The organism is Microcoleus sp. BR0-C5, from assembly GCF_036705045.1.
Classification (GTDB): domain Bacteria; phylum Cyanobacteriota; class Cyanobacteriia; order Cyanobacteriales; family Microcoleaceae; genus Microcoleus.
In genome coordinates this window covers 1-48357 of record NZ_JAUBTR010000005.1, presented here as the reverse complement: position 1 = coordinate 48357, position 48357 = coordinate 1, and the positions used below count along the sequence as shown (strand labels likewise).

Annotated in this window: 43 protein-coding genes and 1 pseudogene; 21 read left to right on the top strand and 23 right to left on the bottom strand. The window is 45.5% G+C overall.

The genetic code is table 11. The annotated features are described in order from the left end of the window. The first annotated feature begins 101 nt into the window (after positions 1 to 101). Positions 102 to 647, top strand: coding sequence for an NADPH-dependent FMN reductase (locus QUB08_RS03780; RefSeq protein ID WP_333152618.1), 546 nt, complete (start codon positions 102 to 104; stop codon positions 645 to 647). A gap of 165 nt (positions 648 to 812) precedes the next feature. Here QUB08_RS03780 and QUB08_RS03775 read toward each other — a convergent pair whose 3' ends face one another. After that, positions 813 to 1043 (bottom strand): hypothetical protein, encoded by a 231-nt coding sequence (locus QUB08_RS03775; protein ID WP_006635545.1) that lies wholly within the window; start codon positions 1041 to 1043, stop codon positions 813 to 815. A 132-nt stretch (positions 1044 to 1175) separates the two neighbouring features. Between QUB08_RS03775 and psb32 the strand changes: the two genes are divergently transcribed. Next, entirely contained in the window at positions 1176 to 1898 is a 723-nt protein-coding gene (psb32, locus tag QUB08_RS03770; RefSeq protein WP_333223532.1) for a photosystem II repair protein Psb32, read from the top strand. 58 nt (positions 1899 to 1956) lie between these two features. On the opposite strand, the gene QUB08_RS03765 is transcribed toward psb32, so the two are convergent. Further along, positions 1957 to 2340 carry a DUF4346 domain-containing protein gene (locus QUB08_RS03765; protein WP_333223531.1) on the bottom strand — a complete coding sequence of 128 codons (384 nt, stop codon included), beginning with the start codon at positions 2338 to 2340 and terminating at the stop codon, positions 1957 to 1959. 61 nt (positions 2341 to 2401) lie between these two features. Between QUB08_RS03765 and QUB08_RS03760 the strand changes: the two genes are divergently transcribed. Next, positions 2402 to 2602, top strand: coding sequence for a hypothetical protein (locus QUB08_RS03760; protein ID WP_333223530.1), 201 nt, complete (start codon positions 2402 to 2404; stop codon positions 2600 to 2602). 76 nt (positions 2603 to 2678) lie between these two features. Further along, positions 2679 to 3731, top strand: a complete 1053-nt coding sequence (gene dcm, locus QUB08_RS03755) for a DNA (cytosine-5-)-methyltransferase (protein ID WP_333223529.1) — start codon at positions 2679 to 2681, stop codon at positions 3729 to 3731. A 17-nt stretch (positions 3732 to 3748) separates the two neighbouring features. Here the strand turns inward: dcm and QUB08_RS03750 are convergent, their stop codons facing one another. The 5 genes and pseudogenes from QUB08_RS03750 to QUB08_RS03730 form a co-directional block, all read right to left on the bottom strand. Further along, positions 3749 to 4141 (bottom strand): hypothetical protein, encoded by a 393-nt coding sequence (locus QUB08_RS03750; protein WP_333223528.1) that lies wholly within the window; start codon positions 4139 to 4141, stop codon positions 3749 to 3751. Then, on the bottom strand, positions 4138 to 4548 hold the full coding sequence (locus QUB08_RS03745; protein WP_333223527.1) for a hypothetical protein: 411 nt from the start codon (positions 4546 to 4548) through the stop codon (positions 4138 to 4140). Before QUB08_RS03745 ends, QUB08_RS03750 begins: the two co-directional genes overlap by 4 nt. A gap of 267 nt (positions 4549 to 4815) precedes the next feature. Beyond that, entirely contained in the window at positions 4816 to 6624 is a 1809-nt protein-coding gene (locus tag QUB08_RS03740; protein WP_333223526.1) for an aspartate kinase, read from the bottom strand. 29 nt (positions 6625 to 6653) lie between these two features. Continuing rightward, the gene (locus QUB08_RS03735; RefSeq protein WP_333223525.1) at positions 6654 to 6785 is read right to left on the bottom strand and encodes a hypothetical protein; all 132 of its coding nucleotides are present in this window, start codon (positions 6783 to 6785) and stop codon (positions 6654 to 6656) included. Between the two features lie 51 nt (positions 6786 to 6836). Next, positions 6837 to 7631: pseudogene (locus QUB08_RS03730) on the bottom strand (Uma2 family endonuclease). A gap of 13 nt (positions 7632 to 7644) precedes the next feature. Here QUB08_RS03730 and QUB08_RS03725 point away from each other — a divergent pair. Together QUB08_RS03725 and QUB08_RS03720 are read left to right on the top strand one after the other, a co-directional pair. Continuing rightward, entirely contained in the window at positions 7645 to 8340 is a 696-nt protein-coding gene (locus QUB08_RS03725; RefSeq protein WP_333223524.1) for an HAD family hydrolase, read from the top strand. Positions 8341 to 8746: 406 nt separating this feature from the next. Further along, positions 8747 to 12088 carry a PAS domain S-box protein gene (locus QUB08_RS03720; RefSeq protein WP_333223523.1) on the top strand — a complete coding sequence of 1114 codons (3342 nt, stop codon included), beginning with the start codon at positions 8747 to 8749 and terminating at the stop codon, positions 12086 to 12088. A gap of 180 nt (positions 12089 to 12268) precedes the next feature. Here the strand turns inward: QUB08_RS03720 and QUB08_RS03715 are convergent, their stop codons facing one another. Beyond that, a complete protein-coding gene (locus tag QUB08_RS03715) occupies positions 12269 to 14554 on the bottom strand; it encodes an iron uptake porin (protein ID WP_333223522.1) in 2286 nt (761 codons plus the stop codon). A gap of 171 nt (positions 14555 to 14725) precedes the next feature. On the opposite strand from QUB08_RS03715, the gene QUB08_RS03710 reads away from it, so the two are divergent. Together QUB08_RS03710 and QUB08_RS03705 are read left to right on the top strand one after the other, a co-directional pair. After that, positions 14726 to 15457: a sucrose-phosphate phosphatase gene (locus QUB08_RS03710; RefSeq protein ID WP_333223521.1), complete on the top strand. Its 732-nt coding sequence runs from the start codon at positions 14726 to 14728 to the stop codon at positions 15455 to 15457. A 482-nt stretch (positions 15458 to 15939) separates the two neighbouring features. Further along, the gene (locus QUB08_RS03705; RefSeq protein ID WP_333066483.1) at positions 15940 to 16293 is read left to right on the top strand and encodes a DUF6464 family protein; all 354 of its coding nucleotides are present in this window, start codon (positions 15940 to 15942) and stop codon (positions 16291 to 16293) included. A 225-nt stretch (positions 16294 to 16518) separates the two neighbouring features. Here QUB08_RS03705 and QUB08_RS03700 read toward each other — a convergent pair whose 3' ends face one another. Both QUB08_RS03700 and QUB08_RS03695 read right to left on the bottom strand, forming a co-directional pair. Then, positions 16519 to 16869 carry a late competence development ComFB family protein gene (locus QUB08_RS03700; RefSeq protein ID WP_333223520.1) on the bottom strand — a complete coding sequence of 117 codons (351 nt, stop codon included), beginning with the start codon at positions 16867 to 16869 and terminating at the stop codon, positions 16519 to 16521. Between the two features lie 74 nt (positions 16870 to 16943). Next, positions 16944 to 17252, bottom strand: coding sequence for a DUF1830 domain-containing protein (locus QUB08_RS03695; protein WP_333223519.1), 309 nt, complete (start codon positions 17250 to 17252; stop codon positions 16944 to 16946). Between the two features lie 179 nt (positions 17253 to 17431). Between QUB08_RS03695 and QUB08_RS03690 the strand changes: the two genes are divergently transcribed. Further along, positions 17432 to 17641: a hypothetical protein gene (locus QUB08_RS03690; RefSeq protein WP_333223518.1), complete on the top strand. Its 210-nt coding sequence runs from the start codon at positions 17432 to 17434 to the stop codon at positions 17639 to 17641. A gap of 835 nt (positions 17642 to 18476) precedes the next feature. On the opposite strand, the gene QUB08_RS03685 is transcribed toward QUB08_RS03690, so the two are convergent. The 4 genes from QUB08_RS03685 to QUB08_RS03670 form a co-directional block, all read right to left on the bottom strand. Next, positions 18477 to 18863, bottom strand: a complete 387-nt coding sequence (locus QUB08_RS03685; protein WP_333152401.1) for a response regulator — start codon at positions 18861 to 18863, stop codon at positions 18477 to 18479. A 283-nt stretch (positions 18864 to 19146) separates the two neighbouring features. Beyond that, positions 19147 to 22617, bottom strand: coding sequence for a PAS domain S-box protein (locus QUB08_RS03680; protein WP_333223517.1), 3471 nt, complete (start codon positions 22615 to 22617; stop codon positions 19147 to 19149). Positions 22618 to 22879: 262 nt separating this feature from the next. Further along, the gene (locus tag QUB08_RS03675) at positions 22880 to 24802 is read right to left on the bottom strand and encodes a response regulator (protein ID WP_333223516.1); all 1923 of its coding nucleotides are present in this window, start codon (positions 24800 to 24802) and stop codon (positions 22880 to 22882) included. Between the two features lie 197 nt (positions 24803 to 24999). Beyond that, the gene (locus tag QUB08_RS03670; RefSeq protein WP_333223515.1) at positions 25000 to 26286 is read right to left on the bottom strand and encodes a chemotaxis protein; all 1287 of its coding nucleotides are present in this window, start codon (positions 26284 to 26286) and stop codon (positions 25000 to 25002) included. A 222-nt stretch (positions 26287 to 26508) separates the two neighbouring features. Here QUB08_RS03670 and QUB08_RS03665 point away from each other — a divergent pair, with 222 nt between their 5' ends. The 4 genes from QUB08_RS03665 (at position 26509) to QUB08_RS03650 (ending at position 30860) form a co-directional block, all read left to right on the top strand. Then, the gene (locus tag QUB08_RS03665; protein ID WP_333223514.1) at positions 26509 to 26781 is read left to right on the top strand and encodes a hypothetical protein; all 273 of its coding nucleotides are present in this window, start codon (positions 26509 to 26511) and stop codon (positions 26779 to 26781) included. Positions 26782 to 26894: 113 nt separating this feature from the next. Further along, positions 26895 to 29444, top strand: a complete 2550-nt coding sequence (locus QUB08_RS03660; RefSeq protein ID WP_333223513.1) for an ATP-binding protein — start codon at positions 26895 to 26897, stop codon at positions 29442 to 29444. A 348-nt stretch (positions 29445 to 29792) separates the two neighbouring features. Beyond that, a complete protein-coding gene (locus QUB08_RS03655; RefSeq protein ID WP_333223512.1) occupies positions 29793 to 30119 on the top strand; it encodes a four helix bundle protein in 327 nt (108 codons plus the stop codon). A gap of 24 nt (positions 30120 to 30143) precedes the next feature. Next, the gene (locus QUB08_RS03650; protein ID WP_445300882.1) at positions 30144 to 30860 is read left to right on the top strand and encodes an N-acetylmannosamine-6-phosphate 2-epimerase; all 717 of its coding nucleotides are present in this window, start codon (positions 30144 to 30146) and stop codon (positions 30858 to 30860) included. Positions 30861 to 31162: 302 nt separating this feature from the next. Here QUB08_RS03650 and QUB08_RS03645 read toward each other — a convergent pair whose 3' ends face one another. Then, the gene (locus QUB08_RS03645) at positions 31163 to 31522 is read right to left on the bottom strand and encodes a phage holin family protein (RefSeq protein ID WP_333052282.1); all 360 of its coding nucleotides are present in this window, start codon (positions 31520 to 31522) and stop codon (positions 31163 to 31165) included. A gap of 224 nt (positions 31523 to 31746) precedes the next feature. Here QUB08_RS03645 and mrdA point away from each other — a divergent pair, with 224 nt between their 5' ends. Beyond that, positions 31747 to 33561 (top strand): penicillin-binding protein 2, encoded by a 1815-nt coding sequence (gene mrdA / locus QUB08_RS03640; protein WP_333223511.1) that lies wholly within the window; start codon positions 31747 to 31749, stop codon positions 33559 to 33561. A 92-nt stretch (positions 33562 to 33653) separates the two neighbouring features. Here mrdA and QUB08_RS03635 read toward each other — a convergent pair whose 3' ends face one another. Both QUB08_RS03635 and QUB08_RS03630 read right to left on the bottom strand, forming a co-directional pair. After that, positions 33654 to 34415 carry a Uma2 family endonuclease gene (locus QUB08_RS03635; protein ID WP_333223510.1) on the bottom strand — a complete coding sequence of 254 codons (762 nt, stop codon included), beginning with the start codon at positions 34413 to 34415 and terminating at the stop codon, positions 33654 to 33656. Between the two features lie 181 nt (positions 34416 to 34596). Continuing rightward, on the bottom strand, positions 34597 to 35631 hold the full coding sequence (locus tag QUB08_RS03630; RefSeq protein ID WP_333223509.1) for a hypothetical protein: 1035 nt from the start codon (positions 35629 to 35631) through the stop codon (positions 34597 to 34599). Positions 35632 to 35733: 102 nt separating this feature from the next. Between QUB08_RS03630 and QUB08_RS03625 the strand changes: the two genes are divergently transcribed. After that, on the top strand, positions 35734 to 36669 hold the full coding sequence (locus QUB08_RS03625; protein ID WP_333223508.1) for a metallophosphoesterase: 936 nt from the start codon (positions 35734 to 35736) through the stop codon (positions 36667 to 36669). 27 nt (positions 36670 to 36696) lie between these two features. Continuing rightward, entirely contained in the window at positions 36697 to 37179 is a 483-nt protein-coding gene (locus tag QUB08_RS03620) for a PD-(D/E)XK nuclease superfamily protein (protein WP_333223507.1), read from the top strand. Between the two features lie 222 nt (positions 37180 to 37401). Here QUB08_RS03620 and QUB08_RS03615 read toward each other — a convergent pair whose 3' ends face one another. Beyond that, positions 37402 to 38277, bottom strand: a complete 876-nt coding sequence (locus tag QUB08_RS03615) for a DNA adenine methylase (RefSeq protein ID WP_333223506.1) — start codon at positions 38275 to 38277, stop codon at positions 37402 to 37404. A 277-nt stretch (positions 38278 to 38554) separates the two neighbouring features. Here QUB08_RS03615 and QUB08_RS03610 point away from each other — a divergent pair, with 277 nt between their 5' ends. Continuing rightward, entirely contained in the window at positions 38555 to 38758 is a 204-nt protein-coding gene (locus tag QUB08_RS03610; protein ID WP_190657763.1) for a DUF751 family protein, read from the top strand. Positions 38759 to 39102: 344 nt separating this feature from the next. Then, a complete protein-coding gene (locus tag QUB08_RS03605; protein WP_333139606.1) occupies positions 39103 to 39495 on the top strand; it encodes a PadR family transcriptional regulator in 393 nt (130 codons plus the stop codon). A 168-nt stretch (positions 39496 to 39663) separates the two neighbouring features. Here the strand turns inward: QUB08_RS03605 and QUB08_RS03600 are convergent, their stop codons facing one another. Further along, positions 39664 to 40854 carry a transposase gene (locus tag QUB08_RS03600; RefSeq protein ID WP_333223505.1) on the bottom strand — a complete coding sequence of 397 codons (1191 nt, stop codon included), beginning with the start codon at positions 40852 to 40854 and terminating at the stop codon, positions 39664 to 39666. 299 nt (positions 40855 to 41153) lie between these two features. On the opposite strand from QUB08_RS03600, the gene QUB08_RS03595 reads away from it, so the two are divergent. After that, positions 41154 to 41687 (top strand): cofactor assembly of complex C subunit B, encoded by a 534-nt coding sequence (locus QUB08_RS03595; protein ID WP_333223504.1) that lies wholly within the window; start codon positions 41154 to 41156, stop codon positions 41685 to 41687. Positions 41688 to 42067: 380 nt separating this feature from the next. Here the strand turns inward: QUB08_RS03595 and QUB08_RS03590 are convergent, their stop codons facing one another. Beyond that, complete coding sequence (locus tag QUB08_RS03590) at positions 42068 to 42391, bottom strand: DUF3155 domain-containing protein (protein ID WP_006635576.1); 324 nt, start codon at positions 42389 to 42391, stop codon at positions 42068 to 42070. A 106-nt stretch (positions 42392 to 42497) separates the two neighbouring features. Continuing rightward, on the bottom strand, positions 42498 to 42665 hold the full coding sequence (locus QUB08_RS03585) for a hypothetical protein (protein ID WP_333223503.1): 168 nt from the start codon (positions 42663 to 42665) through the stop codon (positions 42498 to 42500). A gap of 121 nt (positions 42666 to 42786) precedes the next feature. Here QUB08_RS03585 and QUB08_RS03580 point away from each other — a divergent pair, with 121 nt between their 5' ends. Next, a complete protein-coding gene (locus QUB08_RS03580) occupies positions 42787 to 44169 on the top strand; it encodes an ATP-binding protein (RefSeq protein WP_333223502.1) in 1383 nt (460 codons plus the stop codon). A 28-nt stretch (positions 44170 to 44197) separates the two neighbouring features. After that, positions 44198 to 44890 carry a hypothetical protein gene (locus QUB08_RS03575; RefSeq protein ID WP_333223501.1) on the top strand — a complete coding sequence of 231 codons (693 nt, stop codon included), beginning with the start codon at positions 44198 to 44200 and terminating at the stop codon, positions 44888 to 44890. A 749-nt stretch (positions 44891 to 45639) separates the two neighbouring features. Here QUB08_RS03575 and QUB08_RS03570 read toward each other — a convergent pair. Both QUB08_RS03570 and QUB08_RS03565 read right to left on the bottom strand, forming a co-directional pair. Further along, positions 45640 to 47172 carry an ATP-binding protein gene (locus tag QUB08_RS03570; RefSeq protein ID WP_333223500.1) on the bottom strand — a complete coding sequence of 511 codons (1533 nt, stop codon included), beginning with the start codon at positions 47170 to 47172 and terminating at the stop codon, positions 45640 to 45642. Between the two features lie 170 nt (positions 47173 to 47342). After that, a partial coding sequence (locus tag QUB08_RS03565) for a GAF domain-containing sensor histidine kinase (protein ID WP_333223499.1) occupies positions 47343 to 48357 on the bottom strand: 1015 nt, incomplete at its 5' end.

Sequence of the window (48357 nt, the reverse complement as noted above, 5' to 3'; positions counted from 1 at the left end):
CTAAAATCTAAAATCGATTGACAGTTGCCGATCGAACTTGCTATCTTAATCATAGTCGTAATGAGTACGTTTTATTCAAGCAGTTATTGTTTTTAAGTTTTATGGTAAAAATTGTTGGCATTGGTGGAAGTTTGCGGGCTGGCTCCTACAGCCAGTTAGCGTTGAAGGTGGCCGCAGAGCGGGCGCAGGCTTTGGGCGCGGAAGTTGAAATATTGGATTTGCGATCGCTCAATCTGCCATTCTGCAATGGTGAGAATGATTATCTCGACTACCCGGATGTGGAAAAGCTGCAGAATGCGGTTAAGCAAGCCGACGGCTTGATTTTGGCAACGCCGGAGTATCACGGTAGCGTCAGCGGTGCTCTCAAGAATGCCCTGGATTTGATGAGTTTTGAGCATTTGGACGGGAAGGTTGCAGGTGGGATTAGCGTTTTGGGAGGGCAAGTTAACAGCAACGCACTCAACGATTTGCGAACCATTTTGAGATGGGTACACGCTTGGGTAATTCCCGAACAAATTGCGATCGGGCAAGCTTGGAAAGCTTTTAGTCCTGATGGTAAATTGTTGGATGAAAAACTGTCTGAAAGGTTCGACGAATTTGCTCGAAGTTTGGTAGAAAATACGCGGAAATTGCGAGGAATTTCGTAATTGTATCTCAGGAAAAACGCACTCCGGGACGCAACTGGCATAGTCTTTGGGTGCGTCAGTTCCAATAATTTCTCGATTTGAAGAGGCTTTCTCTCTAGCAGGGCACCCTACAAGCTGCAATGTAACTGTTAACAGTCAACAGTCAACAGTCAACAGTCAACTGAGTTAAAATGGCATATCGATCATGTCTCCGAAAGGATGGGGTACGTCGATCGGCATTCTGCCGGGTTTTGACTCATATTTGTCTATCCACTTTTTGGCCAATTCCAAAGCTTCCTCCTCAGTCTTGGCATTTTGGACAGCGACGTGGCGGTTGCCGCGGCTATCCCAAACCTCGACGTAGAAGACTTTCTGGGATTGAATAATCCAACCTTTATAAGTGTCTGCTGGTTCCATAGTTAGAATCCTAAAATAATCGGGCGGGGAGTTCCACTGGCTAGCTAATTGTAAATATTGCCCTGCATAAAATGAATTTTACGGGGGTTTCTATAGTATTTTTGGAAAAAAGTCAGTTTTACGGTTAACCTCATGACTAGACTCCTGAAGCAATTATTTAACTGGAGAAAATATCTCCAACCTTTGGCGGCGACGATCGCGATCGCCCTAATCGCATCCCAGATGGCGGTATTGCCGGCATTGGCGACTGGCGTTTACGAAATACCGGTGTTGTCGGCGGGCGATCGAACTTGGGTGTTCGACAAAGGCGACGTGCTCAGCCGCAGTAGCGAAAGCAATATCAGCAGCGTGCTCGACAACCTGGAAAACAAAACAGGGAAACAAGTCCGATTTGTCACCATCCACCGCTTAGACTACGGTGAAACGGCTGCCACTTTCACCGACCAACTGTTTGAACAGTGGTTTCCCACAAAAGAAGACCAGACTAATCAAATTTTACTCGTTCTCGACACTGTTACCAACAGTGCGGCAATTCGGACGGGGGAAGGGGTGAAATCCCTGCTAACCGATGAAATTGCCCAGAGTGTAGCCGGGGAAACTGTGCAAGTGCCGCTGCGGGAAGCGAATAAATACAACGAGGCATTTGCGGCTGCAAGTACGCGCATTGCAACTGTTTTGTCGGGCGAACCCGATCCTGGCCCTCCTGAAGTTGTTGACAACATTCAAGTTGAAGGCACGTTTAAAAAAGCTGAAGAAACAGACCAAGGCAATGCCACAGTTGTTGTGGTTGTGCTGTTGGTGTTGGCGACAGTGATTCCGATGGTGACTTATTTCTGGTATCAAGGTTTTTCGTAATCGGTGCTGCTAAGTCCGATCAGTTGCCGTTTTGTCAAGAAAATCTGGCAGGGCTGCACTAATCTTGAACGTATTCTCGATCGCTCAACAAAGCAATTTCTGCCCGTACAAATTCCCGTCCCAGATAAGCCGCGTGATCTAACATTGTCACCGGGCTGGGGCGGGTTTCTTCTAGGATTTTGACACAAAGTTCTTTGGCGGTTCTGCCGGTAAAAAGTGTGGACTGAGTGCGTTCTACCTTGCCGCGGGCGGGGATGGGTTTACCAGTTTCGGGATCGATGGCGAGGCCTCGATCGTCGATGATGTTGGTGAAATGTTTGGCACAAATTAAGCTGGTTTCGCGATCGAGATAAATGATGAAGTAGCCGGCTGGATCGAGATCCAGGTGGCGTTTGGATAGCTTGTCATCGATTGCGGTGAGATTTTCCAAGGTTTGACTCATGGTTGGTGAAAGGAAGTAAACAATAGCTATATTTTTTTTGCTATTTCTAGTTTAGTCGGCTGTGGGACAAGTTTGGCAGGTTGGTTGGTTGAATGCGGGGGGAAGTTTCGGGCGATCGACAATCCCTGCAATTTGGCGATCGCTCCTATGCTATAGTCTATCGGGCTCGACAGAGAAATTGATCAGTGAACTTAAGACGCGATCGCTGTTAGATCCTCAACTTCTTGAAAAAGTTAGCGATCGGGGTATTGTGTTTTTTTAGCCCTTGCTCACTTATCTATGATGCAAAATCGGTTATTATTGTATAGATGATTTGTTTGTATTAAAGCTGAGCCAGAATGAAATTTATAGATTTGTTTTCAGGAATAGGAGGTTTCAGACAAGGGTTTGAAAAAAATGGCTTTAAATGCGTTTTCTCCTGCGAGATTAACAGCAAATGCCGACAAGTTTACACGGATAATTTCGGTGAAGTTCCTTTTGGAGATATCAGTAAAATTAATCCCGTCGAGTTAGAAGACTTTGATATTTTAGTCGCGGGGTTTCCGTGCCAACCTTTTAGCATCTGTGGCAAAAAGTTGGGTTTTGAAGATACTAGAGGTACGCTATTTTTTGATATTTGTAAAATTATCAAAATAAAGCAACCTCAAGTAATTGTTCTCGAAAATGTCAAGCACTTAATCCATCACGACAAGGGAAATACATTAAAAGTAATTATTGCTAGTCTTAGAGAGTTGGGGTACAGCGTGAATTACAAAATGCTGAATGCTAAAGACTTTGGAATAGCTCAACATCGTGAAAGAATATTCATTATTGCAACGAAAGGTAAAGAATTCAATTTTTCTCGACTTAAAAGCAAGTTTCCTCCGCAACTCAGGGAATTTCTAGACGAGACAGGGGATTTTGAAATATTGGACAAATCAGAGTATACTTTAATTGATTATCCGAGAAAGCAAGATTCTGGACTTGTATTTGTAGGTTACAGAAATAAAGGTACTTGGAAAACTGGCGTGAGGCCAAATACAGAACATTTATCGAGAGTTCACAGACAGCCTAATCGCATTTATTCGGTAGATGGAGTGCATCCGACAATTCCTTCGCAAGAAACATCGGGCAGGTTTTTTATCTACATTCCTGAGCAAGATATGGTGAGAAAGTTGACGCTGAAGGAATGTTACCGTCTTATGGGTTTTCCTGAAGATTTTAAGAGTTATCCGAGTGCGGGGGAAAGTTACAAGCAAATTGGGAATTCGGTTTGTGTGCCGGTTGTGGAGGCGATCGCTAAAGAAATATTAAGTCAAAACTTATTGTCAAATGAAACGAAGGAACCACAAAGACACCCAGAGTCCCGACTTCTTGGAGCAGTCAAAACTCTAGCTAACACTATTACTTAATCTGACAACTTATTTTACTATCTTGACGGAGATTCCCATACAATTCGAGACTGTCTTGCCAATAAAAGTGCAAGCTCATCAGCCCTTGGACGGTTATCTTCACGATAGGGCAAGCCTATAATACTCCCATGATATGAAGAGTCACGTACTACATTTAGACCTAGTTCTCGAATTCCCCCTACATTAAGGCTAGCGACTCCTTCACAGTTTCTCAATGCACTCAAAGATTGTTCTATGGAAAAATTGACAGAAATACCCTGTTCGTTTATACGTTGGCGCAAATAGTAGGCGTCCGATTTGACGATCGCTCTATCCCGATCTATCCATCCTTTTCGGAGAGCTCGGTAAACAACTGTACGATCCGGTAATGTTTCAAACTCTGACGCACTCCCTGAAGATGGTTCTATCATATTTTGTTAAACCACTGCAACCAGTAAACTAATGTTGATGATGAAGCGATATCTTCGACCGCATTTTCATTGTTTGCATGGTGATAAATGTCAACTGGTTGCTCTGCACTGCATGGACAAAATAGGCGAACTGTACGCTCTGGTTCTAAGCTTGTCCAATCTAGTGTAATACTGCCTCGGTCATCTGTACCTGTTGAGGCTTTTGGAAAACTGTTTCCCATGCTATCGTAGGCTTCTACAACTAACTTCATAGCTGTCCTGAAAGCATATTCAGTCGGTCTCAAAATTCCGTACTCATCCTCTTCTTCTAAATCTAAAAGCTCGATCAGACGTTCAACAGTGATTCGGAAATTCAATAAACCGCTATTGCTACTGCTATCAGTAATCTGTTCTTTCGCTACCGTCATAAGATTCAATCCCTTTTAGGCGATCGCCAGTTTCATTTTAACACAGCCTCATGCTGTGAAATTTGCACTCAAAACTACGAGCATTGACGGTCGATCGATATTTGTATGAACATGGCAGTGCGGTGTCCAAATCCGAATATATTTGTAGGGATACAGCACTGCTGTGTCCGCGATATTTGCAAGGACACGGCACTGCCGTGTCCCTACTGAAAACCACCATACAAGCACCGATCGGACGCAATCTTAATTCCCGACTACCAACAAGTATTAGGCGGGAACTTGGATTCTTTCAGTGCCGGCAAGTTCAAAGGCTGCGTGAATTGCCTTCAAAGCAGTTACTCCTTGTCCTTCATCCACAACGCAGCTAATTTTAATCTCGGAAGTTGCAATCATTTGAATGTTAATTTGCTGGCGGGAAAGCGCTTCAAACATCTTTGCGGCTACTCCCGGATGCGCTACCATCCCGGAACCGACAACGCTAACTTTGGCTATTTGTGTATCGACTGCTACTTCGCCCCATCCGAATTCTGGGGCAGATTTTTCGAGGACTATTTTAGCAGCTTCGGCGTCAATCTGTGCTACGGTAAATGCAATGTCGCGAGTTAATATGCCGTCGATATTGTGGCAGCGCTGCGACTGAATAATTGTATCTACGCTGATATTTTCCTCGGCTAAAAGTCCGAACAGTTTTGCTGCTACTCCGGGTCGATCGGGCAATTGGCGAATTGCTAGACGCGCTTGATTGAGATCCAACGCAACGGCGCGGACTGCAGGCGGTTTGTGGGAGGCTGAACGCAGCCCAATAGGGGAGTTGGCGACATCAAATGCTTTGCAGAGTTCAGCAACGGCCCGATCGCAATCTTCAGCATCGATCGCACAACTAACTTTCACCTCGGAAGTGGAAATCATTTGAATGTTAATTCCTGCATCCGCTAAAGTCTTAAACATCTGCGCCGCTACCCTCGGACGACCGATCATTCCCGCACCCGCAATGCTAACTTTAGCTATTGGCCGCTCTTCTGCTTTCACTTCTGGTTCTCCCAATTCGGGGCGAGAATTCTTGCCGAGGGCGGGGATAATAGCATCTGCAACGGCAGTGGCTTGTTGCAGAGATTTTCGCGTCACGGTGAAGGCAATATCGTTAGTATTTCCTTCATGAATTGACTGAATAATTAAGTCTACATCGAGGTTTTGCTGCGCGATCGCACCAAACAGCCGCGCTGCTACTCCCGGGCGATCGGGCAAACGCAACAGCGACACCCCTGCCTGATCCAAGTCAAACTCCACCGCATCGACCGCTTTTGCGAGCTCCAAGCCCTCCAAAGGCCGGGGTTGCGGTGGGGGGGACACTACCCGCGTACCGGGGGCGTCACTCCAGCTAGAAAGCACTACCAGTGGCACGCCGTAATTCTTGGCAATTTCTACAGCGCGCGGATGGAGGACTTTTGCGCCCAAACTCGCCAATTCCAGCATTTCGTCGCAAGTGATTTCGTCCATCAATTGGGCGTCGGCAACCAAGCGCGGATCTGTAGTCAGAATTCCGGGCACGTCGGTATAAATTTCGCATCTGTCGGCCCGCAGCGCTGCGGCCAAGGCTACTGCAGTTGTGTCGGAACCGCCACGGCCCAAGGTGGTAATTTCCAATTCTCCGGCATCGGCGATGCCTTGGAAACCCGCAACCACAACGACTTTACCGCTTTTTAACTGGCTTTCAAGCCGATTCGGATCGATTCGCAAAATTCGGGCGCGGGTGTGGGCGGCTTCGGTGACAATGCCGACTTGGGCCCCGGTGAGGGAAATTGCGGGCTGTCCCATTTCCTGCAATGCCATGCTCAAAAGTGCGATCGAGACTTGTTCCCCAGTGGAGAGCAACATATCCATTTCCCGCTTGTTGGGATTTGGGGAAATTTCCTTGGCGAGTTTAACTAAACCGTCGGTGGTTTTGCCCATCGCTGAAAGTACGACAACCAGAGAGTTGCCAAGCTGTGCTGTTTTTACAACTCGTCGGGCTACTTCCAGAATGCGATCGACTGTACCAACCGAGGTTCCGCCATATTTCTGAACAATTAGTGCCATAGATTCTACACAAAGCTACAAAATACTTATCAAATAATACAAGCAGCTTCTGGATTAGAAGTGGTAATTTTTAAAATTCCCATACAACAAACCGGAGAAAAGAATAAAATATCTGCGTAAACGATAAAAATATGTGGGTATGGGCGGGTTTTACCAGCCATTTAATTCTCTCACACCAATATTTTAATAAACCCGCCCTCTTGATTCGGATTTTAGCCTCCTTCTAGCTCTCGCAAACGCGCTTCTAAAGCTTGAATTCGCTGCTCGGCTTCTATTCGCTTTTGCCGTTCTTGTTCTGCTTCTGACTGCGCTTGTTCGACTGCCAATTCTGCTTGTTCTACCCGTTCATCGGCAGCCAGCAGCAAATTCCCCTCAGCATCCCACCAGCGCATCCAAGGCAGTTCTACGCCCTGATAAACCCCTTGCCAAATGCCTAATTCCAATCCCATTGGCTCGATTTGGTAATGTCCGCGCTGATTTTCTGACATTAACTCAAATCTATCTTCTACCAAATGATAGCATTCTATTTTGGCTTTTGTGACTTCATAAATTCCGTAAAAAGCAGGTCTAATAATCCGCTCGTAAATCCAGAATTTGCCTTTTTTGGGAGTTTTATCTCTTTCTTCGCTGCCATCTCCAGAGACAAATTCTAGTATGATTAACGGCGGCATTAATTCTTTCCACATTACATAGGAACGCCGCATATTTCCGTCGAGAGTTGGCGGCACGTCGGGCACGTAAAACCAATCTGGTGCTTCGGCTCCTCTGGCTAGGGGTTCTGGGGGGTGCGGGACTCGCCAATAAATGCCGGAATTTTGACCGATACAATATTGTCCGTCGGAATGAAGTTGGTCTAAAATGGGTCGAACAGATGTTGTTAACAGGATGCTTTGAGGGAGTTATTGAAAGTTTTTCACAAAAGTACCGTCGGAATCTGGTAATTGAGTGTGGTCTGGAAAATCTGTAAAATCTGTTACTAGAAGTTCGGGTTTTTCGGTGACACTCATGTTGACCTCTTGAATGCTAAAAAATTATAATTCACATTTGGAACGGATGATGAGTCAGTACAAGTTAATTATTTTCGACTTCGACGGTACTTTGGCAATTACTCACAAAGCTATTGTATTTTGCTTTACCAAAACTTTTGAAAGTTTCAATATTGCCCCGCCTGCTGCTGATACTATTATAGCGACGATCGGCATCAATTTACCAAATAGTTTTAAAATCCTCCATCCGGCGATCGAGGAAAGCGCAATTCCCGAATGGGTTGAAACTTACCGCTCTTATTATCGAACGGAAGGTGAAAAGCAGGTAGAGTTATTTACCGGGACAAAGCAAGTGTTGCAGTTGGCGCGTCAGTCGGGATTGAGCCTGGGAGTTTTCAGCAACAAACACGTTAGCTTTGTTAATGTATTACTAAATAATTTGAGAATTCACAGCTTTTTTGATTTAATTTTAGGTGATAACGGACAAATTCTCCCGAAACCAAATCCGGCTGTTTTTCACTCGATGATTAAACCGCTGTTCCCGGAGTTGGATAACAGTCAAATTTTAATGGTGGGCGATACAGCGGTTGATTTGCTGTTTGCTAAAAATGCTGGGATAGATGTTTGTTGGGCGGCTTACGGATATGGCGATCGCGCTCAGTGTCTCGCCCTCGAACCGACTTTCGCGATGGACGATATTTCAGAACTTGCTGTGTTCGTTCAAAATTAATTTTTTCTGGTTTTTTATGAGAATAGTTTGAATCATTTAACTATAAAGTATTTAATTATTTTTTTTTACGAGAGCCGGATGATGTATTTTTTATTTAAGTTAAAAAATAAATGACCGAACTTGTAATCCGCCCAAACTCTGCCAAGTAAACTATACCAGAGATAGAGTTATGGTGGGAACAACTATTATAAATTAACTACTAGGATTCCTTTGAAGGTAGAAGGCACAAGGCAGAAGGCAGAAGGAAAAAAAAACGAGGGAAGCCAGATTTTCTTTAGGTAGAATTTACCGCCCAAATTCTGCATGATAGCCTTTTAACTTCAGCCTTCAGAAAACAGACAATTTTGTTAAACTCTAGGGTGTGCTGGCAGTCGGTATCTACAATAAACTCAATTTATAGAAACTCATGCAGAGAGATATAAGCATTCCTTCTGAAACGCTATCGCCGACTCGTACTGGCGGCACACCGAATTTAATAGAAGAAGTCTGGAGGCTGTACGATCGCGCCCTGGCAGCTACCAGCAACGGCATCGCGATCGCGGACGCTACCCGGCCGGATAAGCCTATAGTCTACTGCAACGGGGCTTTCGAGCGGATTACAGGCTACAATCGCAGCGAAATAATCGGGCAGAATTGCCGCTTCCTGCAAGGCCCGGATACCGATGGCGCGGCCGTCGATCGCATCCGCGTAGCCCTGAAAGAACAACACGACTGCAAAGTAGTTCTGAAAAACTACCGCAAAGACGGCACCGCCTTCTGGAACGAACTCACCATCTCGCCGGTGCGCGACAGCAGCGGACTCGTTACCCACTTCATCGGCGTTCAATCTGATATCACCGATCGCTTCCAAGCAGAAGAAGCCCTCAAACAAGCCGAGGCAAAATACCGCAGCATCTTTGAAAACGCCACCGAAGGCATATTTCAAACCGCCCCAGACGGGCGCTACCTCAGCGCTAACCAGGCACTCGCCCGAATGTACGGCTACGATTCCCCGTCAGAACTTATCGCAAAATGTTCGGCGAAAAACCTTTACACCGATCGCACCCGCCGCGCTTCCTTCATGGCAGAAATCAGCAAAAACGGCTCCCTGAAAGAGTTTGAGTCCTGCGTCCGCCGCCAAGACGGCAGCACTACCTGGATCTCGGAAAACGTGCGCGAAGTCCGCGACGAAGATGGCGAGATCCTTTACTACGAAGGAACCGTCGCCGAAATCGCCGATCGCAAGCGCGCCGAAGCAGCCCTGCGAAATCAAGAATACTGGTTGAAAACCGCGATTAACGCCGTGCCCGACGCGATCAACCTCACAGACAGCGAGGGGCGCTGGCTGATTGCCAACGACTGCGCCCTCCAACTTTTGGGCTGGGAAACCGCAGACTACCAGGGTAAAACTACTGCCGAACTCGCTGCCACCGCCGATCCGAGAGTCAGAGAAATCCTGCTAACTTGGCAGGAAACCGACGAAACCACCTGGCAAGCAGGCACTCTTACCTCCAGCCGCCAAATTGTCCCCTTGCCCACAGGTGGCAGCAATTTGTTTGAAGTGCGGAAAGTGCCACTGTTCAACCCCGACGGTTCGCGCAAAGGTTTGGCAGTCGCGGGGCGGGACATCACGCAGGAAGTGGCAGCGGATGCAGCTTTGCGAGACAGCGAACAGCGGTTTCGGGCAATTTTTGAACGCGCTGCGATCGGTATGGTAGTCGCTACCCTCGAAGGTGTTGCGATCGCCACTAATCCGGCATTTCAAGCTATGCTGGGGATCTCAGAAGCTCAACTGCGGGGTGTCTGCCTCGACGACTGCGCGCACCCGGAAGACGCACAAACGTCGCGCGAGTTGCGCCAACAGTTAGTCGCGGGTTCCCGCGAAGCTTACCAAATCGAGAAGCGCTACCTCCGCCAAGACGGCAGCATCAGGTGGGGACGCCTCAGCGCCTCTGTCATCGACAGCAGTCAGGGAACGCCACAGTTTATTTTGCAAATGGTAGAGGATATTACCGATCGCAAACAAGCCGAGTCAGCTTTGTTCCAAAATGAGGCTAAGTGGCGATCGCTAATTCTCAACAGTTCCGACATCATTACTATTCTCGACGCCAGCGGTCGCATTGTTTACGAAAGCCCTTCTGTAGAAAGAGTTTTAGGCTACGAACCCGATGAAGTCGCCGGTCAAATTGCTCTCGATTTGATCCACCCTGACGACCTGCCCTCGGTGATGTCCGACGGCGAAAAACTGATCGCAAATCCAGGCGATCCGATCGCCCTAGAAGGTCGGTTCCGGCGCGCTGACGGTTCTTGGTGTTTTCTCGAAGGTGTGGGCATCAACTTGCTAGCAGACCCCGCTGTGAAAGGAATTGTGATCAACTCCCGCGACATGACCGCGCGCCGGCAAGCAGAGTACCGCCTCAGCAAAATCAACGAGTGCTTTTTGGGATTCACCACCGACGCCGCTGAGAACATCCAGCGGCTGACATCCTTAGCCGGCGAGCTTTTGGGCGGAAGCAGCGCCATCTACACCCGTTTAGGTGGCGCTCTGCTGCACGCGATCGCGACTTGGCAAGCGCCGCCGGACTACCCGCTAGTCGAGATCGCCGAGGGCCACATCTGCACCGACGTATGCAGCAAAGGAAGCGATCGGGCTGTTGCCATTCCTGACTTGCAGAACACGATCTACGCCCAAACCGATCCCGCTGTCATCCGCTACCAACTGCGAAGCTATCTGGGACAAGCAGTGCGGCTGGGCGACAATTACGTGGGTGCGGTGTGCGTTGTCAACACCGACTCGATCGCGCCCACAGAAGCCGATTGCAAGCTGATCGGAATTATTGCTGGGGCGATCGGAGTTGAGGAAGAACGGGCCGCCGCCGCCTCGCGCGATCGGCAAAAATCCCAAGAACTGCAAACAGCTTTGAGCGACTTGCAGCAAACTCAAATGCAGTTAGTACAAACCGAAAAAATGTCTTCCCTCGGACAGGTGCTAGCAGGAATTGCCCACGAAATTAACAACCCAGTTGGCTTTGTCGCCGGCAACCTCTGCCACGTCCGAGGCTACGTTCTCGACTTGTTAGAAATCGTGCAAGTCTATCAAGAAGAGTACCCAAATCCCCCAGCAAAACTTCAGCAACAAGCTGAGGATATAGACTTAGAATTTCTAGCAGAAGACCTGCCAAAATTGCTCAATTCGATGCAGACAGGATGCGAGCGCATTGTAGAAATTATTCAAACTCTCCGAAATTTCTCGCGGGCGGACGAAGCGAAAATCAAAACTGCCGACATTCACGAAGGTTTAGAAAGTACCTTGTTAATGTTGAACACCCGGCTGAAAGCCAAGGCCAAATGGCAAGGCATTAAAGTTATCAAAGAATACGGAGAACTCCCGCAAATAAACTGTCATCCCGGACTGTTAAATCAGGTATTTATGAATGTATTGGCAAATGCGATCGACGCCTTGGAAGAAAGCTGCAGCCAAGCAAAAGACACCGCCAATTCTATCTTGCCTACTATTACTATTCAAACTGAAACGATTGATGACAAGAGCATTTTAATTCGGATCAAAGACAACGGGTTGGGCATTCCCGAAGATCAGATTGTGCGTTTGTTTGACCCATTTTTTACCACAAAACCAGTAGGTAAAGGCACAGGTTTGGGTTTATCAATTTCGCACCAAATTGTCGTTGAAAAACACAACGGCAAATTGCAGTGCCTCTCAGAACCCGGTAAAGGTAGTGAATTTATCATCGAAATTCCAATTAAGTAGAAGGAATCAGGAACAGTCCTGGACGCAGTACGATATCCAGAAACCGGGTTTTTTGGAAAAACCCGGTTTCTGTTGGCTGCAACGTGGGTATCTTGTAGGGTGCGTCGCTACCAGATTTTCTATTTTAATTGCAGATTGGAGGGTAGCGACGCACCCTACGGTATCTATTTATTCTGGAAATTAAAAACTAAACTGCGTCCGCAAATTGCCCACAAAAATTGTCGGGTTGTTGTCGAAATTATTAGCATTCCAGATCGCATAAAATGCCGGTACGAGCGAAATATTCTCGGTGACAGGCAAATAATAAGTGGCTTCAAGTTCGTACTGCTTGCCACCATTTCCCCCGCCCGAAACCAGAAACCTCCGACCGCCAGTAACGTCAAAAGGCACTAAAAATGAGGCCGTAAACACAGCTCCTTTTTTGAATAAATCAGGAAGTGCAAATCCTAACATATAAGATTGAGTTTTGATCGTGCCGTCGGGTCGGTCAGTCTTGGGAAATATATTGGTTTCGGCGTAGCCGTAGCGGCCGAAAAGACCGAAACGGCGGCTCAGCGACCAATCGAAATTAAAGCTATAAGTATTGGCAGTAGCATTGCCGAGACGACCACCGAAACCGTCATCTGCCAAACCGTTAAGGGGCCTGCCATTCGGTGCTCCGATTAGCCCGCCAATTTGCTGGATGTTGGAACGGCTGTACAAAAACCGCAAGTTTGCCCGATCGCTCGGACTGAATGTTAGTTCGGCGGTACTCGTATTTGTCCCACCAAACAAGCCTTGAGACGGATTGGAAGCGGAATTAAACACCGAACTGGGCAAAAATTCCATACTCTCGCCCAAATAGCCTAAACGCAGTTTCAATCGGCGGCTGATATCCCACAAAGCCAAAGCACCTGCGCCGCGTTTGGTAGCAGTTAACAAAGTGCTATTGTTAGAATTAAAACTGCTCGCACCGTCCACGAAAAAGCTAAAATTATTGTTGTCAAAGTAGCGGTAGAAATTAATTCTCGGACCGATTACTACTTGCAAGCTGTTGCTAACCGGGAACTGATAATAAAGTTCTCGCAGGATAACTTCATTGGGATTCACCCCAGCAGTCTGGTCTAGAAAAGGAGTGCCAAAGGTATTAAAAAGACCCGGAGAAGTATACTGATTGGCTGGTGAATTTCCGTTACCTACAGCTAGCTGTGTAACCAATTGGTCTTTCCCTGTAAAAGAAGTAGTGAGGGTTAACCAAATTAAGTGGCTGAAAGTAATTTCTGGGTCGTCCACTCTCTGCACGATCGGTCGGTTGGTGACAGGATCGCGTCCGGCTACTCGATCGAGCGGAGCAGCATTTCCATCTATTGCTTCAACTCGGACTCCCTTGCCTGCAAAAGCTCCACTCAGATTAAACCAAGCAAATCCGTTGAGTTTAGTAGTAGTTGAAAATTGGTTGGCTTCCAATTCGGCCGTGCGGGCTTCTAAAGCATCTACTCTACCGCGCAATGTAGCTAATTCTGCCGCAAATTCTTCTTGCAATCTTTGCAAAGCAAGTAAATCTTCTCGCTTAACTAAATTACCAGTAGAACCGCCAAGTTGTTTGGTAATTTGATCCAAGCAAGCGTTTAATCCGGCGGCGAATTCATACCGAGTCATTGCTCGATTGCCTCGGAATGTGCCGTCTGGATATCCCGCAATGCAGCCGTATCTTTCTACTAGGGATTGCAAGGCTTGAAAAGCCCAATCTGTCGGCCGCACGTCGGAGAGTTGGGAAACAGAAGTGACTTGTGCTGCGTCTTCTTGTATGCTGAGGTCATCAGCGGTGCCCGTCTCGCTGCTGATGTCGGCAACTTTGCTGGCTTCAGCAACTTGTTGAGACTGAGGAGAGTTTGCAATTTCTAACTTCTGTGGGGGCAATTCGCGAATTGCCTCTGTTATTTCTGGGGCTGTTGTTGTACGATTCACCCATGCTGCATCTGTTTGGGGTAAAGCACGATTCACCCATGCTGCATCTGTTTGGGGTAAAGCAGGATCGACTGTTGCTATATCTGTTTCGGGTAAAGCACGATCGACTGTTGCTGCATCTGTTTGAGGTAAAGCAGGATCGACTGTTGCTATATCTGTTTCGGGTAAAGCACGATCGACTGTTGCTATATCTGTTTCGGGTAAAGCACGATCGACTGTTGCTATATCTGTTTGAGGTAAAGCGCGATTCACCCATGCTGCATCTGTGTCGGGTAAAGCGCGATCGACTGCGGAGTTAGTATCTGCGGTAATCGCCGCTAACTGCGGTATCTCAATCTTACCTCCTGCCAGCGCTGCGTCTGGGGTAGCCCTAGGGACGGCACTCGCTTCTAGCGCAACTTCAGGAGTTGAGGTATCCTGAATTTGAGCTGTTGCGGAGAGCGGCCCCAAAGGCACTGCCGCACCAGAAATCAAGAAAGACAGCCAAAAAGCTTTAACGGAGCTTGAATTCTTCACCATACAACTCACACCACTTGTTAAAAATTAAATCGGGCACATCTTAACCGATAAGCTTGCTTATAAATGTATTTTTTTTTACAAATTCTTATAAATAGTTAAAACTATTTTAGGAAGCGATCGATTCCCAATCACTAATGACTGATGACTACTGACTCCTGACTAATTCCCAAAATGAAGTTTTTATTAGTTACAGATTTAGACTACACGCTAGTCGGAGATGACGAAGCAACTCAAGTTTTCAACCAGCGCTTGCAACCTGTGCGATCGCAAATTTGTTTGGTTTACGCTACCGGGCGTTCTTATGCTTCAACTTGCGAATTAATTGCCCAAAAGCAACTGCTAGCACCGGACTATTTGATCGCAGGTGTAGGCAGCGAAATTTACAAAGACGGAATCCTCGATTTAGATTGGGCCGAATATCTTTCTCAAGGCTGGGATAAAATGGCGATCTCCTCTTTAGCGCAGCAGTTTTCCCAGCTTAAACCCCAATCCGTCAAAGAACAAAATCCTTGGAAAATCAGTTATAGTCTGGAACCAGCAGCAGAAAATAGCTCGACAGTCCAGGCTTTGCAACAAAAGTTAACTGAATCGGGACTGCCAGCTCAAATCATTTTTAGCAGCAATAGAAATGTGGATATTTTACCACAAACTAGCAATAAAGGCAATGCCCTTACTTATTTACAAAAGCGCCTACAAATTCCATCTGAGACAACATTAGTTTGCGGTGATTCTGGCAATGATATCAGTATGTTTGAACAGGATGCCCGGGGAGTAATCGTCGCTAATGCTCTATCAGAACTCTTAGAATGGCATCGCGAATCCGGCACTGAAAATCATTATTTAGCTGGTTCTGCTTGCGCTTGGGGAATCATGGAAGGAATGGCATATTTTTGGGAATTTTGATTGCCAAAAATTCCCTTTGGTTTGTAGTGAGCAGTGAAGTCCTCAGTACAAACGCACCCGAAGCACCCCAAGTCCTGCAAACCGTTAAAATCTGTTCAGGAATCTCAACCGCGTATCGATCGAACCTGGGAATTGCGATACCATCAGCCTGTACTGCTTTATCAAACCTAATCGAACTTAACTTTAGTTACCTCAAGCGAGTTGAAGTTTATTTCCTAGCGTGTCGGGTGGAACTCACATCTTGCACCATTCTCAAGAACAGGCTAATTGAGAATGGTGCAAGATGTGAGGTGGAACGTAGTGGAGGGAGTCGGCTATCCCAAGATAAGTCGGCGAGCCCTCGATCACCAAAAGTTATATAGTTAAGCTTAGCGCCTCAACCTAAATTACTCTCTCTATAAAAACTTATCTTTCTAGATGCACAAGATGTAGGTTGAGTCAACTATTTGCCCCTTTAGTTCAGTTCGCGAACGCACCGCCAGATGGAACAAAATACTTTACCCGTAGAGGTGATTCTCTCTCACCCCCGCCAATATTTAGGTAGCATTCGGCTGGATTGGACGCCACAACCGGGGAACTATCTAGATTTAGAAGGACAAACCTACGCTGTTTTGGAACGCCACCACCGCTATCAGCTCAAATCCGGCCGCTACCGACTGCAAAAAATTGCCCTGTACGTGCAGTCTGCCACACCGCCGACGGAAAGAACATTTGTAAGCGGCATTTGGGTTATCGGAGATGCTAGCTGCCGCTTTAATGCTCGATCGGAAATTCTGCGCTGTGCTGTCAATCCTAATGGCCCGTGCAACTGCTGCTGCGATTACCAAAAGTCTTGAACCATCGAGTCAATCGATTTTAGATTTTAGATTTTAGATTTTAGATTTAAGCATTGACTTGCGCGAGATAAATTCGGGGGCGCCTTTATCGGATACAGGTTTTTTATTTCTGGACGGATGAATCACGTGGCGGGTATCCTGGATGCTTTCGGTCAGTAAACAATTCCACCTCGCCCAACCGAGAGTGCCGAGAATCTCGGCGTCTCCCTAATTTACAAGAAACTATCAAAACCAACTAGCAACTCTGGAATCGAATTTAACTTCTTCAAGAAGGCGGTAATCTATCTTCTGATAGCTGTGGAGCACTTCGCGAATGCCAGTATGAATCAAATTTTCTATGTGCAGCAACTGCTCCGAAGAACAGCGAACCTGAACTGTTTGATTTGACACAGACTCGCCGGAGTCGATCGCAGTATATCTATTAGGAACTCGGCAGAGCACATAAGCAATTAAATCCTGTCGCAATCCCGAAGGCGAAAAAGCTTGTTGGTAGGGGTGCTTCGGATAAGACTCCAAGATTATTTCTACTTCCTCTGTGACTACAGCTAAGGTAATATTGACAAGATTTTTCTGCATTTTCCCTGTCCCCAAAGACTCGTTAACTAATATTTGTGTGCCCGTTCTCGATCTGGTCTGATTTCTCATGAATTTTAACCGGCTAATACCACCAATTTTTTTTCGGTCATCACCAGCTCAAACTCGGAACTTACCTCTTCTATAACCCGCAGCACGTAGCAGGGAATCTTGTCCGATAAAATAGCACTTGCCACCGTACCCGTGTGAATTTCTAAGACTGCTTCTGCAGCAGCTTCAAACATCAGTCGCTGTCCCGGAAACATCACTCTTTCAAAGTACCAATTAGGAATGTTCCCAATCCGAACCACCTGAACTAGGTTGGTAACATTTGCGTAATAGCACAGAATCTGGTTGTTACCTTTATAAGATAGCTGATCTGACATTTAAAAAATCTCCACACTCTTTCAAAAACTTACTGAGACTTGGCTTTGCCTGTTAGTGGCAATTACGAGTTTGGCTCTTTATCAAACGAGCGACTTATTTTTTTGATGTTATTCGAGAGCGCGAATCACATCCTCAGTTATTAATTTTTTTAGCATTGAGTTATCCTGCCAAAACTTAGATGTCTGTCACAGAAACCCCGTTTTTCCAGGTGAAAAAACCCGGTTTGTTTGGTCTGCAGAGCCTATATCCTGACTTATTTAGGTTGGTTGTGCTGTGGCACCCGTTAATAGAAAGTACCGTCACTTTCCCGAACTCTCCTGACAACAGATTCACTCTTTGGCAGCGGAATGGTGCTGAGAGTGCGATCGACCTTGAGATCCAGAGCTAGAAGTAAACTTTATCTAAAAAATATGAGGAAATTATGAAGACCATCATTTTTTTTGATAAATATACTTTTGCCCAAGCAGGGATTACAACAGTTAGGCAAAAACCGGGTTTTTTAGCCAAAAACTTCGCTGCATCTGTGATCCTGGGTTAAAAAACCAGGTTTCTGACGGAACTCTGCGTAAATCTTGGATTAGCAGGCTGAAACCTGGTTTTTCACCAAAAAACTTCGCTGCATCTGTGATCCCTGGTTAAAAAAAACCGTTCTTGAGGCAAATCTGTGTAACTTCTGGAGGAGTTATTCGGGCTGTAAATATGGTAATAGCCGATCGGCTTTGCAGGTAACAAAAAACCCCGACTCCCTGAGATCATCTCTAGAACTTCTAGGGAATCAGGGTTTAAATGAACGAATCACCGATCGATCTCAAAGCTAAATCAAAAAAATGAGGAAATTCTGAAAATAGCAGGAAAAACTAGAACTTTCCTGGACGCATAAACCCGGTTTATTAACATAATTGCGTGATTTCCGCAAGAATCAAGGGAATGAGAAAGCGGATTTTTGATCGATTTGAGATTTGAGATTTTAGATTAAAGAATTGAAGCATTGACTTGCGCGAGATAAATACGTTCGGCAAGTTTCATCGGATACAGGTTTTTTATTTCTGGGTCCTGAGTCTGCTTTCGGAATGAATCACGTGGCGGGTATCCTGGATGCTTGATTGTCATCCGGCTTTAATGTCCCCTTGATTCTTCCGTCGGGCTGGGCCGACTTTGTTTGTCTAGTAGCGGTTTCAACTGCCGAGTTTGATCTGCTATCTGCGATCGCATTTTACCCGAGTTTAAAGCAACGGTTCCCAACCCAGAATTTCCGCCACTTGCTGTGCCAAACTCAAAGGATCGAAAGGCTTTGCAATCACCCCCGCTACCCCCAAATCAGCAAATTCGCTCAAATCCATCGCCTGCACCTTAGCCGTCAGGAAAATCACCGGAATCCCCCGAGTAGCCGCATTGTTTTGTAGCAAACCAAACAGAGTAAGTCCGTCCATATCCGGCATCATCACATCTAGCAGAATAGCGTCAGGAAGTTGAGTTTCAGCTAACAGCAATCCTTGGCTGCCGTCGGGCGCGCTTAGTACAAACCAGCCGCCTAAATGTTCCAGACAAGCCTGAATCACGCTGCAGAGGTTTTTTTCATCATCGATGACAAGAATGCGCTTTGCTGACATAATTAAAACTCAAATTTTAAATTAATCATGGTAAACCAAAAAAGGACTTACGCACGCTGCCTCATCAACCGGATTTCTTTAAAGATATAGCAAAAGGAAGAAGCAATAAAATTAAGAGTTTCAGCACTTAAAAACGTCCTAATCGTCGGGCGCGTTTGCTATATTTGGCCGCTCACCTACTTAAACCCTGAACAGAAAAATCGACCTATCAGCCTCCCAAAATCATCCTACCCGCGTGGGTTGCCAGCAAGTTGAGCTGTCGCCAGATATTATCAAAGCAATCTCAAACCTCCAAACTTTTTCCCCCTTCGCCTTCCAACGGTGCAGGCACTGTGAAGTAGAAACTGCAGCCTTGTGAGACAACACTTTCGACCCAAATTCTGCCCCCGTGCTGCTGTACTATGCTGCGACAGATAGCCAAACCCAAACCCGTACCTCCTTTTTGGCGGGAGTCAGAAGCATCCACCTGTTGAAACCGTCCAAAGATAGTTTCTAGTTTATCTGCCGGAATCCCCCGCCCTCGATCTTTGACTTCAAATAAAACCCGTGAAGCGTAGCTATCCCGTAGGGAATCGCCCAAATCTTCAACCCTGACAGTTACTGTGCTCCCTGGAGCGGAGAATTTAATCGCATTGCTCAACAAATTTACTAGCAGTTGAACGATTCTGTCGGGGTCAGCCCAAATTTGGGCTGTTTCGGGCAAAATCGACAAATCAATGTTATTTTCAGCAGCCAAAGAAAGTACAGCTTCTGCAGACTTCCGCATCAAAACCTGGGCATCGCACCACTGCTTGACGAGGATAACTTGGCTCGAATCTAGCCGCTCTAAGTCGAGAATATCGTTGACCAAACGCACTAACCGTTCGGTATCGCTCGAAGCGATTTCTAACATCTGTTTGGCAGTTTCCGGTTTATTTTTCAGTACCCCAGCCGCCAGCAAACCTAAAGAACCGCGAATGGAGGCAAGCGGAGTTCTCAGTTCGTGGCTGACAATCGAAATAAACTCATTTTTCATTTTTTCAATTGCCCGACTTTCTGTGATATCTGTGACTGTGCCGACGTGACCAATTAGTTGAACTCTGTCGGAAAAAATCGGAGCTGTTTTAAGCCGACAAAACCGGATTGTTCCGTCTCGCTGGATGTGGCGGAATTCGCAGGAAAATTCCCCATCTAGCGATTGCGATTCCGACCACTTAGACAAAATTAGTTTGAGGTCTTTGCGGTGAACAAACCGCATCCAGCCGTTTCCTAAAGCTGCTGCAGGTGTGAAGCCACCAATTGCTTGACAGCGAGGATTTGTATAGGTACATTTCCCCTCAGTATCGATTTTGAAAATGCCCACGGGCGAACTCTCGCTCAGAGAGCGAAATAAAGCTTCGCTTTCTCGGAGTTCTGCTTGAGAGCTTTCTAGTTCTCTGGTTCGCTGCAAAACTCGCATTTCTAACCGTTCGTTGAGCTGTTGGAGGGCGGCTTCAGCAAGTTTACGATCGCTAATATCGCGGTGCACTGATACCCAGTGGGTAAACTCACCATTTTCGTCCGCTATGGGCACAATGCTCATTTCTACCCAAAATTCCGTCCCGTCTTTGCGGTAATTGATCGAGTCAACCCGCACCGGCTGCCAGGTTTTCAAAGCTGTCCGAACTCGATGGAGACTGGCGCGGTCTGTTTTTTGTCCTTGCAAAATGCGTGGCGTTTGGCCCACAACTTCTTCTAGCGTATAGCCGGTCATCCGCGTGAAAGCTGGGTTGACATAAAGAATTCGCGGGCCCGGTTCCTCAATCGGTTCAGCTTCGGTAATTAACACGGCGTCGTTAGTGGTGGTGACTGCTGATTCCAACAGGCGCAACTGTAATTCTCTAGCTTTGCGATCGGTAATTTCTGTAACTGTCCCCACCATCCGCACTGCATCGCCGGATTCGTTGTAAAAAAACTTACCTTTCCCCTCCATCCAGTGAATACTGCCGTCGGGCCAAACCACGCGGTATTCCTGAAAGTAATCTGATCGCTGGGCCAGGATCTGATTTATAGCATTCTCGATACTTTTTAAATCTTCTGGGTGAACGCAAGCTGCAAAACTTTCATAAGTTCCGGCAAAAGTTCCCGAAGCCAACCCAAACAACTCTTCGTGTTCCCTCGACCAAACAATGAGATTTTTCTGCATATCCCAGTCCCAAAATCCGATTTTGGTAGCGGACAAAGCTAAGCTGAGCTGCTGATTGGTTTTCCGCAACTCCATGCTAGTAATCGCCACTCGAAGTTCTCGAGCTATTTCGATTTCGCATCGCTGCCAAGGCAAAGATTTTAACCTCACAGTTTCTTGCCACAACTCAAAGGAATTGCGAGGAGACAGCGGCCGGCGGCCATCCGGTTTAACTTCAATTTCCCCGTCTGGTTTGCCGGCCCAGTTGACAGTTTGAATTGTTTCTGGACGGAACCACAAAATGTAATAATTTTGCATCTCGGACATGGCAAGTACCAGCAAACCGCTAGCAACTTCTTTAAACTTCTGGGAGGGCGGATACAGTTTTGAGAGAGAATCTGTATGAAAAATATCATTATTTATTTGAGTTTTTATCCAAGCAATTAAGTTTTCGATTTCTAGCAATTCCGGGGTTTTGCCGATGGTTGTTAAATTTTCATTTGCACACACAACTCCACCAGTAGCGCCCACTAAGGTCAGCAATTCATCTCCGGATTTAAGTAAACCTTCTACAAACCAGTGTGATTGAGAAATTTTGGTAATAAACTTATGGCAATTTTCTTTTAAATAAATTGCATATTCCCAATTTTCGCTATCTTGTTTGTAGCTAAGTTCTAGATTCACAAAATTTGCTAGCAGTTCGCAAGCCTTTCTTGTTTCGTAGTTGACATACTTTCGTGTTGAGTGGTGACAGGCGATCAATCCCCAGAGTTTTCGATCTTTGATTAATGCCAAGGTCATGCTAGCGCCAACGTTCATATTTTTGAGATATTGAACATGGCAAGGGGAAACTGCTCTCAACAAAGAGAAGCCCAGATTCAGGGGGCGACCGGTCAGCGGATTGCAGTGAGGAATTAGTTCTATCGGCTGACAGTTAATATCGGGAATAAACCGAATTAAATTCATGTTGAACAGCTTTCTTGCCAGGGGAGGAATATCGGTAGCCGGATAGTGCAGTCCCAATAAAGGAGCCAAACTTTCTACTTTGTCTTCGGCGACAACTTCCCCCGCACCGGTGGTATCAAATTTATAGACGATCGCCCGATCGAAACCGATCATCCTCCGCACTTCTGCAACTGCTGTCTGACAGAGAACTTGCAGGTTTGGTGTTTTGTGGATTTTGTCGATCGGCTCTTGGACTAAATGATAAAAATTGAAAGAATCGCTGGGTTTTGGGGAAACAGCCGACTCGAGTTCAAGAATTAATGCTGAACTAGATTGATGCAGCGTTCCCTGAAAAAAAGACTGGCGGTTTTGACTTTTGAATGATAATCTGATACCGTTAGATTGATGGCAGTTTTCAAATAAAGCTTTTTCTATAGCCTCAATTTCCTCAGTTTCGACAAATTCCTGTAAAAATTTGCCCAAAAGTTGTTCGGGATAAATGCCGATATCCTCAAAAATATTGTTACTTACTTGCAAAATTTTCAACTCAGGAGATTCCAACACTAAAAGGATGCCATGAGGTTGGATCGCAGCCGGGGCGTAAATTTGTTCGTAGTCGCTGTCATTGAGATTGTCTGTGTCTGAGGGCAATACCATTGCTTTCATCTGATTAATACTTCTCTAAATTAGCCTGTGTTCTTGATCAGCTCGCAAGCATCAATCAAAAGCACCGCGTCGGAATCACACAATCTAACAATCCCAAGTCGGGCTAAGGCTTCCTGATTTGTTTCGGACACGCACTGCATATTTGCTCCTAGTTATCCCATTTAAAAAAATAGAATACAACTGTAGGTACGTGCTCGAAACCCATATCTGATCAGTCATTCCCTGTACTTCAATTCTTTAATTCTTTAAATCTAAAATGGGATTAGCGCTGTGCCTGAGCCAGTCTGTTTCTGAGTTGAGTCCGCTCCAAACGATTCAGGAGGCGAGCAATTAATTCCGGTTTGACGATCGGCTTGTTAACGTAGTCGTCAGCACCTGCAACAAACATTTGGCGCACTATTTCCGACTCGGAATGAGCCGTCAGAAATAGCACTGGGAGCTTGCTCCAGCGCAAATCGTTGCGAACTGCCAAACACAGCTCGATACCGCTGTAACCGGGCATCTCCACATCTAAAATTAGCAAATCCGGACAAGTTGTTTCGAGTACCTCCCAGAACTTTTCGGGCTCATCCAATGTTGTTACTTGAAATCCCCAAGGTTGTAGAATCACTTGCAGTGCAGCCAATAGATGCACGTCATCGTCTACCACCATAACTTTAGCTTCAGCAGGGCCAGTCTGGTCGAGTAGTTGGGCGACTGCTTTGAGTATATCTGCTGGGGGGATAGATTTGTGTAAAAAGCCCGAAGCTCCCAAACGAGCAACTTCTATTCGATCGCTCAATTGATTGTGTCCGCTAAAAACCATCACCGGAATTTCGGGCTTTTCACTGCGGAGTTCGGCTAAGAGAGAAAGTCCGTTTTCCTGAGATCTGGAAAATGTCAAATCCAGCAAAATCGCGTCGGGAGGCTGTTGAGAAATCGCATTTCTTGCCGCTTGCACAGAGTTGGCAACTTCTATCTGGAAGCCGGAACCGGATGCTACTGTTTTCAGTTGATCGCTCCCAAAAGTATCATCATCAACAATCAGCATTCGGCGCGTTTGGGAAACAGCAGGAACCAAATCGCCTTCTGGTTCGGGCGACGGGTGATCGAATATCTGTTTGAGCTGATGCAGAAATCCCTCAATCTGCTGAGCCGTCCCCGGTTTCAAGATGTTTTCAGCCTTGAACAAATGTTCTATCTGCCGCGCAACTTCCGAACCTTTTGGCAGGCCTAACGTTCCCAAAGAACCGACTAATTTGTGAGCTTGGGTCTGGGCGGCCTCGCGCAGTTGGCCCTCCAAGCTTCCGTTTTTCAGTTGAGCGATCGCGAACTCGAATATCGCCACCTTTTCTATAAAATTAGCTTTTAAATTTCCCCGCATTTGGGCAATCGCATTCAAGACTTTGAGACGGCGCTCATCTTTGTTTAATTCCGGGCTCGACCCGCTGGATTCAGTAGATAAAGTCTCTTGAGTTGTAGCAGTTTCTGCTGTTTCCTGCCCAACTTGTTGGCTCTCAATCTCCTCCGGCAGACTTTTGAGCCGATAGCCCAATCCGTACACGGTTTCCACTAAATCTACAGTCATCCCGGCTGCTTTCAGCTTCTGCCGCAGCCCCTTGATGTGAGCGGTAACGGCTTCTTCTTGAGGAAATTCGCCGGCCGACCAAATGCGATCGAGGATGGCGCTGCGACTGAAAATGCGCCGAGGATTTCTCAGGAAAAGTTCTAGCAAATTGTACTCTTTGGGAGTCAAGTGCAGCACTTTTTCGGCATAAGTTACTTCCGTAGTGTCCGGGTTGACTTGCAGTTTTTCCCAGGTCAAATTTGTACTTGACAAAGTTGCCTTACCCCGGCGCAGCAAAGCCCGAATTCGAGCGATTAATTCTTCGAGATTAAAGGGTTTGACCACATAATCGTCTGCACCCGCCTCTAAACCTTGGACTCGATCGTTGCTGCTATCTAGCGCTGTCAGCAGTAAAATCGGCATTTGGCAGCCAGACGCTCGCAATTTTCGACACAAACTAATACCGTCGAGTTTAGGAATCAGCACATCCAAAACAATCATGTCGTAATCGTATGCCTGCACCAAATGTAACGCTGTTTCACCGTCTGCTGCCGCATTCACATTGTAATTGTGAGAGTTCAGCGCTTGAGTCAGCAAACTGACTGTAACTGTGTCATCTTCTACCAGCAGGATTTTCATAAACGTCACCTGTCCTTCCAACTATTATTGGAACTTTTTATCTGTGGGGCTAATTAAATAGCCTTTTTACAACTTAGTTTAAAAATTCCCCACCTTCAGTATAACAATCATTATTCTGCAAATAGAATAATTTACAATTATTCTATTTATTTTAGTTCTTTTCCTCTCGAAATATTTCCTTAAATTCTGGCTAGATTTTATGGCTTTTTGGACTTCAGCGCCTGCTGAATTTTTTGAATCAGATATTGCGAGGAATCTTGATGTTTAACTAAGTCTTCCAGCTCGGAAACCGCTACTTCAGCGTGTTCTATCTCTCGAACTAAAGAATCAGCGGTAACACTGTTTATAACTCCCAAAGGTTCTTTGATAACGGTCTGTGAAGTGAAATCTTTTTCCGCTATTAATTCCTCCAACTCTAACAGGGCCATTTCTGCGCGATCGATCTTGATAGTCACGGATTTAGCCACATTAGCACCCGCTCTTGCTGCCTCCGTGAGTTCGTGAACTCGAAGTTTAAACCGGCTGGCAATTTGCTCCATTTGAGTCCCCAATTCAAAAGTTTTACTTGCCAGTCTGCCAATTTCTAGACTCACTTTGCTCAGACCGCTGGGCTGACTTCCCATTTGATTGGTAACTACAGCCACCTGTACTGCTAAATGCCTGACTTGTTCGATCGCCTCCCGGATGGTTCGGGAAGTGCGGTTAACCGTTTCTAAATCATTAGCTATTGCTTTGCCCACGCCCAAAATTTTATCTGTATTGTTGCAAATAGAATTAGCACCTTGAAAAGTAGCTTGAAATGCTTGGCGACCTTCCGAAGAAATCAGTTTCGCAATCCTCACAAATCGCTGATTCATTTGAGCAATTTCTTCAGCTTGTTTTACCAGTGCCACTTGCTGGAAACTGGGATGGGTCTGCAACTTTTCTGTTTGACGTTGTTGGATTTTTAAAAGCTCATTACATTCGTGAACCTTAGCCTGTTCTTGTTGAAGTAGCGCCAAATACTTATGTCTTTCTACTCGGTATTTTTGAATAACCTTGTTAGCTTGCGCTAAAAGTTTTGACTGGGCAATCACCAGAGTGTGAACGTCCAAAAGGCGGTGGCTCTGGTCTTCCATTACCACAATAATCGGTTCATAAATCAAGTCTTTGTGCCTGTTGAAAGACGCTTGGACAGCATCGTCAACTTTCCAGTTTTCCGAAAGCAGCAAAGGCGGAATTCTAATAAAATCTAACAAGGCTCGAATCGGGTGTGACCCGTAAAGTTCTAGGCGATCGGGAAAACTCATTTTCTCTCGAAATTTGACGCGAGAAATCATGCCCAATACCTGTGATTCATGAGTAATAATGACTCCCGGCAGGTCGGGTTCTTGCTCAAATCTTTCAGCCACTACCTGTCCTAGAGTTGCAGCGCTCACTTGGAAGTCGTGACACGGCAGATGTCCGATCGTGAAATCGGGGGTGAGTTGAGTTGGATTGCTCATTTACCCGGATAGTGTTAAGTACAAGTTAACAAATTATATATTAATATTATACTGGAATAAGATTGTTGAAAGTAGTCAACGACCCAGCACCGAAGTGACTGGGCTTCGCGCCTAAAACTTCATTTTCAGTTGACCAGCCTGACAGTAATGACACCAAGCGGATACGTAGCTAGTCCCCTGTTCTGTCGTTAAGGGTTAAACATTTTTATTTGGGTTAAGGACGTGCCATTAGCCGAACAAGCTCAGAAAACAAAGGCGCGTGCTAACTTCACCCCAGCAATGGGAGTAAAATTGCTTAGTTTCAATCAACAACCCGGTTCACAAACACGAGCAGAAGCGATCGATTATACAGCCGTATCCCTTCCCCCCGTTTCCTCCTACCGCTTTCGCGCTCGTAAAGGGCAGGAGCGCGGGTCACTCGCCCAGAAGAAAGATGACAACTATAGCGAGAAATTAGCTCTGTGGCTCCGGGGCCTTCTATTACCTACTTTCTGACTACTGTCATCTCAAGTCTGTTGGATCGGCCGCGCCTGTTGTGCCCCAGGTTCCGTCCTCACCACAGGGGCATTCATATTTTGTTCTTTAAAACAACCGGGAAAATATCTAGATTGAAACCAAAAACCTTAAATCGGACTTTGCCACTAGCAACCTTTGAGGCTGCTTACCAGTTGTTACAGCAAATGGCTGAAATTCCAGGGGCGATTTGGCTCACCGACGATGCGATCGCTGATTCTCAAAATCTGGAAAATTCGTCGGAAAGGTTTGCAGCAGTGGTATCAGAGCATTTTAGCGCGCTGCTGCGGGGCAATCTATTAGATGAGTTCGCAACAAACGGACACAACCACAGCGAAAAAAATCTCCATTCGCAATTGAATGTGCAGTTGACTTTCGACCCGGGGGCGATCGCCAATTTCCTGTCTCCCCTCGCAGACAAACTCGCAGAAATAAAGCCCGCACCTTCGTGGAAAATTGACATTCGCGCCCTCAAACAAGGAATTAAAAATATACAGCCCAACTCGGCCGTTCTTCAAAGCGAATTCACCCTAAATTTGCTGGATATTCTTGCTGCCAATGCCAGCCAAAATAATCGCCTCCCCCTACACAGCCAAACAGAAATAGAGGGAAAATCAGCGCCCAAAGTTATAGCTCCAGAAACGCTACAAAGCCAGATTGCTGAAGCCGTCAATCAATTACAAATTGCCAGTCCCTGCATTTCATTTTGTCAGCCAGTAGAAGATGCTTTGCAGCAGCAGCTTGAACAAGAGCGACTTTTGAATCAGGTGACAACTCAAATCCGCCAGAGTTTGGAATTGCCTGTCATTTTGTCAAAAGCAGTCGAGCAAGTGCGAGAGTTTTTGGAGGTCGATCGCCTGTTAATTTATCAATTTGAAAAAGTGCCAGCGTCGCACAATGGCGAGTTAGCTAAAGAAATACCTGCAGCGGTTTCTGGGTCTGGCGAAATCCCAGAAAAATCCGGGTCTTACTTGTATTTAGGCCGCGTTACCTACGAAGCTTTAGCCAATGATGGTATCTCGTCTGTACTAAATTTTAGTGAAGACGCGCAGTGTTTTACCAATGGAGTCATTGACCGAGAAAAATATCGCAAAGGTTTGGCTTTGTGCGTCGCGGATGTGGAAACAACTTACTCTTCGCAGCCTTGTTTTTTAGAGTTGATGCGGCGGGCGAAGGTACGGGCAAAGTTGCTAGTGCCGATCGTGGTTCAAGACGACTTGTGGGGGCTGCTAATTGCCCACCAGTGTACTTTTCGCGAGTGGGAAGAAAGCAAAAAAACATTTTTGCGACAAATAGCAGAACATTTGGCGATCGCCATTTACCAAGCCGAACTTTATGCACAAGTCCAGCAGCAAAAGCGCACCTCAGAACAGCGCGTAATAGAACGCACGCGAGAACTGCGCGATGCACTGGTTGCCGCCCAGTCTGCCAGCCTCGCCAAGAGCGAGTTTTTGGCAGCTATGAGCCACGAATTGCGGACTCCTCTCACTTGCGTCATCGGCATTTCCGACACACTGCTGCGGTGGTCTTACGGCAAAGTTGGCAGTAAAGAAGTGCCAGTGCAAAAGCAGCGGCAGTACCTGCAAACTATCCGAGACAGCGGCGACCACCTATTAGAATTAATTAACGATATTTTAGATTTATCGCAAGTAGAAGCGGGAAAAGCTGTATTAAAAATTAGTGAATTTTCACTTTCTAAATTAGCTTCTCAGAGCCTGCACGCCCTCAAAGAAAAAGCTGCGGCTAAAGGCGTGGAACTGCTGCAAGAACAGCGGATAAAACAAGAGTGTGATCGCTTCATCGCTGACCCGCGCCGCTTGAGACAAATTCTCTTCAATCTTTTAGGAAATGCGATTAAGTTTACTCCCAAAGGCGGGCGAGTCATCCTGCGAGTTTGGGTGACAGAAGATAAAAATAGAACGCCTGCTGTGCGACAACCTGGTACTGCACCTGCTGGCAGTACCGCTGTTTTTCAAATCAAAGATACCGGAATTGGAATTCCCGAAAATCAGCGATCGTTGTTGTTTCAAAAATTCCAGCAGTTGGATTCCCCCTACCGCCGCGAATACGGCGGCACCGGTCTGGGATTGGCTTTAACTAAACAGTTAGTAGAGCTTCACGGCGGCGCGATCGAAGTTAACTCTACAGTTGATGTCGGCTCTACTTTTACCGTTTTTATACCCATCCAAACTCTAACCAAAGATGAATCCACAAAATTTAAATATGAAAAATCGAATTCATCTTTACCGCTGCATTCTTCCTCATTGCGGGGCAGCCTCGTGCTCGTCGAAGAAGATGAAGAAACTGCCATGCTGATTTGCGATATCCTGACAGTCGCAGGAATGCAAGTGGTGTGGATGATTGAAGGTTCGGCGGCGGTGGAACAAATTGAACTTTTGCAACCGAATGCTGTGATTGTCGATATGCGTTTGCCCGGTATGAATGGCTGCGAAATAATTCACCAACTGCGTCAAAAAGCCGCTACTGAAAATATCAAAATTCTGGCTTTAAGCGCTAAGGAGATTCCCGCAGATGAGATATCTTCGGTGACGGCGGGAGCTAACGATTGTTTGGCTAAACCGATTCACCCTGAGCAATTGCTTGACAAAATTATTTCTTTAATGGCCGGGATTGGTAATGGGTAATTGGGAATTGGGCATGGCATGGGGCATGGGGCATGGGGCATTTAATATATATAATTGAGTTTTTGAGGTAATTATGGGAAGACCTGATTTTGAGTAATTAGGATCGCGAATTAAATAACTTACAATTTTAATTCTTATTGTGGGATGGGCGGGACGCCCATCCCACAAACTTGTGGAAGTTATTTAATTCTCATTCCTTAGAGGTTTATATAGCAATCCTAAATCATTCAGATAAATTTGTAGGGGTAGTGCTACCCCTACTCCCCGTGCCTACCCCTATCTATCGGGGCAACCACGGGGGGGATTGCCCCTACAATAATTACGCAAATCATTTAGGATTGCTATAAGTTGGCGGAAAGTTGGGCGAATGAGATTTGGAAGATTGTAAAAAAATGGGATTACTTCACCAAAGATACGATGGGCAAACAGATAGTTCGGTCTGCTGATAGTGTCTGTGCTAATATGGCTGAAGGCAGAGGTCGTTATAATGACCAAGATAATCGGCGTTTTGTAAAAATTGCTAGAGGCTCTTTGTACGAAACAGTAAACTGGTTAAGATTAGCCAATGCTAGACAACTTATCACAAGCGAAGAAGTAAGCAAATTTAAACCAATTGTCGATAAAATACTACCAAAACTTAATGCTTATTTGAACTCAATAGGGCACAGGGAATAAATTACAAAAAAAGCCCGATGCCCGATGCCCAATTCCCAATTCCCAATTCCCAATTCCCAATTCCCCATGATTAATTGTCAAATTCCTACAGGATTAATTGTTTCTTGTCAAGCACCTGCTGATTCGCCGCTGCACGATCCGATCGTAATTGCGGCAATGGCTCGAACCGCCATCAATCGAGGTGCATCGGGCGTGCGGATTGACACTCCGGCTCACATTGCAGCGGTGCGAAAACAGATATCCGCTCCCATAATTGGGATTTGGAAGCAGCAATTGCCGGGATGCGAGATTTACATTACTCCTCGGTTTGAAGACGCGCGGGCGATCGCCGCTGCCGGAGCCGATATTATCGCCGTTGACGCTACTCTGAGAAACCGTCCTGTCGGCGAAGATTTAAAGACGTTAATCGCGCAAATTCACAGCGAATTGGGCAAATTAGTGATGGCGGATGTAGATACAATAGAAGCTGCTATCGCGGCTGCCCAAGCTGGCGCAGATACTGTAGCCACTACTCTTTTTGGCTACACTCCCCAGACGGAAAATTTCTCGCCGCCCGGATTTGATTTGCTTGCGGAAATGGTAGAAAAGCTTAAGGTTCCGGTTATCTGCGAAGGCGGGATCGCGGGGCCGGAAATGGCAAAAAAAGCATTGGACTTAGGAGCGGTGGCTGTTGTTGTGGGGACAGATATTACTGGGATTGATATTAAAGTGACAGCCTATAAGTCGCTGATGGGGAAGTAAGAAGGAAGAAGGAAGAAGGAAGAAGGAAGAAGGAATAGGGAATAGGGAAGATGGGAGAAGGGAGAAGGGGGGAGAAAGATTCGGCGAGAGAAATCGCTTGTAGGCAAAGGAAACGCGCAAGGTAAGGGTGGGAAATATCGGGCGATTTCCATCGCCCTTTATCAGGGGAAGTTGCTAAGGAATGAGAATTAAATAACTTCCACTCTTGAAAGTGGGATGGGCGTCCCGCCCCTCCAAAAAGGACGGGCGGGACGCCCCTCCCACAAAAACAATTAAAATTGTAAGTTATTTAATTCGCGTTCCTAAATCAGTGCGCCGTTGATAAAGCTGCTAACTACAGCCAAGGCGATCGCCCCCAGTACCGCGCTCCAAAGGCCCATCCGCAAACTAAATCCTTCAACTAACTTCGCAGCCGAGGCAAAAACTATCACGTTCATGACAAAAGCAAACGCGCCGGAAAGCAATCCCAGCGTCAGTAGGTTCGGCACGAAAAAAACTGCTTTCAGAATTGGCAAAATTAAAACATTCAACATTCCCAAAACCGCAGCGGAAATTACTGCTTTCGGTGTGCTGTCAATTTCTACGCCGATCGGCAGTTGAGAAATCAGTAGCAAGCTGCTACCCGTCACCAGCCAAGCAATCAAAAAATCGATCGGTTCCACAGCGCCCCTACCTCCTTAACAGTTGAATTGTCAGAAAAACCTGATATTTAACATACATCTTGTATACCTTAATTAAACAATCCGGCTGATTCGTCTGCCAATCGACAGAATTTATGTCTGTTACTAAAGAGTGAGAAGTTATAATCCCTGTAATCATCTGCCCAATCATCCGGATGGGGCCCGTATCAACCTGTTAGTTGAATAAAAAGAGCAGATTAATTAATATGGCTGGCGATTTTTCTTTTAACTCTAAAATCCGATTCGACAAAAATGGCTTGGACAATGCTTCACGGCAACGCAGCCGATCGCTCCAAGTTATGGTTTTTATGCTGCTCGTCACTACCTTGGTGACGCTACCAATATTTCGTCTAGCCGAACTGCAACTGGTACAGGGAGCCTACAACCGACAGCGGGCGGAAAATAACCGCATTCGCCCTGTTTCAGTCGCAGCCAATCGCGGTCAAATTTTAGACCGCAACGGCAAAATTTTTGCGGCCAGCCGCGTATCTCGATCGGTCTATGTGTGGCCAAAAGAGCGATCGGCCAAGGAGTGGCAAGAGATCGCCGCTACACTGGGCCCGATCGTCAAACTTCCCGCGGCCGAAATTGTCAAAAAAATCGATGCAGTTGGCTACAGATCAGCCCTGCCAGTGCGAATTAGTAAGGATATCGATGTCGGTACTTTCGTCGCGTTGGGGGAACAAGCTAATACTTTGCGGGGAGTTGAAATTCGCGTTGAATCGAGCCGAGACAATCCCAACCAGCAATTAGCAGCTCACCTTTTGGGATACGTCGGCGAAGCTAGTTTAGATCAATTAAAAGCTAATCCTGCATATCCGATGGGAATGATCGTCGGTCAAATGGGAGTTGAAAAATTAGCCAATTCAACTTTAGAGGGCGTTTGGGGAAACCGTTTAATCGAGGTAAATGCTAAGGGCGAGGAAATCCAAGATTTAGGTGTAAAAGACCCTATTCCCGGCAAACCCGTGCAGCTAACTTTAGATTTAGATATGCAGAAAACTGCCGAAAAAGCTTTGGGCGATCGCCTGGGTGCAGTTGTGGCGATCGACGTAAAAACCGGAGCTCTTTTAACAATGGCTAGTTGGCCGACATTTGACCCCAATATTTTCACCCGCAAGGTAAGTCAAAAAGAATGGGATCGACTGCAAGGGCCAGACAAACCATTTTTAAATCGAGCCGTTCAAGGCTATCCAGTCGGCAGCACTTTTAAGATTGTAACTTCTGTAGCCGGGATGGAGTCGGGCAAGTTTTCTCCTGACTCGACTTTGGTAAGTTCTGCTTCAATTAACATCGGGGGAATTTCCTTTAACGAACACGGCGCCGGTTACGGCGTTATCGGTTTCCGCGATGCTTTAGCCTACAGCAGCAATACGTTTTTCTATCAAGTAGGTATGACTGCAGGGCCGGAAGAAATGGCGAAATGGGCTAAAAAAATGGGCATTGGCGGTACTATTAATTTAGATCTTTTGGGGATAGACGGCGCCAATCACGGTCAAGTTCCGATCCCAGCAGAGAAACAGAAAATGTATGGGGAAGATTGGTATGTTGGCGATACAGTAACAATGGCGATCGGTCAGGGTTTGGTACTTTGTACTCCCCTAGAATTGGCTGTGATGGTGTCAACTATTGCCAATGGCGGTTCGCGAGTGCAGCCCCATTTGTTGGCTTCTCAAACCAATACGCCTATTACTCAAAAAATTTCAACAGGTATTAAGCCGGCAACTTTAAATGTCATTAAACAAGGATTGATTGAGGTGGTGAAAAAAGGTACAGGTCGCGGCTTGAATGATGGTACTATTCCTTTAAGTGCGGGCAAAACTGGAACGGTGGAAATGCCCGGTCATCCTGACAATTCTATGTATGTGGGTTTTGCTCCTGCTGACAAACCTGAAGTTGCGATCGCAGTTATCGTTGAAGGCGGCGGATATGGTGCAGTATCGGCGGCACCAATTGCTCTAGACGTATTTAGAACCTATTTTCAAAAGCAGGGTTTTAAACCTACTAATAAGCCTCTCTAGTCATTAGTTAATAGTTGACTGTTGACTGTTCTCACTTTGTCCCATACTTCGATCGCACTATTCTTGATATCTTGGAAAAGTGCGATCGATGTTCAAAAGTTTTCCCCTACCAATCGTCTCACTTCCACGGTCGATAAATTCATCATTTGCGCCACCTGTTCCACACTCATTCCAGAATTTAAGAGTTGAGTTACGAGCTGGCGCAATGTTGACTCCGCTGCCAGTCGTGCTTGTTGCTCGGCCAGTCGTCCCAGGTTTTCTTCCTTGTGAGTCTTCAAAAACTCATCGGTTTCAGGAACTCTAAACCTCAATTCTCCTGAAATTATATGCAATTCCAGTCCCAGCACTTCACTGAACAACCACAGCGTATCGAAAGCGATATTGTTGGCAGCAATCGGCTCGTACTGATTGTTTATTAGACGTACTCCCTGTAAAATCGGATTTAGGTAATCTCCCGAGGGATCGTACTGAAAATATTCCCTAACTCCCAAAGCTCGATAAATTTCCGGTTTGGTTTCTTGGTCTTTCGTCTGAGTTGTTTCCGAAGTAATTTCTAACACAAAATCTGGAGTAATTCCCCCTTCTTCCCAAACTTTATAATTATCCCTTTTGCGGTTGGCAACTCCAAACACCACATAAACATCCGGGGCAACAACTGCCTGGTTGTTCCCTTGTTCATAATATATGAAAGAATTGGCTGACACGTAAACATCAGAACGTTCTTGAAAGTAAAGCTTGACAGCTTCAACGCTGTAAGTCATGTAATCGCGCGTGATGTCGCTTTCAGCCATCGGCTCTCCGTCGCTGCTGGGATATTCAATTTCTAGTTGTTCGACTTGAGTTAAAATTGTCATTTTTCAATTTTCCTCAAAGTTAATTAATTTAATGGGAGCATTCTGTCGGGTTTGAGAAAGTTTCAATATCCTCAAAAAAATTAACAGCGGCAAGGTGTGCACTGCACACCTACATAATTAGGTGCTGCGTCCTGGACTGTAAGGCTGTTAAGATGGTGTACAGATACAGACTCTTTAAATTCTAATTAATCCCTCTGTCTAAAATAATCATTTCCGAACCAACTACCGGACTTCTAGCTATTAACTTGCCTTCCATATTCGCAATTTCTAACTTGCTGAAATCGAGTGAGTTAGCCTCCTTCCACATCTTCGTTGCTAGTTGATTTTGCTCAAGTTCGCTGAGTTTGTACCAATCTTCAGCGACTTTTACCGTCAAAATGCTGCTGGCAAAATTAGCTTGAACAGACTCAACTAAACCGCCGCCCAGTCGATTCTTAATCTCAGTAACTTGATTTTGAATCGCAGCAATCAGAGACTGTTCGGGCGTCAGCGGTGGCGGTGGGATAATTTCTACTGGTTGGGGTTTTTCCGGCGCCACTAAATCGGGCAACTTGCTTTTGAATTTAGCAGAGATTGGCTCAGACGGTACGATCGCCTCTGGGGATTTTGGCGTTCCCGATGCCATAAAATCATCAAATGTTGGCGACGACTGCTGCGCTGCTGGCAAAGGCACTTTTGCTACTTTCTCCGACGGTTTTGCTGAGAAACTGTTGAAAGTTAAACCGACTACAACGATCAGAATTGCTGCTAGGGCGGCGTTTAAAATTGGATCGGACAGCTTCTGGTTCGTAGATGGTGGCAGTAGCGATCGCACTAGCCGCACAATACTTTGCCAAAGTACACCGACTTTTTCTAAAAAACTCCCGCCCGTGGGTTTTGATACAGACTTTTTCTCGGATTTTACCGCAACTTTTGGCGGGGGAACGCTGTTAACTTCCGCAGCAACAGTGGGAGGAGTTCCTGTTGCTGAGTCAGTTACTGTGGGCGCGATCGGCTTTTGGACCTGCAACGGTGGTTCTGCTGGTAATTTTTTCCCCGCTTTTCCCAAATTCTGAATCGAGGCAATCAAAGCTTTGATTTTCTGATTTTTGGGAACGCCACTGCTGGCATTTTGAGTTTTGCCGCCAGTGGGGGCAGACGAAGCCGGCGAGTCAACCTGCGGTTTGGGAGATTGAGACGGTTCTGGAGTTGGTTGGTTTAGTTGTTCTTCTGACATTTTCTCTGCCTTGGGGCGTTGCAAATATATCTAAACGCGATAAATTTTAGTTGAGCCATCTCAGCCTTAATTTATCATTTCATTAGTTGTAACTGAATCCAAATGAGCATCAAACGTCGTCACTTTCTAATTTTAGGCAGTCTCAGCAGCTTAGGTTTGGCCGGAGTGTGGAAAATGCTTCAGCTTCGGACTTCCTGGGGTACAGACGCCAATGCTGCTGTACCTTCTAACGTTGAGGCAGAAAGGGCGATCGTCCCTTTGCCGGCCTCACCGCCTATTTTACGCTTTATTTCGGTAGCCGACACCGGTACCGGGGCTGAAGGTCAGTATGCTGTGGCTGAGGCGATGGCCCAATATCACCGCGAAAACCCTTTTAATGTTGCTGTTCTCGCCGGCGACAATATCTACAATAACGGCGAAATTGAAAAAATCAATGCTGTTTTCGAGCGACCTTATCAGCCATTATTACAGCAAGGTGTAAAATTTTATGCTTGTCTGGGAAATCACGATATCCGCACTGCTAACGGCGATCCGCAAGTTAAATATGCGGGTTTTAATATGCAAGGTCGCTACTATACTTTTCGCCGCGATTCCGTACAGTTTTTTGCTTTAGATACCAATAACAATGCGGATTGGAAAAATCAGCTTGTGTGGCTGGAAAAAGAGTTGAGTCAGAGCACCGCACCTTGGAAAGTTGTGTTCGGCCACCACCCGATTTATTCCTCTGGCGTCTACGGATCGAATCAATCTTTTATTAAGACTTTCGCGCCTTTGTTTCAAAAGTACGGCGTGCAGCTTTATATCAACGGACACGAGCATAGTTACGAACGCACTCGCTCGATTAACGGTACGACTTATTTAATTTGCGGTGCCGGCGGTGGCACTCGTCCGGTGAATCGTTCTGAGTGGACGGAGTATTCTGCTAGCCGCCTGAGTTTTGCGACGTTTGATGTCTATGAAGACCGGATGTTTGTCAGTTCTATTGGTACTGACAAACGGGTTTTTGACAGAGGGGTGATTCAAGTGCGATCGGCTTAATTCAGATTATATTCAGGAGCCAACAAAATGAATAGGGGTTGTAGAGCCAATAAAACTGGTTTTGTTTTAGAAACAACTGTAGAAGGTACGTTGAGAGGCCACGGATATCTCGAAATATGTCCCCAGTTGCCGAAAAAGCGCAAGCGAGATTGGCTCTTAATCTCTACTGAAAATCCCAAGCGATATGCTAAACAGGTTTATATCGGGTCTAGCATTTATGAAACTGAAATAAATGTCGATTTTTATATTGTTGGTTGCGGTTTATTTCCTCTGGGTCTAATTGTTGAGTGCAAGTGGCAAGAAGACAAAGGTTCAGTAGACGAGAAGTATCCTTACCTCAATTTAAATATTAAAAATTGCTATCGGGTTCCTACTATTGTTATAGTGGGTGGTGACGGTATGAGGCAAGGTTCGATCGACTGGTTTAAAAAACAAATTCCTGACAATGAAAATCTGTTGGCAGTTCAAAAGCTCGAAGGTTTTATTACCTGGGCTAACAAATATCTGTAACAGAAATTACGGAACTTTGCCGCGTCTGGGTAAACTACGCATTGCTCCTACAAAATATGCTTAGGATTGCGAATTAAATAATTTACACTCTTGAAAGTGGGGAGTAGGGGTTGGGCACTCTTAGCCCGCCCTTTCTGGACGGGCGGGACGCCCATCCCACAAGAACGCATTGTAAGTTATTTAATTCTCATTCCTTAATTAGAGACTTGGCTTAAATAAGATTTAAAATAAACGTATTAATAATTCTTTGATTTTTCCGCGTTTGAAACTATTAGAGTTAATTCCCCTAGATGCTGATATTTCAATGAGTTTTGGCAGAGATTTATTTGGGAACACTTGAGTATCGCTGTAGATTTTTTCGATAAAATCGCAGTTTGAATTAGACAGCATAACTTTCACGCCCCGTTCTGCAAGTTCTGCAAAAATATCTCTCAGTTTAAGCTGTTCCGATTCTTTGAAATTATCCCGGCTGTAAGTCGTGAAGTTACTGGTGGCACTGATTGGATAATAAGGCGGGTCAAAATAAACAAAGTCTTCGCTGCTGGTAGCAAAATCCAAAATTTCATCGAATTTTCTGACTTCAATTTGAGCGGGCGCGAGTAAAGATGAGACCGATCGCAGTAAATCTGCTTGACAAATGTTAGGGTTTTTGTATCGACCTATGGGAACATTAAATTCACCTTTTGAATTTTCTCTGTAGAGGCCGTTGTAACAAGTTTTATTTAGGTAAATCAGGCGTGCTGCTTTTTCTGTATCTGTTTTGTAGGAGCGCGATCGCACCGAGTAATAATAATCTTTATTGTCCTTGGTATGTTCTAACTGATGCTCCTCTAAAAGTAGAATCAGCTCCTCAACTTTATCCCTGACACAGCGATAAGCATTAATCAACTCAGGATTAATATCTGTTAAAACAGCTTGCAAACCAGGGTGCTGCTGTGCTAAGTAAAAAAATACAGCTCCGCCACCCAAAAAAGGCTCGTAGTAAGTGGTGAACTTTTCAGGAAAATAAGGTTGATATTGTCCAATCAACCTAGTTTTGCCTCCTGCCCATTTCAGAAACGGACGTGGCAAGACGAAAGAAGGTGCGGAAGCAGACATTTATCTAGAAATAACGGCCCTATAATATTTATCACAACTAGAACTCAATAGAAATACTTCAGAAGTTGTCACCGGACTTAGCATTCCGGCATTAAACAGACAGTGCCGGAGCGATCGGCGAAAAGTTTTCGTTAGAATTATATATGTCAGCCTCGCCGGCAAAAATGCCCGATCGCCCGATCGGCAGATTTAGCTCCGGCTGTGCCAAAATTGTCTAACTCGCTCACAAGTGTTACCAGTCAAAGATCGTGCTGTGACACTTTACCCCACCAAGCCAATGCAAGATTTTATTAATAACGTCTCTCGCTACCCGCGCTTTTTCATTACGATATGTCTGGGAATTTTCTTTTTCCTGTTCGAGCGACTCAAACCCCTGCTCGATCGACCGGCAACTGCGATCGCCCTGATTAGTTCGATTGTAGCGACTTTTGTCTTTCTAACTTTTACACTGCGGGCTATGTTAGGCCTGAGTTCGGTTTAAAGCCTGCGCTTGAACGCAAACATCAACGGCAAATTCAGTTAACACACTAATTCCCAAAGTAACTGCCAACTCTTGCAGGCGATCGCACACTTGACAATAGTCGCTGCGATAGATTGGAAGAGGAAAAAAATTGTGCTAGTTACGCCCGCGTTGCTCAACCAAGGCGCAGGCAAACATTACCCAAGTGCAGGACAAGCCTTTGGGACCATCAACATTCACTGGGGAAATACTGCACCTCTGTTTCCCCGGTGTCCCACTTAATCATTAGGAAGCGGCACACCCCGCCCCGCTTTCCTCTCCCGTTAACCTGACGGTATCACGAGAGTTTCCAGCGGACAAGACAGATGAAGTTTGAACATATCTATCAATTTTTTCAAGACCCCCCTCCTGTTTATCTAAACAAGGAACTAGCGGTGTGTTACATTCTCTCCGTGTTATTGCGCGGAGATTCCTACGGTACAGAACTGATTGGCCAACTAGAGAGGGAATTCCCCATCTACCGACTTTCTGATACCGTTCTCTACAGCGCTCTGAAATTCCTCGAAGATGAAGCCGTAATCACCGGTTACTGGAAAAAAGTAGAAGGACGTGGCCGCCCCCGTCGGATGTATCAAATCCTCCCTGAGTGGCGGCACCAAGCTCAAGACCTCGCTCGTCTCTGGCATGAGTACATTGGTCAGGGAAACGGCGCGTCAGAGCGTCGTTCCCGCGCCTTAGAAACTGGTCAGACGGGTTAACCGAGTTGGAATCGGATGCCTAAACCCTGGAGATGCTGGCGCTACTTGCAAAGCGATTTGCCTGATTGCCTTCGCTTTGCTCGATCGCCCGCCGCACACCGATTAAAGCAGCTACACTACTTGACAACTCCCTGTCCTAAAGGAGCAGGGATTCTTGGTTCATTGGGACTACTCACGTAGCTTGCCCTCCCCAAAATTCACTGCGATTTGCCCAACCGCTGTATATCCACGCTGCAACACCACTTGCGCGGCTGCAACATCTCGATTCGTTTCATAGCCACAGGTTTGACATCTATGTACCCGTTCGGATAGTTCTTTTTTGCCTGTATGAGTTTGACATAAGGGACAAGTTTGACTTGTTCCGTTGGGGTCTACTTTTGCGAAGTATGCACCTCGCTTAAAGCAAACATGACCCAAGATATTCAGGAACTGACCAAACCCTGCATCAAGCGTGTGCTTGCTCAGCATTCCGGCTGACATTGCTTTGAGGTTCAAGTCCTCAGCAAATACTGTTTGGGCTGCGTTGCATAAATGATGTGCAGTCTTGAAATGAAAGTCTTTGCGACTGTTCGAGATGTATTCGTGGTGCTTCGCTATTTGGTGATGAATTTGACGAAACTTTCTAGAGCCTTTTTTCTTACGCTTGAGTTGACGTTGCAGCAATTTCAGCTTGCGTTGTCCATCCACAAAGAATCTAGGTCTATCAATCAATTCACCATCAGAAGTGGCCAAAAAATGTTTTAACCCTAAATCAATCCCTAATCCATGTCCTGAAGGTGAGGCTTGAGGTACTTTGATATCACATTGCAAAGTGAGCATGACATAGTAGCCAGAAGCCCTCTTAACAACGCGAATTTGCTTGACCTCAAACCCTTGAGGGATTGGACGTGACAGGTGGATTTTTACGGGGCCAATCTTGGGTAGGTTGACCCAATCGGCATCATCAAACCGTTTAACGGATTCTAGATTCAATTGAGGGAACACAAATGAGCGCATCCGCTTTTTGAATCTAGGAAAACCGTGTCCTCGTTCCCACATCGCCACAAACGCTGCCTCTAGTTGGCGCAACGCGTGCTGCAAGACATGGGTGTGAGGCAATTTCAACTCAGGAATTAACTTCTTTGCTTGGGCTAATGATTTGCATTGGCCCGCAAAGGTTGGACGCGGTGCATCAGCAGGGATCATGTATTCCTGTTTAATGCTGCACGAGTTGATATCACACTTACGAGAATTGACCCAATCTTTTCGTTCTCGCAATGCAAAGTTGTAGACCTTGCGGCAAATATTGAGCCACAGGTCGAAAGTTTGGCGTTGCGTATCGGTAGGAATGAGCTTGTACTCGTAGGTGAGATTTAACATACAATCATTGTAGAGCAAGTCTGAACAAACAGCACTGCATTTATTCAAAATCCTCTTCGGAGAAATTCAGAACTGAAAGTCCCCCTAGAAGGGGGAGGCTTGTACCCATTTCTCTGGTCACTTGAGAATTAGCGACGATGGGGAGATAGGGGAATTGGGTGATGGAGAGCAAAACGCCTTGCAGAAGAAGCTTTCTGCGAATCTTGGTAAAAAAGTGTCTGCGTAAGTCCTCGATCGCTTTTTTATGTAAAGTTCTGTAAAGTAATAGTAGATAATTTCAATTACACAAACTTCTACCGATGGATACTGCTGTTCTTCCTTCTACCTTTGTGCTGACGCTACTGTTGGCTGTTGGCTTGTTTTTCTTCATCAAGGCTTCAGTCAAAGATCGAATCGAACAAGTCAAGCTGGCTTCCGAGAGCGCCCAAGAGTCACTGTTAACCGAGTTACAACAGTATTTTGCCCAGAGAGCTTACCGAGTTGCAGCCGTCGATGCCCCCAACTATAAAGTCACGTTTGAGGGTTTTGTGCGGCCGAGTTGGTTTCTAGCTATTTTTCTAACTCTGCTGAGTGCAGGCGGCGCTCTGTGCTTGGGACTGGTTTTGGGAATGCTGGTTCCTCAGCAGGGTCAAATTTTCCTAGCTTTGGTACTGCTGTCCCCGCTGGCGGGTGTATTTTACTGGAAAAAAGCTGGACGCTCTGAGCAAGTCTCCCTCAAACTCGAATCAGTTGCTGAGTCGGGAAGCCAAACCAAGAGCTTTGTTACTGTCAGAGCTCACCGCGATGAACTAGCAGCCATGCAAAAAGCTTTAGATTTGAAACCGATCGATTAAAAGTTTGACGCGGAACGTTTTTTGATATGCTAGATGCCGTAGTTAGACTTCTAGCTGACAAACCGATAACTCAAGAGCGGCTTTCTCGTTGATAAACCCGTGGCTGTTTTTTTGATCCACTTGTTCGATCGACAAATTCGATCTACAAATTCGATCGACCAAACAGTCAATCAAAAAAAACCATTATCGTGAAAGTGCCAATTGTGGCGATCGCCCTTGGGCTGCGATCACGCCTGTTGCGATGGCTCCTTATACCCTAATTTCTAAGGACTTTTCGCAGAAATTTCAGTTGGCACTCTCCAGACAATGAGAACTCTCGCGCTTTTGTTAAAAAACTTAGAAAAACATTGCTGTCAATGTTTAGAGCTAAACATTTTGAGCTATGCGCGGCTGGCTGACACCACAGGAATTTTTTCTGTGGTAGCTTCCAACATCACCTTTAAGCTGGGAAACAAGAAATGGTTTTCTTCTACGTATTGGGCTCCAAATAAACCTTTTTCAGCCCAGAAGTATCTGTCAGTGGTATGCTCGTTACGCTTGACTAACAGCAAAGCTGGGGGAGCAATGCCTTCGGCATGGATGAACTTGCGAGCCGCTGTTACGGGTTTATCTTCGCCGCTCTCGATGCTATATTGAGGCACACACTCTAAAATTCTGCGTCCTTCTTGTCGGCGGCGACTCTTGCGTTTGCGTCTCCTGGCCAATTTCTTTACCTCCTCTGTGAGCAGACAGTATGAGCAGACAGGTTGTAATGATAGCTACCAAATCCGAGGCCAGTATATCCGTTCTAGCTCAAAAAATCAACTGTTTTTAATATATCGACATAATCTTAACATTCGTGCCGATCAACAAAAGTGTAGCTGTTGTGGTATGGTTGGCCGCAAGTTCCGGCAAGAGCCAAGCTTGGGGATCGGTGGAAGCGACGCGAACGGGGATGCGGGGCAATTGGGGTTCATGAAAGCCCCATGCCCTCAACATAGCTGCCTTCTATCAAAGGGAATAAATCTGAAATCGAGAAGTCTCTCATCAGTAATCGGCCGCCGATCATTTGTAATTTACTTAGAATTCCGTTAGATATCTTAATGTGGCGCTCATGTTAATGCCAGCGAGTTCAGAATTTGTCAAACTTTGCCGTTCGCAGGTGGCCATCGCCGTTAGTTTGGGAGCGAAATTCAGCGCGGTATACCTGACACAAGAGTTGGTAGAAGGCAGCGAAGCAAAGTTGGTGCCGATCGCAGTTTACCCAGAAACCTCAGCCGAATCGGAAGAAAATCAGGGGTTGAGGTTGCAATATCCCGAAAGCTCGACAGTAAAACCAGTGCCGCGACTGTTAGCGCCGCCGGTTCTGGCGGAAGAATCAAGGGTAGGGGCGATCGCACCAGAGCGACTTCCGGGCAAGGATCGCAGTTCCCATCAGTGCCAAGGCCCGGAGAATGTGTGGCAGCAGGGCAAGCAAATTGTGACGCCTCTGATACACGAGGGAGCTGTAATGGGACTCCTAGTCAGCGGTCGGCAAGACAGGCCTTGGAACGAGCCAGAGGAGGCTCAAATACAACAAATTGCTCGCACCTTAGCCCTAGCCTGCATTTTAGACCAGCGCTCGCAGTGGATGCAGCAGGAATTGGGTACGAGTCGGCAAATCCAGGCTCAGGTTTACGACACGATGCACAATTTGCTGCACCAGTTCAAAAGTCCGCTGACAGCGTTGCGAACTTTTGGCAAGTTGTTAGCGCGGCGGCTGGTACCGGAAGACAAAAACCGCAATGTGGCTTTTAGTATTGTCCGAGAGAGCGATCGGCTGCAAGAGTTGCTGGGCCAGTTCGATCGAACCGTTGACACCGGCGAAGCACATCTAAAACTGCCATCGGGCACTTCAGGAAAAGCAATTTCCAATGTGGAATCAATCCGGCATTCTCCTCTGTCGCTGTCACCTGCGGCCAATTTGAAGGAATCCTGTTTTGTTACAGAAGTATTAAAACCGCTGTTAACTTCCGCCGAGGCGATTGCATCTGAAAGGCATCTGAAATTGCTAGCTGACCTAGAGGCGGATTTGCCACCAGTCGGGGCGAACGATCGAGCTTTGCGCGAGGTTTTGAGCAATTTAATTGACAATGCTTTGAAATATACTCCTGCAGGTCGCCAAATTTATATTAAAGTAAGGTACAAAGCAGCGGATGGCGATCGGGCAGGATACAGTCAATTGCCTGCCATAGCAGTTGCCGTCAGCGACACTGGTTCCGGCATTCCCCCCCAGGATTTAGAGCATTTATTTGAGCGACACTACCGGGGAGAAAAAGCGCAGACAGAAATTCCCGGCACAGGATTGGGTTTGGCGATCGCCCGCGATTTAGTCCGCCAAATGCAAGGAGAAATAGAAGTATTTTCCCCAATCAATCCTGAATGGCTGCCATCGGCGGAAACTCATTTCTATCCAACCGATCGCGGCACTACATTTGTGGTTTGGCTACCGGTGAATAAGTAACGAACTCTATTGCTGGGAGACATTTTTTATGAAGCATCTACCTTTCTTAGATAAAATTCCCAAGTTTTCAAATTCTTTAGAATTTTTCAAAAAACACTTTTTTCCTGTACGGTTTTTAGCTGCTTTTAACATTCTGACTGTTGTGAGTTTGGGCGGGCTGAGCGTATACGCAAAACTCAACAACCAGGGAGACGGAGTTGAACGCCTGTTTAGCGATCCTTTTAATTTCTGGTTCCCTTACGAAGGCATTCTCACCGGAGTTTCCGAAATCCTCTGGTGCATCCCAGTAGCAATTTGTGCATTTACTTTTGGAGTGTTGCGCCAAAAAGAGCCGCGGAGTCGATCGGGGATATTCTTCTTTTTTAGTGCTTTACTACTCGGAGTCTTTTTCCTAGATGACAGGTTTCGGATGACTTTGATTCTTTCTCGGTGGGGAATATCAATCAAATTAATTTATTTCTGTTATGGTAGTGCTGTTTTCCTTTATGGAGTTAAGTTTTGGCGATACATCAAAACCACTCCTTACCTGCCATTAGTCGCAGCATTCCTCTTGTTTGCTATCTCACGGTTTGAGGATATTTTGGAGTCTCAAAGTCTAGGAGTACACGCGATGTTAGAAGATGGCACTAAATTATTAGCTCTTCTGAATTTATCACTGTATTTTTGGCACGTATGTCATCAAGAAGTCTGGTGGCATTTGCGGCAAAGCGAAAATCGTTGATCGCGTCGATGGTATTACAAAAAAAGGCGTTGCTGACTTAGGGTATCACTAAGCAAAGCCGGCGATCGCATACGACCAAAATAATTTCTTTGATTTTGATATGGAATTGAAAGAGCGGCAAATTTTAGATAGTGAATTAAAAATTGAAGGGAATCTCTTAGCAACTTTTGGTCTGAGTGAGAATAACAAATATTGTTTGGTTTCACAGGAGCTAAATAAGGTCTTAATCTTGTATTTTAGCCCTCAAATTTTGTGATCCAGCATATTCCATGTAGATGTAGTACAAAGAAACCGGGTTTCGAGCAACAGAATCAGTAATGATGCGAGAACTCTAAAGAAACCCGGTTTCTAGGGTGCACTTCATAAACGTGGAATACGCTGTATATGGAATATGCTGTATTTTTACGACACAGTTGGTAACGTCTGCGAACAGATTGTTAAAAAATATATGGAAAACCAATACAATTACAACGTATCCCAGCTTTATGAAGTGCAGCTTTAGACACGGCAATGCCATTCCCCTAGGGAGATTGAGCCATCAGGGGTTTACTTCATAAACCTGTAATCTGCTCTAAGTTAGAAGAATGTGAGTAAAGCCGCAGCGCCTATCCCGAACCCAGAAGGGGGGGGACTTGCTGCGGGGAAAAATTCTGTCATAATTCCGATTAATGAGCAATTACCAATTAGCAATTACCCTATTCTCATGCAACTGAAAAACGGTATATGATCAATTCAGCCAGATAAGTTTTCTAGGCATTCGCTACAGCGATCTTAGTGGCTCTACAGATAGTCGGCAGATCAATAATAAACTGCGTTCCCTGCTCTGGCGTAGAAATACACTCCAATTGACCGCAGTGTTTTTCTATCAGAATTTTTCGGCTGATGGACAATCCCATGCCTGTACCTTTTCCTATGGGTTTAGTAGTAAAAAAGGGAGTGAAAACTTTAGCACGAACTGTTTCTGTCATGCCCACACCATTATCAGAAATTGTTACCAGGATGTGGGAAGCCGAGCTAATGTTGTCATGCGAATTGCCGGGTACAACTTCAGTCCGAATCAAAATCTGGGGGTGAAAAACTGCACCATCTTCTCTACTTAGCCGCTCTTCTAAAGCATCTATAGCATTCGCTAAAAGGTTCATAAACACCTGATTGAGCTGACCTGCATAACAGTTCACAAGCGGCAATGCACCATAGTCTTTTATCACATTAATAGCAGGCCGATCAGACTTAGCCTTTAGTCGGTGCTGTAAGATCATCAAAGTGCTATTAATGCCTTCGTGGATATCTACTGATTTAATTTCAGTTTCATCCAACCGCGAAAAATTGCGTAGAGAGTGAACAATATTGCGAATGCGTTCGATCCCTAACTGCATGGAAGAAAGCAATTTTGGTAAATCATCTATGATAAATGGCAACTCTGCATCTTCTATTTCATGGATAATTTCTGCTTCTGGTTGCGGGTAATACTTTTGGTAAAGATTCAACATATTAATGAGTTCTTTAATATAGTCGTTGGCGTGGGAGAGATTGCCGTAAATAAAGTTAACCGGATTGTTGATTTCATGAGCGACACCTGCAACTAATTGACCGAGACTAGACATTTTTTCACTTTGAACTAGCTGTAGTTGTGTTTCTTGGAGTTCTTTGACAAAATGCTCTAAGGCAACAGATTTTTGGTGCTCTTTTTCTTCACTGAGACGGAGTGCTTTCTCTACTTGTTCGCGTCGCTCTATTTCAGACTGCAATTTATGACTTAGAGAAAAACTTCTCAAAGCTGTTAGCATCGTAGTGTATAGCTTTGATGTCGTTAATTCAGTTTTAGTTTTATAGTCATTAATATCGTAATTGATAATAATGCTTTTTTCAGGTACTTGTCCGGGTTGACCCGTGCGTAAAATAATTCGCACTAACTGGTTGCCTAAAAATTCTCGGACATATTTAACAAAGTTTAAGCCAGCATCATCTGTTTCCATAATTACATCAAGTAAGATGATGGCAACATCAGGATTTTCTTGGATTAGCTGTCTAGCTTCACGAGCGGAGTAAGCATTAATGAAGGTTAAAGATTTATTTTCAAAAACAAACTTCCTTAGTGAAATTTCGGTAGCGGTGTGAACTTGAGACTCATCATCTACAACTAAAATTTTCCAGCTTTCACTCAGTTTTTCTTCTGTGGTTTCATCTGCAAACAATATCTCGTCATCCGAGTTCATTACTTCGGCAAAGTATACTGTTTCTGGAGATGGTTGAGTTAAGAAATCGTCAAAATCACTTTTCATTGCTGTACACCTTTATTTTTTACTAATGTTTAGGTTTGAAGTTAGAAAACCTGTTAAGAAAAAGGCAGAAGGGAGAAGAGTTACACAGCAACCTTTTCAGTCATCCTTATTTTACTTTTAATGAGGTAGACTTACTTAGTTATCTTGGCCAAGAAATCGGAATTGGAAATCTACATTGGTGAATCAATTTGCATGGGTAATTTAATAATAAACTTGGTGCCTCTTCCCACCTCACTTAGACATTCAATTTCACCTTTTAGTTTTTGGGTGACTAAATTGTAGACAATATGTAACCCTAACCCACTGCCACCTTGACCACGCTTAGTGGTAAAGAATGGCTCAAAAATTTTACTTAAGTTTTCTGGGGGAATACCTTTACCTTCATCGGCGTATTCAAACCTTAGCCGATTACCTTCTTGCTCCCAATCAAAGATTAGTTCCCCAGAAATCCCTGGTTCGTAGGCATGAATCAGAGAATTGATTAGCAAGTTTGTCACAACTTGGGACAAGGCTCCTGGATAAGAATCTATAGCAATTTTGCTATCTCCCTTAATTTTAAGCGAATGTTGGCTATTTTTCAACTTTGGTTTTAATTGTAATAAAATTTCATCAAGATAAGGTCTGATCTGGAAAGTACGTCGTTCTTCGCTAGAGCGATCTACTGCTACTTGCTTAAAGCTTTGAATCAAGGCTGCCGCCCGATCTAGGTTAATTAGAAGGGCTTTACTGCTTTGACTAGCAATATCGACAAACTCTTCTAAATCCGATCGCTTCATTTTGCCACTTTTATAAATAGATGCAAATTCTGTGGTATTTTCTGCCAAAGCTGAAGCAACCGTGACACCCACTCCGATGGGAGTATTAATTTCATGGGCAACACCAGCAACTAATCCTCCCAGAGATGCCATTTTTTCAGATTCGACTAGCTGTGTTTGGGTGGCTTTTAAAGCCTCTAGGGTGTTCGATAATTGTTGAGTCCGATCGCTCACTAATTGCTCTAAGTTTTGATTAAACTCCTGTAAATTTTTGTAAAGTTGAGCATTATCAATAGAAATAGCAATTTGGGAAGATAAAAGTTTTAACAATTCTAGGCGATCAGTAGTAAAAGCCCCTTCAGTCAGGTTATTTTCCAAATAAAGAAGGCCAGTCAGCTTACCTTGGTGTAGCAGAGGAGTACAAAGAATA

Coding starts and splice junctions, on each gene's coding strand:
- QUB08_RS03610 (WP_190657763.1), top strand. CDS start 38,555: ATGCAAGATTTTATTAATAACGTCTCTCGCTACCCGCGCTTTTTCATT.
- QUB08_RS03745 (WP_333223527.1), bottom strand. CDS start 4,548: ATGACGGTAGCGAAAGAACAGATTACTGATAGCAGTAGCAATAGCGGT.
- QUB08_RS03725 (WP_333223524.1), top strand. CDS start 7,645: ATGCTAAAAAATTATAATTCACATTTGGAACGGATGATGAGTCAGTAC.
- mrdA (WP_333223511.1), top strand. CDS start 31,747: ATGGCTGGCGATTTTTCTTTTAACTCTAAAATCCGATTCGACAAAAAT.
- QUB08_RS03575 (WP_333223501.1), top strand. CDS start 44,198: ATGAAGCATCTACCTTTCTTAGATAAAATTCCCAAGTTTTCAAATTCT.
- QUB08_RS03750 (WP_333223528.1), bottom strand. CDS start 4,141: ATGATAGAACCATCTTCAGGGAGTGCGTCAGAGTTTGAAACATTACCG.
- QUB08_RS03635 (WP_333223510.1), bottom strand. CDS start 34,415: ATGACAATTTTAACTCAAGTCGAACAACTAGAAATTGAATATCCCAGC.
- QUB08_RS03690 (WP_333223518.1), top strand. CDS start 17,432: ATGTCTGTCACAGAAACCCCGTTTTTCCAGGTGAAAAAACCCGGTTTG.
- QUB08_RS03625 (WP_333223508.1), top strand. CDS start 35,734: ATGAGCATCAAACGTCGTCACTTTCTAATTTTAGGCAGTCTCAGCAGC.
- QUB08_RS03600 (WP_333223505.1), bottom strand. CDS start 40,854: ATGTTAAATCTCACCTACGAGTACAAGCTCATTCCTACCGATACGCAA.
- QUB08_RS03605 (WP_333139606.1), top strand. CDS start 39,103: ATGAAGTTTGAACATATCTATCAATTTTTTCAAGACCCCCCTCCTGTT.
- QUB08_RS03670 (WP_333223515.1), bottom strand. CDS start 26,286: ATGAGCAATCCAACTCAACTCACCCCCGATTTCACGATCGGACATCTG.
- QUB08_RS03715 (WP_333223522.1), bottom strand. CDS start 14,554: ATGGTGAAGAATTCAAGCTCCGTTAAAGCTTTTTGGCTGTCTTTCTTG.
- QUB08_RS03580 (WP_333223502.1), top strand. CDS start 42,787: ATGCCAGCGAGTTCAGAATTTGTCAAACTTTGCCGTTCGCAGGTGGCC.
- QUB08_RS03705 (WP_333066483.1), top strand. CDS start 15,940: ATGGAACAAAATACTTTACCCGTAGAGGTGATTCTCTCTCACCCCCGC.
- QUB08_RS03695 (WP_333223519.1), bottom strand. CDS start 17,252: ATGTCAGATCAGCTATCTTATAAAGGTAACAACCAGATTCTGTGCTAT.
- psb32 (WP_333223532.1), top strand. CDS start 1,176: ATGACTAGACTCCTGAAGCAATTATTTAACTGGAGAAAATATCTCCAA.
- QUB08_RS03585 (WP_333223503.1), bottom strand. CDS start 42,665: ATGTTGAGGGCATGGGGCTTTCATGAACCCCAATTGCCCCGCATCCCC.
- QUB08_RS03680 (WP_333223517.1), bottom strand. CDS start 22,617: ATGAAAGCAATGGTATTGCCCTCAGACACAGACAATCTCAATGACAGC.
- QUB08_RS03620 (WP_333223507.1), top strand. CDS start 36,697: ATGAATAGGGGTTGTAGAGCCAATAAAACTGGTTTTGTTTTAGAAACA.
- QUB08_RS03675 (WP_333223516.1), bottom strand. CDS start 24,802: ATGAAAATCCTGCTGGTAGAAGATGACACAGTTACAGTCAGTTTGCTG.
- QUB08_RS03615 (WP_333223506.1), bottom strand. CDS start 38,277: ATGTCTGCTTCCGCACCTTCTTTCGTCTTGCCACGTCCGTTTCTGAAA.
- QUB08_RS03685 (WP_333152401.1), bottom strand. CDS start 18,863: ATGTCAGCAAAGCGCATTCTTGTCATCGATGATGAAAAAAACCTCTGC.
- QUB08_RS03630 (WP_333223509.1), bottom strand. CDS start 35,631: ATGTCAGAAGAACAACTAAACCAACCAACTCCAGAACCGTCTCAATCT.
- QUB08_RS03700 (WP_333223520.1), bottom strand. CDS start 16,869: ATGCAGAAAAATCTTGTCAATATTACCTTAGCTGTAGTCACAGAGGAA.
- QUB08_RS03740 (WP_333223526.1), bottom strand. CDS start 6,624: ATGGCACTAATTGTTCAGAAATATGGCGGAACCTCGGTTGGTACAGTC.
- QUB08_RS03780 (WP_333152618.1), top strand. CDS start 102: ATGGTAAAAATTGTTGGCATTGGTGGAAGTTTGCGGGCTGGCTCCTAC.
- QUB08_RS03595 (WP_333223504.1), top strand. CDS start 41,154: ATGGATACTGCTGTTCTTCCTTCTACCTTTGTGCTGACGCTACTGTTG.
- QUB08_RS03720 (WP_333223523.1), top strand. CDS start 8,747: ATGCAGAGAGATATAAGCATTCCTTCTGAAACGCTATCGCCGACTCGT.
- QUB08_RS03650 (WP_445300882.1), top strand. CDS start 30,144: ATGCCCAATTCCCAATTCCCAATTCCCAATTCCCAATTCCCCATGATT.
- QUB08_RS03710 (WP_333223521.1), top strand. CDS start 14,726: ATGAAGTTTTTATTAGTTACAGATTTAGACTACACGCTAGTCGGAGAT.
- dcm (WP_333223529.1), top strand. CDS start 2,679: ATGAAATTTATAGATTTGTTTTCAGGAATAGGAGGTTTCAGACAAGGG.
- QUB08_RS03735 (WP_333223525.1), bottom strand. CDS start 6,785: ATGGCTGGTAAAACCCGCCCATACCCACATATTTTTATCGTTTACGCA.
- QUB08_RS03570 (WP_333223500.1), bottom strand. CDS start 47,172: ATGAAAAGTGATTTTGACGATTTCTTAACTCAACCATCTCCAGAAACA.
- QUB08_RS03765 (WP_333223531.1), bottom strand. CDS start 2,340: ATGAGTCAAACCTTGGAAAATCTCACCGCAATCGATGACAAGCTATCC.
- QUB08_RS03775 (WP_006635545.1), bottom strand. CDS start 1,043: ATGGAACCAGCAGACACTTATAAAGGTTGGATTATTCAATCCCAGAAA.